Here is a 57,507-nt window from a genome sequence, read left to right as displayed (position 1 = left end):
AAACACCGTTTCATATTATTCGAAAGACATACTATTTACAAGGTTACACCACTTTTAAAGATCGCCAGTTCGCGGAAATCATTCACTTCATTGCGCGCCGGTTTACCATTGGCAATGTCGACAATCAACTCGACAAACTCAGTCAACAAGGTATCCATTGAGGTGCCGTGAATCAACTTACCAGCATCAAAATCAATCCAATGTGGCTTTTTCGCTGCCAATTCACTGTTGGTTGCCAGTTTCACCGTCGGTACAAAACCACCGTAAGGTGTGCCACGACCAGTACTGAACAGCACCATATGGCAGCCAGCACCCGCCAAAGCACTGGTTGCCACCGCATCATTGCCCGGTGCGCTGAGCAGGTTCAAGCCGGGACGTTGCAAGCGCTCGCCATATTTCAGTACATCGACCACTTTGCTCTGACCCGCTTTCTGGGTGCAACCAAGGGATTTCTCTTCCAATGTGGTGATACCGCCCGCTTTATTACCCGGTGATGGGTTTTCATAAATCGGTTGGTTGTGAGCGATAAAGTACTGTTTGAAATCATTGACCATACTGACCGTCTTTTCAAAAGTCGCTTCATCGCGGCAACGGCTCATCAGAATACGTTCCGCACCGAACATCTCCGGTACTTCGGTCAGTACAGAAGTTCCGCCATTCGCAATAACATAGTCAGAGAAGCGCCCCAGCAGAGGGTTAGCCGTAATACCGGACAAACCATCAGAGCCGCCACATTCCAGACCAAATTTCAGTTCACTCAGTTTGCCCGGCACCCGTTGGTCATTACGCATCACCTGATAGAGCGCATGTAAATGCTCTAAACCGGCTTCAACTTCATCATCCTGCTGCTGGCAGACCATAAAGTGCACGCGATCTTCATCAACCTTGCCCAGCGTAGTTTGGAAAACATCTACCTGATTGTTTTCACAACCCAGGCCAATCACCAGCACCGCACCCGCGTTAGGGTGACGTACCATGTTTTGCAGCATGGTACGGGTATTTTCATGATCCTGACCCAGTTGTGAACAACCGAATGGGTGGCTGAACAGATAAACACCATCAATACCTTCTGCATCCTGAGTCTCTTTCAGGAAACGCTGCTGGATTTGGCGGGCGATGCCATTCACGCAACCAACAGTCGGCACTATCCACAATTCGTTGCGAATCCCCACATTACCGTTAGCACGACGGTAGATTTGTACCTCACGATCTGCCATTTGTGGTGGCAGGTCACTGAATTCCGGCTGATATTGATACTCATCCAGATCACTGAGGTTAGTCTTGGCATTTTGCGAATGAATATGTTCGCCCGGTTGGATGAGAATTAATGCATGGCCAATAGGCAAACCATACTTAACGATCATCTGACCCGGTTCGATCGCTGTTAAAGCAAACTTATGGCCACGGGCCACCGGCTGAGCCAGCTTAACGCTGAGCTCACCGGTTTCAATGACTTCATCTGCGGCCAGGTCTTGCAGTGCGACAGCAACATTATCCAGCGGGTGAATTTTTATAATACTTTGCATAGTTAAACCTTTAGCTATAGGCCGCTACCGCAGCTCTCATGCCACGATCAATGATTGTTTGCAGTTGCTCTGTCACCTGGTTGGCCAGTTGTGGAACGGCGGTCAAATCCTGCCCCCAATGGGTCGCATCAGACAGTACGCTGTTAACTAACTCAGCCAGAGTGATATCACTGTGTTTTACACCACTCCACAAGGTGGAAAAGCGTTCCAGCCAGTGAGCATCATCCTGCAACGGGTAAGTTTGACCCTCACGCTCACCACGGTAAAAGGCGATAAGGGCTGCCAGAGCAAAGGTCAGACGCGGTGGTAACTTACCTTGCTGCTGCTGGTAGGTTAGCAACTGTGGCAAAATACGCGTACGGAATTTAGTCATACCATTCAAGGCGATAGACAGCAGTTGATGCTGAATGAACGGGTTGCGGAACCGGCTTAATACCGCTTGCGAGAACGACAATAATTCGTCTTCTGGTAAATCCAATACCGGTACAATCTCTTCGGTAATGGTTTTCTCTACAAAGCTGCTGATTTGTGCGTCATCCATCGTCTGGCCGACAGTGTCCAGCCCAGAGAGGTATGCCACGGGTACCAGCGCGGTGTGTGCACCGTTCAGAATGGCAACTTTGCGTTCTTTATAGGGTTTGATGTCATCAACGATACGCACGTTCAGCTCAAGCTGATCGAGGCGCAGTTCCTGAGCCAGTTCTTTTGGCCCTTGAATAACAAACAGATAGAAGTATTCTGCGGTATCCAGGAAGCTGTCCTGATAACCCAGTTCGGTCTGTAAGGCAGCCACTTCATCACTCGGATAGCCTGTAACGATGCGGTCAACCAGCGTTGAACAGAAAGTATTGTTTTCCGTTAACCACTGGGTGAAAGCGGCAGGTAACTGCCAGTGACTGGCATAACGCAACACCAGTTCGCGCAGTGCTTCACCATTGTAATCAATCAGTTCGCAAGGCAGTAACACCCAACCTTTATCTGCGGCACCGGCAAAATGCTCGAAACGTTCAAACAGTAAACGGGTCAATTTAGCCGGGAAAGAGCTTGGGGGTGCGTCACTGAATTGGTCGGCTTCATTCCAGGCAATACCCGCTTCGGTGGTATTTGAGAACATAAAGCGGATATTGGCATCGCGGGCCAGCGCCAAATATTCATCGAACTGACGGTAAATATTGATCTCACGGTTAACTGAGCGGATCAGGCGGGATTCACGCACCGCTGCGCCCTGCTCATTCAAACCACGGATCACCGCAGTGTACAGACCATCCTGAGTACTGAGTGACGGTGGAAAATCAGTATCGATCGGGCGGATCACCACGATCCCGGCATTCAGATCGGTGTGTTCATTGAGTAAATCAATCTGCCAGTCAACAAAAGCACGCAGGAAGTTACCTTCGCCAAATTGAATGATCTTGTCAGGGTGGCTACGGCCGGGAAAGTCACGACGGTTTAGAGTTTGCATCAGGGTTCACCTCATAACGCATACAGCCATGGACCGGCATTACTGACAGTCCGTGCTTTGCAGGCAATCCTTTCTTTGTAGAGAAGGTCTTTACCGCAGTGCAGCCGGGCGTTAAATAAATAATGAGTTAGAGTTATACAGAGCCGCTAACCGGCCCTGTTATTTGTTATTCAAAGCGATTACAGCTCGATGGCAAAATATTGCTTCGCGTTATCGAAACAGATGTTTTTCACCATTGAACCCAGCAGTTCAATATCTGCCGGAGCTTCGCCATCTTCCACCCAGCGACCAATCATCTGGCACAGGATGCGACGGAAGTATTCATGGCGCGTATAAGACAAGAAGCTGCGGCTATCCGTCAGCATGCCAACGAAGCGGCTTAGCAAACCAAGTTGTGCCAGTTGGGTCATTTGGCGTTGCATGCCATCTTTCTGGTCGTTAAACCACCAGCCGGAACCGAACTGCATTTTCCCCGCAGCACCTTCGCCCTGGAAGTTGCCAACCATCGTGCCGATAACTTCGTTATCACGTGGGTTCAGGCAGTAAAGGATGGTTTTTGGTAATGCATTACGCAGGCCCTGAGCATCCAACAGACGGGACAGTGGCTGCGCCAGTGGTTGGTCATTGATGGAATCAAAACCGATATCCGGCCCCACCAGGTTAAACATGCGGCTGTTATTGTTACGCAGAGCGCCGATGTGGTATTGCTGCACCCATTCACGGCGGTGATATTCGCCAGACAGGAATAGCAACACTGCGGTTTTAAACTGGGCGATCTCTTCAGTAGTGGGCTGATTACCGGCCAGACGGCGCGCCAGAATCGCATCCAACGTGGTTTCATCTGCTTCACCGTAGACCACGACGTCCAAGGCATGATCCGATACTTTACAGCCGTGCGCAGCAAAGTGGTCCATCCGTTTGTTCAGTGCCGTGCACAGATCGGCAAAGCGGCTGATAGAGGTATCAGCGGCAGCTTCCAAGCGTTGCATGTAGTCATTAAAACCAGCGGCTTCAATGTTGAAGGCCTTATCTGGACGCCAGCTTGGCAACACTTTGATGTTGAAACTGCCATCAGCAGCAATAGCTTTATGGTGGCGTAGGTCATCAATCGGGTCATCAGTGGTACCGACCATTTTTACATTCATCTGCTGCATAATGCCGCGCGCAGAGAAACTGTCCTGAGCCAGTAATTCGTTACCGCGTTGCCAGATCTCTTCTGACGTTGCAGGAGATAATAATTTACCTGTAATACCAAATGGACGGCGCAATTCAAGATGAGTCCAGTGATACAGCGGGTTACCAATAGTATGTGGAACCGTGGCAGCCCAAGCTTCGAACTTCTCACGATCACTGGCATCGCCGGTACACAAACGTTCTGCTACACCATTAGTCCGCATAGCACGCCATTTATAGTGGTCACCTTTCAACCAGATGTCATACAGATTCTTAAAGCGGTAGTTTTCTGCGATCTGTTCAGGGGGTAAATGGCAATGATAATCAAAGATCGGCTGATCTTTTGCGTAGTCATGATACAGACGACGGGCGAATTCGGTGTCCAGCAAAAAGTCTTCGGTCAAAAACTGCGACATATTAGGTTCCTCACTTGAGTACATCTTAGAGCACTGCTCTCTGTTATCGCGAAGTTATCACACCAATTTCATCTATCGTCCAGCATTTTTTTATCGATAGAGATCGCAAAAACCTAACAAAAAGAACAAATACTCAACATTTATAATCTATTTAGCCCCTTGCGGCACTAAGTCTGTCGGGTTCTATTATTCCCTAATTGAAAAGTGGTTTTTGTGATATCACTCAACTTTTAAATCTGTATGACAAGTTATTGTTGCGTCGCCCTCTGTCATCTCATCCGCATTGCTCTATCAAATGCGCTGATTTGACCCAAGCGGGAAGACACAAGCAAGAATGAGAGCAGCTACAGCACAGTTGCTCTCAATAGGAAGGGATACCCAAAGCAGTTGAAGCTCGTGACAGCACGTAGCCTCAACGCCAATAAGAAGGTATGACCCAACGTAATTGGTGTTACAGGTCGGCGGCAAACGAGTGAATCCGGCAAAACTGATTCCAGTCAGTGATGCGGGGGAATGAGAGCAGCTAACACCGCTGTAACGTCAATTAAGCAGGGTCGGGTACCACCACATGCACAGCGATGTAGGTTGGACCAAATTGCGCCATGAGACGCCGCTACAGGTCGCGCTTCATAGCAGTAATCTTAGACTGGGAGAAAGTTATAAATGATGCGTAAAATTAAAGGCTTACGCTGGTACATGATCGCTTTGGTCACCGTCGGCACCATATTGGGTTACTTAACACGTAATGCTATTGCGGTTGCCGCACCGACGTTGCAAGAGCAGTTACATATCACGACACAGCAATACTCTTACATCATTGCCGCTTATTCTGCTGCTTACACCCTGATGCAACCGGTAGCCGGTTATGTTCTGGATGTGATGGGCACCAAAGTGGGCTATGCCATGTTTGCCATTATGTGGGCCATCTTCTGTATGAGTACCGCGTTAGCCAGCAGTTGGGGCGGTTTAGCTATCGCTCGTGGTGCGGTAGGTATGGCAGAGGCTGCTATGATCCCAGCGGGCCTGAAGGCTAGTAGCGAATGGTTCCCGGCAAAAGAACGCTCCATTGCTGTAGGTTATTTTAACGTCGGTTCCTCTATCGGCGGCATGATTGCACCACCACTAGTGGTGTGGGCTATCGTGATGCACAGTTGGCAGATGGCATTTATCATCACCGGTGTGCTCAGTCTGATTTGGGCTATTGCCTGGTTAATCCTCTACAAACACCCGAAAGACCAGAAAAAACTGACTGATGAAGAACGTGAATACATCCTCAGTGGTCAGGAAGCACAGCACTCCACTGCTAACGCGAAAAAGATGTCTGCATTGCAGATTATCCGTAACCGTCAGTTCTGGGGCATTGCGATCCCGCGTTTCTTGGCAGAACCAGCTTGGGGAACATTTAACGCTTGGATCCCGCTATTCATGTTTAAAGCCTATGGCTTTAACCTGAAAGAAATCGCCATGTTCGCCTGGATGCCAATGCTGTTTGCCGATCTAGGCTGTATTTTGGGTGGCTACCTGCCGCCGTTGTTCCAGAAACACTTCAAAGTTAACCTGATTGTTTCCCGTAAGTTGGTGGTAACAATGGGTGGTCTGTTAATGATTGCACCGGGGACTATCGGCCTGTTCACTAGCCCTTATGCCGCTATCGCACTGCTGTGTGTTGGGGGCTTTGCTCACCAATCACTGTCCGGCGCACTGATTACGCTATCTTCCGACGTATTTGGTCGTAACGAAGTGGCCACCGCCAACGGGTTAACCGGTATGGCGGCCTGGACTGCCAGTACCATGTTCGCTCTGGTGGTGGGTGCGTTGGCAGACACCATGGGCTTCAGCCCGCTGTTTGCTGCACTGGCGGTATTTGATGTGTTAGCAGTAGTGGTTATCTGGACGGTACTGCAAAACCGCCCGGCGGTTGAACCTGCAATCGATCCGATACAACAGGCACCTGCCGGACAGAACTAATCTGACTAGTCATTATTGAGCCATTGGTTCGACTCCAGCCCGGTAATCATTTACCGGGCTTTTTACTTCTTCTTTGCCCTGAGTTTAGGGCGTATTTTCCATCACAACTGTGATAGCAATGACTAGAACCCAATAGGGATAAGTGGTATAACAAGTCCAATTGTATCTCGTTCGGGATATCATGCCTTCCAGACAAAATGAGCCGCAAAATTTGCTGCCTCAATTGATCCCAAGAGCCTTAATCATGGAATTCACAGAAACCAGACGGTTGTACCAGCAGTTAGCCGCAGAGTTAAAGCAGCGCATCGAAGCGGGTGTTTATCCGGTGGGGGATAAATTGCCGGCAGAACGCTACATTTCAGAAGAGATGAATGTCAGCCGCACCGTGGTCCGTGAAGCGATTATCATGCTGGAAGTAGAGGGTTACGTCGAAGTGCGTAAAGGCTCCGGCATCCACGTGATGTCGAATCAGCAAAAGCACCTCGTGATGCCCAACCACAGCATTGAATTCGCCACCGCAGGCCCCTTTGAGCTATTACAGGCCCGCCAGTTGATCGAAAGTAATATTGCTGAATTTGCCGCCACTCAGGTTACGCGGCAAGATATCGTGCAATTAATCGAGATCCAAAAGCATGCGCGCCAGGAAGATCGCTTCCGTGATTCACAATGGGATCTGAAATTCCACGTGCAGGTTGCTCTGGCCACCCAAAATACCGCCATGGCAACGATTGTCGAAAAAATGTGGAGCCAGCGGGTACATAACCCTTACTGGATCAAATTGCATGAGCATATCGATGATAAATCGATCGAGAGCTGGTGCGAAGATCACGACAGGATCCTTGAGGCACTGATGCGTAAAGATCCTTACGCCAGTAAACTTGCTATGTGGCAACATCTGGAAAATACCAAGCAGATGCTGTTTCGTGCTACTACCGATGATTTTGAATTTAATGTGGATCGTTATTTATTCACAGAAAACCCCGTTGTTCATCTCGATAATCTGATGATGAATAACAATATGGTCGCGAATAGTAAAAGCTGATCCTTGCCCGGATTGTTGCAGGCCATGGGAAGAGAAACTGATTCTTTTCTTTCTCTTCCCGGTCTGATTATGCTGCTTTGTAGTCAGTAAATGTCGACTTCTGTCAACAAACGTCAGTATCAAGCCTATTTTTAAACCATTGCTTAATAAACACCCAGTAGGTCTCTATATTTCCCTGTTTCATATCCCGCTATTTTGCTAAAGTGGCAGCACTTTTTTACTTGGGTGCTTTGGGAGCGAAACGCAAAAACATGCGCTGGTTGTTTGCTCTATTTATTGCAGTGTCTGGCTGGGCCGGTTCGGTCTCCGGCAACCTGCTATCGCCCACTCATTCTACCCCATCCGGCATGGCGCTCTCAGCGCTGAGTTCTGTTTATCATGACCACCACGATGTTAGCGACACGCCATCATCTGTAAGTGCATTCTCACCTTACCTGCACCTGCAAAATAAGGTCATCTCCTCCCAATTACGTCTGATGGGTTTGCCGGTCAAAAAAACGGCCATAAAGAATCGGCTGGGTGCCACCAAGTTTACTGGCTCAGCCAATCCGTCGTTGGCCAATAACTCATGGTCTGGGGCATATCTGCCGATGTCTCGCAACAGTCGGGCGGATGAAATATATAAACAGCCGAGGCAATCACTGCCACTGCTTAACTACTCCAACTGGATGTTCCATGTATCGACACAGCAAAATCGTGTGGGTGGCTGGAAAGAGAGTAATATTCAATATAGCGGGATGCTTACCTACCACCATGATGGTCAGTTGTCGTAGCTGTCCAGGCAGTTACAGCGAGAAGTATATTTACCTATTGATATCAGCGAATTGGTTTGTTTTTAACACATTTATCAAAACCATCGCTTAAACACGAAAAGCCATCCGTTATTTTTGCGAGTCGTGTTTATAAACTAACGAATATACCCAAAGTAATTGGTATTGCAGTCAGGCAAAACGAACGAATCCCGCCCATTGATTAGCATCTCAGTGATTCGGGTAAGAAAGCGCCGCTGCAACGTCAGGTAAGAAGGGTATACAACAATGACGTTTTAGGAATACCAGATGGATATCATTAAAGAACTCTTACATGCTCTATGGGCACAAGACTATGAGACACTCGCGAACCCGTCTCTGGTATGGGCCATTTATATCCTGCTGTTTGTCATACTTTTCCTGGAGAATGGCTTGCTGCCAGCAGCCTTTTTACCGGGCGATAGTCTGCTGATTCTGGTTGGTGTACTGATTGCAAAAGGTGCAATGAGTTTCCCTGTGACCCTCGTGGTATTGACTACTGCCGCCAGCCTTGGATGCTGGGTCAGTTATATTCAGGGTCGATGGCTGGGGAATACGAAAGTAGTACAGGGCTGGTTGTCTCATCTACCCGCTCATTACCACCAGCGCGCCCATAATTTGTTCCATCGCCATGGTTTATCAGCCCTACTGGTAGGCCGTTTCTTGGCATTTGTGCGTACCTTGTTGCCAACTATTGCCGGACTTTCAGGCCTGAACAACGCCCGTTTTCAGTTCTTCAACTGGATGAGCGGTTTCCTGTGGGTATTGATCCTGACAACCATGGGCTTTGCCTTTGGTAAAACCCCCGTATTCCTAAAATATGAAGACGAAGTGATGTTCGTCCTGATGTTATTGCCACTGGCACTATTGGTGATTGGCTTGTTTGGTTCTTTATATGTGCTTTGGCGCAAAAAAAATACGCCGCCGGTTGCCGATAGCAATGACAATAATAAAGGTAAGCCAGAGTGATCAACCTCAGGGGCCGTTTCGGCCGCCCGGTCTGGCACTATCTTATCCTGCCAGTTACAGCGTTGTTGCTGGCAGCCCTGTTGTTTACGCCGATCATTTTGCGCACAGAAAGTGCGTTGAAAATTCGACCTAACCAACAGGGGTTGTCCTTGCCTGATGGGTTTTATCTGTATCAACATCTCGATCAACGTGGAATTCGGATAAAAAGCATCACTCCAGAGGATGATAGCCTGGTGGTGAGCCTGGAATCCCCAGAACAGCAGAAAGAAGCCATTGTCGTTTTACAGGATATCTTGCCGAGTGGTTATGTGATTGTCTCGAGCGAGTCCAAGAAACGTCAGCGTCTGTTGCCTGCATTCAGAAATACCCCACAGAAAGTGGGATAATTATTGCTGCGGGGAGCGAAATCCCCGTAGTCATCTCTTGTTTTTCGTCCATTTATTCCGCTGATATCTGATTAATCTATAAAAAATCCTGTGGTAAACTTGGGTATCACATAATTCAGCGCTATGCTTAAACATTCACGGCAACCTGTTTCGTCCCTGACTCTTGCTGTAAAAGGAAGCAATACTATGTTGTTACGTCACTCTCTCCTGTTGGTTTTACCCATTGTCGTGTTTTGTAATGTTGCTCAGGCAGTGGTAGACAATGAATGCGATATAAAAGCCAAAGAAATCCAACAACAGATAGATTATGCCAAACAACATGGCAATACCCGCCGCGCTGCTGGTCTGGCAACAGCCTTAAAAGAAGTAAAGAGCAATTGCACGGCGGAGAGCCTAAAGGCCGAACGACAACAAAAAATCAGACAAAAGCAGCACAAAGTCACTGAGCGTCAGCAAGAGTTAAAAGAGGCTCAGCAAAAAGGTGATGCTAGCAAAATTACCAAGCAGCAGAAGAAGTTAGTGGAAGCACAAGCTGAGTTAAAGCAAGCTCAGGCACAAAAGTAGCAACTCCGGTTTTAAATACGAGAATGGCGACTCATCAGGGTTATTTAAGATTATTAACCTTTTAACCTTGTAAAATATTCGCTACGTTATGTATTCACCTCAGTTATGTTAAGGAGCTATTACATGCCACAAGATAAAACCTCTGAACATTTACGCGCTGAACTTAAGTCACTGGCAGATACTTTGGAAGAAGTGCTGCAAACTTCGACCGATAAGCCGAAAGCTGAGTTAGAAAAGCTGCGAGCCAAAGCGGAAAGCGCGTTGAAAGATACTCGCGAGCGTCTGAGCGAAACCGGCGATAAAATCGCAGCCCAAACTAAAGAAATTGCTGATAAAGCAGATACCTATGTTCACGACAATCCTTGGACTGGCGTAGGCATCGGTGCTGCTGTCGGCGTGGTGTTAGGCGTTCTGTTGTCTCGCCGCTGATTATGGCTGAGCTTCCTCACACTCAGGGCCCCGGTAAAGGGGTCCTCGATACTGTTCATCGTATCGCTACCATTGTGGTAGGCATGGTTGAAACCCGTGTACGTCTGGCTGCTATTGAGCTGGAAGAGGAAAAAGCAACACTGGTTCAGTTGCTGATGATGGCAGGGATTACCTTGCTGTTTACCGCTTTCGGGTTGATGAGTCTGCTGGTATTAGTCATATGGGGTATTGATCCTGCCTATCGTTTAATGGCGCTTGGCACTACCACTGCCGTGCTATTAGCACTAGCGATAATCGGTATTATCTGGACTCTCACCAAGGCGCGCCGCTCCACACTGCTGGGTTCTACCCGTAAGCAACTGGAAACGGATCGCGAGTTATTGGAGAAAGAGCGTTGAGCCGCCGTAAATTAGCACAGGAAAAGGCCGCATTGTTACATGAGATCCAGCAGCAACGTCTGGATCTCGCCAACAGCGCCGCACATTGGCTTGAGGTCACTGCACCTTATGATCGCGGTTGGGCACAAATCGTCGGTATGCGAAAATATTTGATGATTGGCTCCAGCCTGGTCGCGCTATACGGTATCCGCCACCCGAGTAAATTCATCCGCTGGTCGCGTCGGGCGGTTGGGTTATGGGGAACTATCCGATTTTTTCGTAACACTTTTCTCTTACGTTAACCTGCCGTTACTTCACTTGGTGGCATATCGGTATCTCATGCGGGCTACTGACTGCCCTTCCCCATTTCTTATGCCTAAACAGACCGTTTTTCGGCTTTAATCTGCTTACACTTCAGTTTTTTTGATAAAAACAGACAGTTTTACTTGCTAACAACTTCTCAACTTCTCAACTAACATTCTCTCATCAACTCAGGGAGTTTGCGGGATAACACCGGCAAGCGACCACACACAAGCACCTTTGATTAACCATTAACGCCCGCAGATGCCAGGCATTAATAGAACAACTTTTTGGAGAAGTCGTCGATGAACAAATTACAAGATACTGGCCTGTTGGTAGCACGCATTCTGATGCCGATTCTGTTTATTGTAGCCGGTTACGGCAAAATGGGTGATGCCTATGCTGGCACGCAACAATATATGCAAGCGATGGGTGTCCCAGGCTTCTTCCTACCATTGACCATTTTGCTGGAATTTGGCGGCGGTCTGGCAATTTTGTTTGGTTTCCTGACCCGTACCACTGCACTGTTCACCGCGGGTTTCACTATTCTGACGGCACTTATCTTCCACACTAACTTTGCGGAAGGGGTTAACCAGTTGATGTTCATGAAAAACCTAACCATCGCTGGCGGTTTCATTGTGTTGGCGGTTGCCGGCCCGGGTGGTTTCAGTATTGACCGCCTGCTGGGTAAGAAGTGGTAAGGCTATACTATAAAATGCAATCCCCAAAGTAATTGGAGTTGCAGTCAGGCAGCAAGCGAATGACAAATTGGTTTCCAATTTGAACAGCATTTATAGGCTAGCCGTAGGGTGAGCCTCAAGGATGAGGCTCATTAATCCCGATGAACTTACTCAGGTAAGTGATTCGGGTGAATAAGAGCAGCTAACAACGCTACAATTTCAAGAACACGGGGGATTGGATGGGACAGCTCGTAGACGGCATGTGGAAAGACATCTGGTACGACACAAAATCTACCGGTGGCCATTTCAAACGCAGTACCTCACAGTTCCGCAATTGGGTGACTGCTGATGGGCAGGCGGGCCCACAAGGTAAAGCTGGCTTTAAAGCCGAAGCACACCGTTACCATCTGTATGTTTCTCTTGCCTGCCCATGGGCACACCGCACTTTACTCATGCGCACACTGAAAGGCTTAGAGTCACTGATTTCAGTTTCTGTGGTACATCCACTGATGCTGGAGAATGGCTGGACCTTCGCTAATGATTTCCCTGCCGCCACCGGCGACGAACTCTATCATCTTGACTATCTCTATCAGCTTTATCTGCGCGCCGATGCAAATTATAGCGGGCGGGTAACCGTTCCGGTGTTATGGGATAAGCAGCAACAGACAGTCGTTAGCAATGAATCTGCCGATATCATTCGTATGTTCAATACTGCTTTTGATGGCGTCGGCGCCAAGGCGGGGGATTATTACCCTACAGCGTTACGCAGTAATATTGATGATATCAACGGGTGGGTTTACGATCAGGTCAATAATGGGGTGTATAAGGCGGGATTCGCCACTACACAGGAAGCCTATGACGAGGCAGTTAATACCTTATTTGATGCATTGGCCAAGCTGGAACAGATTCTGGCGAAACAGCGATATCTGACTGGAGGCCAACTGACGGAAGCGGATTTGCGTTTATGGACCACATTGGTGCGTTTTGATCCGGTATATGTCACTCATTTCAAATGTGATAAGCGCCGTATCAGCGATTATCTCAGCTTATATGGCTTTTTACGCGATATTTATCAAATTCAAGGCGTCGCTGAAACAGTAGATTTTGCCCATATCCGCAATCACTACTATCGCAGCCACGGCACTATAAACCCTTACGGGATTATCTCCATCGGCCCACAGCAAGACCTGCTGGAGCCACATGGACGAGATACACGTTTCACTTTATTAACAGATTAACGCGCAGTAGCCATAACAGCTTAAGGCGTAGCGAGCTAAGTCAGACTAAGTGCGTACAGCGCGGAAAAACCGGAGCGTACACGTAGTACGTGAGGATTGTGAGCACTGCACAATCTCAGTATGACGACGCGCAGTAGCCGTTTACTTATTAGCGAACAATCTAGGGATTTCTCGCAGGAACCACGACTTAGCCTCCCCCATACTGTCGCGCCGCCATGCCATAATAATATCGGCCTCACGGCTGAACTCTGGCCCGACAACCCGTAAACGGCCCGCTTCAATGTCTTTTTCTACCATTTCATAGGGCATGGTCGCCACACCCAAACCAGCTAATAAGGCCCGCCGCTTATCTTCGATGGTGCTGACCGTCAAACGTTGCTGTTTATCCAGCAATTGCACCGTGATAACTGGCCGCTCACGAGCGGTATCCGCTACAGCGACACCACGGTATTTCACTCGGGTCAGTTCTGACAGAGGTTCTGGTTCCAAATGAATGGGGTGGTCTGGGCTGGCAACATAGACACTGGTCACTTTGTACAGTTTACGGCTGTTAATCTCTGAAGATGCACGGAAATGCATATCGGGCGCAATGACGATATCAGCCCGCCCTTGCTCCAACCGTTCCCATGCCCCGGCCAATACTTCGGTAAATATGGAGACCTGAGTATTAGCTTTGAGCGCCAGTTTGTCGATCAACGGGAACAGTTTCCATGCCGGAGACAATGCCTCACTGACAATCGTGATATGTGTTTCCCAGCCGCGCGCCAGTGCCTCAGCATCGGTAGTCAGTTTGTCTGCGGCCTCCAGTAACACCCGCCCGCGATCCAGTAGCATCCGCCCAACATTGGTAAATTTGGTGCGATGCCCGGAGCGGTCGAACAACACCACATCAAGCTCATCTTCAAGTTTCTGCATGGTATAGCTCAGCGCAGAAGGTACCCGTCCCAATTCATCAGCCGCCGCGGCAAAACTACCACGGCGGTCAATAGCATCCATTACTCTCAATGCTTCTAACGTTAGCGCCCGATCTTTGGCCATCATTTTCTCAATCAGGAAATTTGAATATAGCGACCAGATTAACTGGCTAACAATCCGTCGTCCAGACGCTTACCATCTCTTTATCAATTAATATCAGGATAGGGCAATCATTGTCATGATCACATGCAGAACAGCAAAACAGTGCGGGCAAGCTGACTATGGTTGGCTCCAAGCCCGTTATACTTTCTCATTCGGCCACTATTTTGACCCGAAGCTATTGGGTTATGCCTCACTGCGCGTTTTGAATCAGGAAGTGTTAGCACCGGGATCCTCATTTCAACCACGAACTTATCCGCAGGTTGATATTTTAAACCTGATTTTACAAGGTGAGGCTGAGTATCGAAATAGTCTGGGTAACTATGTGCGCGGTAAAACTGGCGATGTGTTGCTCTTTTCTGCTCAATCAGGTGTCAGCTATAGCGAGCATAATTTGAGTACTGATAAGCCATTAACTCGCATTCAGTTATGGCTCAATGCCTGCCCTGAGCAGGAAAGCAATCCCGCCCAGCACCTGTCATTATGCACGCAGCCACTAAGGCTACTAGCGTCTCCTGACGGTGAGCAGGGCAGCCTAAAACTGCGTCAGCAAGTATGGATTCATCATCTGGATTTAGCCGCGGGCGAACAGTACACCATTGACCTACACGGCCCAAGGGCTTATCTGCAATCCATTCACGGAACAGTAACGGTGGATGGGCCGCAAGCCAGTGAAACTCAGCGCCTGACCTGCGGTGATGGTGCTTTTGTACAAGAAGAACGGCATCTGGTGATTAAAGCTGAAACGCCGCTGCGTGCCCTGCTCATCGATTTGCCTGCGTGAATATGGGCGAGCACGCCAGCTAAGATTTAATGGGAAAAGTGCGAGGTTCCCCCCGCGTGACTCCCAGTATAATTACGGTTTTAACGACGCCATATCGATCACGAAACGGTATTTCACATCGCTTTTCAGCATCCGCTCATAGGCGTCGTTGATATCCTGAATCTTGATCATCTCTATATCTGAAGCAATGCCGTGTTCAGCACAGAAATCGAGCATTTCCTGTGTTTCAGCAATGCCGCCAATACATGAACCGGCCACCGAACGCCGTGCCAGAATCAATGGCATGGTGTTTATCATTGGGCTAAGATCACCAAGAAAACCAACAAATACCAGGGTGCCATCCACATTCAGTGTCGGCATGTACGGGTTGATATCATGGACATAAGGCACGGTATCGATAATCAGATCGAATTGCCCTTTGGTCGCGTCCATTTGTGCATCATCGGTGGATAACACAATATGATGTGCACCTAAACGACGAGCATCAGCCTCTTTACTCGGTGAACGGGTAAAGAGCGTCACTTCAGCCCCTAATGCATTCGCCAGCTTTAATGCCATATGACCCAAGCCACCCAAGCCAACTACCGCGACTTTACTGCCTTTACCCACTTTCCAATGGCGCAGCGGCGACCAGGTGGTAATACCGGCGCACAGTAGTGGCGCGGCAGCTTGCAAATCCAAACCAGCAGGCATTTTCAGCACAAAATCTTCAGAAGCTACAATGGATTGTGAGTAGCCACCATAGGTTGGTGTATGGTCGTGACGATCAACACCATTGTAAGTTTGCACATTGCCCTCTGCACAATACTGCTCCAGACCCTGTTGACAGGGTTGGCACACTCGGCAGGAGTCCACCATGCAGCCAATTCCGGCAAAATCACCCACCTTGAATTTCGTGACACTTTTACCCACGGCGGTGACTTGCCCAACCACTTCATGCCCGGGTACCAGCGGATAGCTGCTGAACCCCCAGTCGTTACGCGCCTGATGCAGGTCTGAGTGACAGACACCGCAATAGAGCACATCCATCACCACATCATCAGGACGCGGATCGCGACGGGTAAACTCGAGTGGGGCAAGGGGAACTTGTGCGGATTTGGCTGCATAACCGAGAACTTTTATCGTCATGATGTATCTCCGGTATCATAAACACTGTGATTTGAAGCTCGATAAACCTTAAAAAACGTCGAGGGTAAACGGTTTGAGTATAGGGAAAGTTAGTTTCAAGGAAATTGCTACCTAGAGAGTATAGGCCTGTAAAGTAGCAATCCTGCCTCTATTTCTGCTCTGATATTAAGCGAACAAATTACAATCCAGTAAGCTTCTCCAATGTTTCGGGATAGCGATCACCCATTATCGTTACTTGTGCAGCCGCGTTATTAATCTGTTGCAGATCAGCAGTGGTCAACTCTACATTCACCGCACCAATATTTTCTTCTAACCGATTCAGTCTGCGCGTACCGGGGATCGGTACAATCCAGGGTTTCTGCGCCAGCAACCAGGCAAGAGCGATTTGCGCAGGCGAGCTACCCTTTTGGTGAGCGACCTGCTGAATCAAGGTGATTAACGCCTGATTAGCGGCCAAGGCTTCGGGAGTAAATCGTGGTAACGTGCTACGAAAATCATCACTGGCAAACTGGGTTGATTGATTCATGTTACCCGTCAGATAACCTTTACCCAGTGGGCTATAAGGCACCAAACCAATGCCAAGTTCTTCCAGCGTTGGTATGATTTCTTGCTCCGGCTTACGCCACCATAATGAGTATTCACTTTGCAGGGCGGTTACCGGCTGAACAGCGTGAGCTCGGCGAATGGTCGCCGCCCCAGCTTCAGATAAACCAAAGTGTTTTACTTTACCCTCTTTGATTAAATCCTGTACTGCACCGGCCACATCTTCAATGGGTACATTGGGATCGACGCGATGTTGATAAAACAGATCAATAACATCCGTTTTCAGCCGTTTGAGTGAGGCTTCCGCCACTTTTTTAATATGCTCTGGTCGGCTGTTTAAACCGATCCATTTTGGCCCGCCGTTCGGATCAGCCTGAAAACCAAATTTGGTCGCAATCACCACTTTATCGCGCAGAGGTGCCAGCGCCTCACCCAATAATACTTCATTGGTGTAAGGCCCGTAGACCTCTGCGGTATCGAAGAATGTCACGCCAAGGTCCACCGCTTTGTGCAACAAAGAGATCATCTCCTGTTTATCGGCGGCCGGACCATAACTGAAACTCATCCCCATGCAGCCTAAGCCCATGGCGGACACGTCGAGATTACTGCGACCCAATGTGCGCTTTTGCATTTCTTTTACTCCTACTTGTAATTTATTTGTCATTACGAGGCATTCATTAAATAAATGTCGGTAGCAAAAAAGGTAGCAAATGTCCGAGCAGAGGATTAGATGGATAAATGCGCATGTGTATATGAATTTAACTCATAAATTTATTTATACTGGAACACACAGGCAGATAAACAGGTATAGAGACTGATGTTAAAAGAGAATTTTAACGATTTAATTTCCTTTCTTATGGTTGCCAAGGAGCGAAGCTTCACCAAAGCGGCGGCAAAACTGGGGGTTTCACAATCGGCCTTAAGTCATTCCATTCGTGGGTTGGAGGAACGACTTGAGCTTCGCTTATTGACCCGCACGACTCGCAGCGTTGCCCCGACAGAAGCGGGCGAAAGACTGGCAAATAGTCTGGGACCACGTTTTGCAGAAATTGAGAGTGAGCTGGATGCCTTAAGCGAAATGCGCGAGCGGCCTGCGGGGAATATTCGCGTTACTGCTGGCGAGCATGCCGTGGACTCGACCCTCTGGCCGGTACTGAAATCATTTCTCGCCGATTACCCGGACATTAATGTGGAAATCACGGTCGATAACACCTTAACTGACATTGTCAGCGGGCGGTTTGATGCCGGCATCCGCCTTGGAGAACAGGTAGCAAAAGATATGATTGCGGTACGGATTGGGCCGGATATGAGTATGGCTGTCGTTGGCTCACCTTCATATTTGGCTAAATATGGCATACCCACCACTCCGGCAGATCTGCAAAATCATCGTTGCATCAATATGCGCCTGCCGACAATGGGGGGCCTTTATGCGTGGGAATTCGAAAAAGAGGGGCATGAATTAAGAGTTCGTGTTGATGGGCAACTGACCTTTAACAGTTTGCGACAACGCATTGATGCCGCCGTCATGGGTTTTGGTCTGGCATTCGTACCAGAGGATGCGGTAAAAGCTAAAATTACCAGTGGCAATCTAATCAGGGTGCTGAAAGAGTGGTGTGAGCCTTTCCCCGGTTATTACCTCTACTATCCGAGCCGCAGACAGCATACCACCGCATTTTCGTTGTTCGTGGATGCCTTACGCTATAAGCGTTAAGACCAAACAAAAACCCCGCCGAAGCGGGGTCTTGTAGAATGAGTGGAGTTGACCGGTAAGCCGGGTTCTGTCGTGGACAGTCATTCCTCTAGGCCAGCAATCGCTCACTGGCTCAAGCAGCCTACCCGGGTTCAGTACGGGCCGTACCATGTGAACCCCTATTTGGCCTTGCTCCGGGTGGAGTTTACCCTGCCACGAACTGTTACCAGCCGTGCGGTGCGCTCTTACCGCACCCTTTCACCCTTACCTGATCCCACTTACGCGGGCCATCGGCGGTTTGCTCTCTGTTGCACTTGTCGTAGGCTTGCGCCTCCCAGGCGTTACCTGGCACCCTGCCCTATGGAGCCCGGACTTTCCTCCCCTTCACCTGTCCCCCCCGAAAGGGACGGCAGCGAAGCGGCGACTGTCTGGTCAACTCCGCGGCGGATTATAATCACATTACTGTTGAATGTCATCTTCCGCTTGCTCTTGAGCACCATCTTGCAGCTCAAGTGCGTACTTATAGAGCGCATTCTTTTTCACGCCATGAATCTCTGCCGCCAACGCTGCGGCTTTTTTCAGCGGCAACTCTTTTTGCAATAATGCCAGAGTACGTAACGCAACGGCCGGTAAAGCATCATCGGCTTGTACTTTATGTCCTTCGACAATCAAGACCATTTCGCCTTTGCGGCGGTTTTCATCTTCCTGAACCCAAGCCAACAACTCGCCAACCGGTGCGCCGTGGATAGACTCCCAAGTTTTGGTTAATTCTCTGGCGAGTACCACATAGCGTTGTGGGCCAAGTACGGTTACCATGTCCTGTAAACTTTCCAACAAGCGATGCGTTGATTCGTAGAAGATCAGTGTTCGAGGTTCCTCAATCAGCGCTTGCAGAGTATCCTTACGTCCTTTGGTTTTCGCAGGCAGGAAGCCTTCGTAGCAAAAACGATCCGAGGCAATACCGGCGGCAGAAAGTGCTGTAATCGCCGCACAAGCGCCCGGGAGTGGCACCACCCTGATGCCCGCTTCACGACAACGGCGCACTAAGTGGTAGCCCGGATCGTTGATAAGTGGCGTACCTGCATCTGAAACCAGTGCAATACTCTGGCCTGCTTGCAGTTTCGCCAGCAAATGATCGGCTTTTTGTTGTTCGTTATGGTCATGAAGTGCAAACAGGCGGGCGTTGATCGCAAAATGCTGTAATAACAACCCTGTATGGCGTGTATCTTCTGCCGCAATCAAATCAACGCCTTTCAGTACCTCTAACGCCCGGTGGGTAATATCCCCTAAATTACCGATTGGGGTGGGTACCACATAAAGCGTAGATGCAGAAATCACTGCTCGATCGTGTTGATTCATTGTTTCATCCGAATTACCGATTTAATATTGAGCATCTTGAAAAAAACATCACTGGATACAGTATGCTTTCCTCAACATTCGTTCGTTCCAAAGCAGGGCTTGTCCCTGTAGTTCTGGCCGCACTGATTCTGGCAGCCTGTTCAGGCAGAGCGCCACAGACGCCGCCACCCGCAAATATACAGGACGAAGCAAGCGCGAACTCTGATTATTATCTGCAACAGTTGCAACAGAGTGGTGATGATAACAAGGCTGACTGGCAATTACTCGCCATTCGTGCCCTGTTACGTGAAGGGAAAACGCCTCAGGCGGCAGAACAGCTCGGTACACTACCGGCTAATCTGAGCGATACGCAACGTCAGGAACAGCAATTACTGACCGCAGAACTGCTGATTGCGCAGAAAAATAACCCTGCTGCTGCTGATATTCTTGGTAAGTTGGATGCGACCCAACTCTCGGCTAACCAGCAAGTTCGTTTCTATCAGGCGCAAATTGCCGCCAATCAAGGTAAAGCCACTCTGCCACTGATTCGTGCGTTTATCGCTCAGGAACCGTTACTGAAAGATAAAGCCCATCAGGACAATATTGATGGCACCTGGCAATCGCTGGCACAACTGACACCACAAGAATTGAACAATATTGTGATTAATGCAGATGAAAACGTGCTGCAAGGTTGGCTGGATTTACTGCGTGTGTATCAGGATAACAAACAAGATCCCGAGCTACTGAAAGCCGCTATTAAAGACTGGCAGAACCGTTATCCTCAAAACCCGGCAGCGAAAACCCTGCCAACGGGATTAACGCAGATCAGTAACTTCAGCCAGGCCTCGACGGCGAAAATTGCACTGTTGCTGCCACTCAGTGGCCCGGCACAGGTATTTGCCGATGCTATCCAGCAAGGTTTCACTGCCGCTCAAAATGGGTTACCGGTAGCCGCACCTGCTGCTGCGCCCCCCGATACAGCAGCAACCACGCCAACTGATACCGCCGCTGCAACACCTGCTGAGGTAGCACCGATTACCACACCGGCGCCGGTAGCTGCTCCTGTTGCCGCCAACAATGCACAGGTAAAGGTCTACGACACAACAACGCAGCCTATTGCGGCATTACTGGCACAAGCCCAGCAGGATGGCGCGACTTTGGTTGTCGGCCCACTGCTTAAACCTGAAGTTGAACAACTGAAGGCCACAACAAGTACATTGAATATTTTGGCATTAAATCAGCCGGAAGCCAGTACTAACAGTCCCAACATCTGTTACTTCGCCTTATCGCCAGAAGATGAAGCCCGCGATGCCGCGCATCATTTATGGGGACAGGAGAAAAGAATGCCATTGTTGCTGACCCCGCGCGGTACTTTTGGCGATCGTATCGCCAAAGCCTTCGCTGAAGAGTGGCAGAAGCAGGGTGGGCAAACAGTATTGCAGCAAAACTTCGGTTCAACTGCTGAACTGAAACAAGCTATCAACAGTGGTGCGGGTATCCGGCTAACTGGCCAGCCAGTTGCCGTTTCAGGCACGCCTGCTGCGGCACCGGCATCTGTCACCATTGCAGGCCTGACAATCCCGGCACCACCAGTAGATGCGCCCGTCGTTTCCACTTCCGCTGGTGGTAACATTGATGCAGTTTATATCATTGCGACTCCGGCTGAACTGACACTGATTAAACCAATGATTGATATGGCCACCAGCTCGCGTAGCAAACCGGCGCTATTTGCCAGTTCACGTAGCTATCAGGCCGGTGCTGGCCCGGATTACCGTTTGGAGATGGAAGGCATTCAGTTTAGTGATATTCCATTGATGGCCGGTGCTAATCCAGCACTAATGCAGCAGGCGTCGGCTAAATATGCCAACGACTATTCGCTGGTGCGTCTGTACGCCATGGGGATCGATGCGTGGACATTATCGAATCATTTTGCGCAAATGCGCCAAATTCCTGGTTTCCAGGTCAGCGGTACAACCGGTGATTTAACGGCATCAGCCGATTGTGTTATTACCCGTAAGCTGCCTTGGTTGCAATACCGTCAAGGTATGGTAGTACCGGCGGCGTAAAGTAATTCGGGTGACAAATCTGTCTGGAACAGATTTGAACGCTGCTTGCAGCGGCCTCGCAGAGGCGAGGCCCATGGACGGGCTGAGTAACGAATGTAGCTAACACCCCTGCAACTTCAATTATAAAGAGTATTCCCAAAGTCATTGGAGTTGCAGGTAGGCAGCAAATGAGCGAGTCCCGATGAACTTACTCAGGTAAGTGATTCGGGTGACAAATCTGTCTGGAACAGATTTGAACGCTGCTTGCAGCGGCCTCGCAGAGGCGAGGCCCATGGACGGGCTGAGTAACGAATGTAGCTAACACCCCTGCAACTTCAAGGACGAAGGGAATATGAGCCAACGGAACACTGGCACACATTACGAAAATCAGGCCCGCAGCTATCTGGAGCGGGTTGGTTTAATTTTTCAGGCGGCTAATGTCACCTACCAATGTGGTGAGATTGACCTTATTATGCGCGACGGGGAAACTTGGGTGTTTGTTGAGGTTCGCTTTAGGCGTAATGCCCTATTTGGTGGCGCTGCTGCCAGCGTCACTCACAGCAAACAACAGCGGTTACTCCGGGCTGCCACCATTTGGCTGGCACAGCGAGGCGCCAGTTTTGCCACAACATCGTGCCGTTTTGATGTTTTTGCCATCACGGGTAGCCAAGTAGAGTGGCTGCCTAATGCTTTCAATACGGATTAACAATTTTTCCGGTTTACTACCGGGCTATGCCCTAAGACGTTGGAGTCGCTGGTTGCCGGCAAGAGAATGACAAATTGGTTGTAAACCATTTTTAACGTCACTTGCATTGCTCCACTGGCTGAGTCGAGTAACGAACGTAGCCAACACCCCTGCGGCTTCAAGTACCAAGGGCATATTAATTTTACTGAGTGGATTAAATCAACGTGCTGGATAGAATCAAAGGCTGCTTTACAGAAAGTATTCAAACCCAGATTGCCGCGGCTGAGGCTTTGCCTGATGCCATATCCCGTGCAGCAATGACGTTGGTTCAGTCACTGCTCAACGGCAATAAAATTCTCTGCTGCGGCAATGGGACTTCAGCGGCTAACGCGCAGCACTTTGCCGCCAGCATGATAAACCGTTTTGAAACAGAACGACCAAGTCTGCCTGCAATTGCGTTAAATGCTGATAATGTTGTTCTGACCGCTATTGCCAACGACCGTTTACATGATGAGGTCTATGCCAAGCAGGTACGAGCACTCGGCCATGCTGGTGATGTTTTGCTCGCTATTTCCACTCGTGGCAATAGCCGTGATATTGTGAAAGCGGTCGAAGCAGCTGTAACCCGTGATATGACCATCGTTGCCCTTACCGGTTACGATGGCGGTGAGCTGGCTGGCCTGTTGGGTCAGCAGGATGTTGAAATCCGTATACCTTCGCACCGCAGTGCACGCGTTCAAGAATTGCACATGCTCACAGTGAATTGCTTGTGTGACTTAATTGATAACACTCTATTTCCTCATCAGGACGATTAAAGGAGCACGAATGAAGGTTGGTTATATTTTTGCCATGCTATTCAGCGCCCTGCTATTGCAAGGCTGTGTCGGTGCCGTGGTTGTCGGCAGCGCAGCCGTTGCGACTAAATCTGCCACAGACCCACGCTCTGTCGGCACTCAGGTAGACGATGGCACACTTGAGGCCAGAGTCGTCAATGCGCTGAGCAAAGATCAGCAGATAAAAAGCCAAACACGCTTTGTGGTGACCGCTTATCAAGGGAAAGTTTTGCTGACCGGGCAGTCGCCAACCGCAGAGCTGTCTAACCGCGCCAAACAAATTGCCGCAGGTGTCGATGGCGCAACGGAAGTGTATAACGAGATGCGCTTAGGCAAGCCGGTTGATCTGACTACCGCCTCAATGGATACCTGGATCACCACCAAAGTTCGTTCACAGTTACTGACCGCAGATTCAGTTAAATCTTCAAATGTGAAAGTCACCACCGAGAACGGCGAAGTGTTCTTGTTGGGTCTGGTGACTCAGCAGGAAGGGCAATCAGCGGCACAGATTGCCAGCCAGGTTAGTGGCGTTAAGCACGTCACCACTGCGTTTACTATTGTAAAATAATCAATTAGTTAGAAAGAGCAATCCTATTATGGGCCGGGAGAAATCCAGGCCCATTTTTAGCTATCCAAAACATCAAGCCATTAATCTAAATCATTCGCCTGTATGAAGTCTTTCCCACCCAACTGCCGCATCTGGCGTAAAATCCACTGCTGGCGGGAAATAACATAACCTGATGGCGCATTAACCTTAAAACGCAGTGGATTAGGCAGGACCGCTGCCAGCAAGGCGGCTTCTGAAGCACTCAATTTACTGGCCGGTTTATTAAAGAAATGGCGTGCAGCGGCTTCCACACCAAAAATGCCCTCACCAAACTCGGCAATATTGAGATACACCGTCAGAATACGGCGCTTGGTCCATATCAGTTCGATACCGGCGGTCAATCCCACTTCCAACCCTTTTCGCACCCAGCTACGCCCGTCCCAAAGAAACAGATTTTTCGCTGTTTGCTGTGACAAAGTCGAGGCACCTCGGATACGATTTTGATTGCGCTGATTATGGGAGAGTGCCGATTCGATAGCACCCACATCAAATCCCCAATGCTCGGGGAATTTTTGATCCTCAGCCGCCATCACTGCTAGCGCCATGTAAGGCGAAATTTCATCCATCGGCACCCAGTCAGAGTGCGCTACATAGGAAAAATCACCGGTCAACCAGGCGCCCAGTTGCCTTTCGATCATCACCATGGAAAAAGGGACCGGCAAAAAAGCGAAAATCAAAATGCCCGCCAACCACAGTGTGACGATGCCGATCACGCCCCGTTTTCCCCAATACCATAGCTGGTTTAATCTGCGTCTGGCTAACGTCATTCGGTTAAATCCAGTACCTTAGTTACCAACTTATCAATCCCTTTAGCCGCTTCAGAAATTGATGTTGCCAACATATAGGCAGGTGTGGTGACCACTTTATTCTCAGCATCGACCACCACGTCATCGGCAGGGCAAATAACATGCTCTCCACCCATAACTTCAATTGCATCAATAGTATCGGGATCGTTACCAATTGTCAGACGGATCGGTTTACCCAACAGTTTTGGCAACATCACTGGCGCAATACACATAAAACCAATTGGTTTACCTGACTTATGCATTGATTGAATAAGTTTATATAAATCTGGGTCAATAACACATTCAGAACCTTGAGTTGCAAAATCGCAGAGGTTCTTTGCGGCACCAAAACCACCGGGTACAATCAAGGCATCCAATTGCTCTGAATTGGCTAAAGAAAGAGGCTTAATCTGGCCGCGAGTAATGCGCGCCGACTCCACTAACACATTCCGTTTCTCGACCATTTCTTCGCCGGTAACATGATTAATAACATGCAGTTGTGGTTTATCGGGGGCGAAGAACAAAACACTTGCGCCCGCACGATCTAATGCCAGGATTGTTAAGACAGACTCATGTATCTCAGCACCGTCAAATACCCCACATCCACTAAGCACTACACCGACCGTTTTCATCACACCTCTCCTTTTCTTACTCTGTCAATCGCTTAACCCGTTCTAGTGACAAAGACGAATCTCTATCACAAATTTTAATGAATCTTGTAACAAGAGCGCTTACATTTGCTATGTTGTTGCTTGTATGATGTATGGAAGAATCCTTACAACCTGCGAATCCACTCGAAATCGAAATAATATACCCTAAGTATTTCGAATTACTGGAAGGCGGTAACTGAGCGAATCCCCAGCGGCTTACATAAGTAAGTGACTGGGGTGAATGAAATCAGCCAACGCACATGTAACTTGAAGTATGACGAGTATCGCAGGTTGACGATTTCCCTGGTGTTGGCGCAGTATTCGCGCACCCCGGCCTCGGTCGGGGTTATTTTTTTTCAGCTTCCGCCGCCCACTCACGTAACACCTGCACATCATTGCGCCATTCTAATTTTAATTCATCGACCCAATCTTGCACGTTATCCCACCATGCTGGCAGTGTCGGGGTTTGGATCTGCTGTGCAAGCTGCTGGATATGACGCAAACCGACAGAACCGGCAGCACCTTTAATCTTATGCGCCTCTTCGGTAATACCCTTTTGGTCCCGTGCCGTCATGTTTGAGTCCAACACCGACAAATAGCTGGGCATCATCTGTTCAAACATTTCCAGGCTTTGATGAATTAATTGTGGGCCAACCAAATCGATGTATTGCTCCAGCATTGCAGTATCAAGTAACGATTCATGGGTTTGCATCACTTTATGCTCCTGTTTTTTCGCCGAGGTTGAGGGCTTATGATCCCAAAATTGCTTAATCATCGCCGTGAGCGCAGGAACTGACAACGGCTTGCTCAGCACGTCATCCATCCCAGCATCTAAATACTCTTTTTTGTCTTTAAGTACGTTGGCGGTCAATGCCACCAGTGGTGGTAATGACTCTGCCACATATTCCGCCCGAATTTGGCGCGCAATGTCCAACCCGCTCATATCCGGCAACTGGATATCCAACAGCACTAAATCAAAATCATCAGGTTTAAACATCGCCAGTGCATCATGGCCATTCATTGCCACCTCAACGCTGTTGCCTAATTTCTCCAATACCGAGCGCGCGACAATGACGTTCAGCTCGATATCTTCCACCAGCAATACATGCAACGCAGGCAGAGGTATGTCATCGCCTGATGGCACACTCGCGGCTTGCTGCACCGCAGGTGCTTTAATGGTCAAGGTAAAGCATGAACCGGCCCCTTGGGTACTTTTCACCGTAATATCGCCCCCCATGCTTTGTGCCAAGCGTTTAGATACCGCCAGACCAATGCCAGTACCGGTTGCCGGGCGGCCACCATTGCGATCTTTCACCTGATAATACATGGCGAAAATCTTATCCTGTTCATCTTCGGGGATGCCCATACCTGAATCTTCTACTTCAAAGATCAAACGGTCACTCCCCTCACGCCGTACCCGCACCACAATTTTACCTTGCTGAGTAAATTTCACGGCATTGCCGATTAAGTTCCACAGAATCTGGCGCAAGCGGGTGCCATCGGTAATCACTTTCTCCGGCAGCGGCAATTGCGGTTCCATAATGAACTTCAACCCTTTTGGCTGAACCAACAGGCCCGAAAGGTTCTCAAGATCTGCCATAAAACCTGTAAAATCAATTGGCTGATTATCAAGCTGGACTTTACGCCTTTCCAATTTATCCATCTCAATAATATCGTTGAAGATATTCCCAAGAGTAATAGCACTGACATGAATGGTTTTCAGATACTTTAGCTGTTCGCTGTCTAATTCGGTATCAAGCAGGATACGGCTTAGGCCAACAATGCCATTAAGCGGCGTACGCAGCTCGTGGCTGATTGTTGAGATGAAGGTAGTCTTATCCCTACTGGCGTTCTCCAGCGCATCCTGATAGCGCTTACGCTCGGTTATATCACGCCCAAACCCCATCAATCCGTGCCGTTTACCAACACGATCATAAAAGGGCACTTTACGCAGTTCAAAGCAGGCTTTGCGGCCATCGGGATAAACCAGCCACTGCTCATAGGTAAGAGAGACGTTATGGCGGAAGACTTTCTCGTCGGTTTCCATCACTTTTTCGGCGATATCCGGCGCATAGACATCTTTGGGCGTCAGCCCAACCAGCTGTTTCTCACTCTTGCCCGTCAACAGCTCCATCGCCCGGTTGCAGCCAGAGAACTCATTATCTTCATTGCGGTAATAAACCAGATCTGGCGACGCATCCAAAAAGGATCGCAATAACGCCGACTGCTGCCCCAGCTCAACCTGCGCCTGCTCACGGTGCCCCATCTCTTCTTTTAGTTTATCAACCACTTGTAGGTGCGCTTTTTCCGCTTTTTCACGCTCAACAATTTCCTGATTGAGTTGAGCAATATTTTCGGTCAGTTGTTTATTCAGCTCTAAATCGCGATAACGCATCACTTCAAGCTTTTCAACCAGACGCGATAAGCGCTGGCGCGACTCTTCCAATTGCTCAACCACTACCGACAAGAAATAGACTGCCCAAGGCGTAATCAACAAACCAAAGAAAATGGAACGTACCAGATCGAGGGTTTCAACAGAGCCACTCAGCACCAACGTCACCGCCATCTGCACCACCATGGCCAGTAACACCAGCACAGAGGCCAGTAGCAGTGAGAAGCGAACCAGTCCTAACTTAACCATTAAATCAACGTAGTACTGGGCTAATACCCTGATTTGCTTCATAGCAACCCCTGTCAGTGTTTCTGAATATGCCTTGGAATCTACACCCAAAGTCATTGGAGTTGCAGGTAGGCAGCCAGCAAGCGAATCCCGATAAGCTTTTTCATGTAGGGTCAACTACAAGTAAGTGATTCGGGTGAGCGAGCGCAGCTAACAACTCTGTAGCTTCAAGGACGAAGGGTATAAATCATACCGTAAAACCGCCAAGAGATAAGATGGCTTGCTTAGAAGTGTGGAAAAGATTGCAAATCACGGTGAGAGATTGGGAAACAAACTGATTATCTACCAATAAACGGTAGGCATAGCCAAAATAAGGCGGGGGTCAAAACTTACGGCGTAGCGAGCTAAGCCAGACTGAGTGCGTACAGCGCGGAAAAACCGGAGCGTACACGCAGTACGTGAGGATTTTGAGCACTGCACAATCTCAGTATGGCGACGCGCAGTAGCCGGTCATAAAGCAGAGGCCTGCCCGCCATGGGCCAGCATATAATTATTCAGCTCATTCATACCGGTCCAGCGATTCTCGCACCACAACGGGGCCAACAACGTGGGTCTGCGCGCACTGGCAGAGATCCGATGATAGACAATCTGCGCTGGAGTATGGCGGATCATTTCACCCGCAGTCACAACATATTGTTCCAACGCCAGTTCCGCCAACCGCCCTGCCCGCCATGCTTTTCCCATCGTGCTACCTTCCACGATATGGAGCGGATGCAGTTTTAACCCATCAACACCGGTTGCCACCACTTGTTCTAGCGTTGCCATATTCTGTGGCTTATCTTCGCTGGGTAAGCCGACAATCAAATGACAGCATACTTTCAGCCCACGGGCACGGGCGCGGCGGGCTGTTTGCTGATAACAGGCGAAATCATGCCCACGGTTAATACGCTTGAGCGTTTTATCATTAGCGGTCTGTAGCCCCAACTCCAGCCAGACTTCATAACCTTGCTGGTGATAACCACTCAATAAATCCAATACCGCATCCGGGACACAATCGGGCCGGGTTCCCACACACAAACCGACAATGTCAGCTTCGGCTAAAGCCTGTTCATACATCACAGCTAAAGCATTAACCTCTGCATAAGTACTGGTATAGGCCTGGAAGTAGGCCAGGTAACGTTTTGCCCGATTAGTTTTTTTTGCCTGCGCCGCTAGCTGCTGCGCAATACTCTGTTGCTGCATGTTCTCATCGGCAAATGAAGCCACCTGACAAAAGGTACAGCCCCCTCGACCGAGTGTTCCATCACGATTAGGGCAACTAAACCCGCCGTGCAACGTGAGTTTATGCACTTTTTCACCGTAACGGCGCTGTAAATCCGCACCAAACATATTGACTAATTTCTGCAACTGCATAATCTTGGCACTGCCTGTCAAAAAGAGCTTAAGGCTACCCGCTAGCGATGCAATTCGCGATGACAGAGATCAACTCCCACGCCCTTGGGTGCAACCTCGCATAACCATTCATTATAAATGCAAATAAAATCACTTGACCAATGATTAAATTTTCTTATTTCCACCAACCTGTTAGCGCTTCTATTACAATTCAGTGAAAAATAGTTTAATAAACCAATAAATATTTAAATAGCAGAGTTTAATTCTAACATCCCCGCCAGCACTAGCATGGTGCAGAGATTTGTCGATTGCACTATAGTGAGACAGCTCACAATTTCACGCCTATCTCATTGAGTATGAGATGGGTTAAAAGTACCAATAAATATATATTTTTCATTGTGATAACCCCATTTATTACCTTAAAGATATATCTTAAGCCTATATTTGACCTGAGTATTCTTTCTCGCTAAGTTGGAGGTCCGCTGGAAGCTTTCTAGACGGGCAAACGTCTAGTCATAATTATGCAGTAATTTAAGACTCCCTCTTAAAACAAGTCTTATACCACTTGTGAGAACCGTCACAAGAGGCCATTGGCGGAGGGCGGAAAAGCAGATTTGTCGCGAAATACGCGGCTCTCAGCCCACCCCGCCTGATGTAACCATGTCCTTCTGGAGTCGGTTTGTGAGAGTCTCGCAGAGCCTGGGGAGGTTCACTGATATGTTGTACGATAAATCCCTTGAGAGGGACAACTGTGGTTTCGGCCTAATCGCCCACATAGAAGGCGAACCTAGCCATAAGGTAGTGCGTACCGCTATACACGCACTGGCCCGCATGCAACACCGTGGCGCGATACTTGCTGATGGCAAGACCGGCGACGGTTGTGGCTTGTTGTTACAAAAACCGGATCGTTTTTTCCGGATGGTCGCTGAAGAACGCGGATGGCGTTTGGCCAAAAACTATGCCGTAGGCATGATGTTTCTCAGTCAGGACGAAGAACTCGCCAAGGCAAGCCGCCGCATTGTAGAAGAAGAATTGCAAAACGAAACGCTGTCGATTATCGGCTGGCGTGAAGTGCCGACCAACCCGGATGTTCTCGGTGAAATTGCCCTCTCCTCCCTGCCTCGGATTGAACAAATTTTTGTGAACGCCCCTGCTGGCTGGCGTCCACGTGATATGGAACGCCGCCTGTTTGTGGCGCGTCGCCGTATCGAAAAGCGTATTTCAGAAGATAAAGATTTCTACGTATGTAGTTTCTCTAATCTGGTGACGATCTATAAAGGCTTGTGCATGCCTGCGGATCTACCGCGCTTCTATCTTGATTTGGCTGATTTGCGCATGGAGTCGGCAATCTGCCTGTTCCACCAGCGCTTCTCAACCAATACCGTGCCACGCTGGCCACTGGCTCAGCCGTTCCGTTATCTGGCCCACAACGGCGAAATCAATACCATCGCCGGTAACCGCCAATGGGCGCGTGCACGTGCTTATAAATTCAAAACGCCATTAATCCCGGATTTGCAGGATGCGGCTCCTTTCGTCAATGAGACCGGTTCTGACTCCAGTTCACTGGATAACATGTTGGAACTGTTCCTCAGTGGCGGTATGGACTTGATTCGTGCCATGCGTCTGTTAGTGCCACCGGCCTGGCAGAACAACCCAGATATGGATACCGACCTGCGCGCCTTCTTTGACTTCAACTCCATGCATATGGAGCCGTGGGATGGCCCGGCCGGGATTGTGATGTCAGATGGCCGTTATGCCGCTTGTAACCTTGATCGTAATGGCTTGCGCCCTGCGCGCTACGTTATCACCAAAGATAAGCTGATCACTTGTGCTTCTGAAGTGGGCATCTGGGATTATCAGCCCGATGAAGTGATTGAAAAAGGTCGCGTCGGCCCCGGTGAACTGATGGTGATCGATACCCGCAGCGGTAAGATCCTCCATTCAGCCGAAACGGATAACGATCTGAAAAGCCGCCACCCGTATAAAGAGTGGATGGAGAAGAACGTTAAGCGTCTGGTGCCGTTCGAAGATCTGCCAGAAGATCAGGTGGGCAGCCGTCAGTTAGATGATTCGACACTGGAAACCTACCAGAAGCAATTTGGTTACAGCAGTGAAGAGCTGGACCAAGTCATCCGTGTGCTGGGTGAAATTGGTCAGGAAGCCACCGGCTCAATGGGCGATGATACCCCATTTGCGGTGCTATCCAGCGGCCCACGTATTATTTACGATTACTTCCGCCAGCAATTTGCGCAGGTCACCAACCCGCCCATCGATCCACTGCGTGAAGCACACGTTATGTCACTGGCGACCAGTATCGGTCGTGAAATGAACGTGTTCTGCGAAGCAGAAGGTCAGGCGCACCGGCTGAGCTTTAAATCGCCGATCCTGTTGTTCTCTGATTTCCAACAGTTAACCACGTTGGAAGGGGAACATTATCGTGCTGATCGTGTGGATTTGACCTTTGACCCTGCCGAAACTGACCTGGAACAAGCAGTTCTGAGATTATGTGAAGAAGCAGAGCGCAAAGTCCGTGACGGTGCCGTGATGCTGGTACTGTCTGATCGTGCCATCGCCCCTAACCGCCTGCCGGTACCCGCACCAATGGCTGTCGGCGCTATCCAGACCCGCCTGGTTGAGAAAAATCTACGCTGCGACGCCAACATTATTGTTGAAACTGCCAGTGCCCGCGACCCGCATCACTTCGCCGTGCTGCTCGGTTTTGGTGCGACTGCGATTTACCCTTATTTAGCTTATGAATCATTGGCTAAATTGGTTGATAGCCAAGCGATTGATAAGAAGTATCGCGATGTGATGCTTAACTATCGTAATGGGATCAACAAGGGCCTATACAAAATTATGTCCAAAATGGGCATTTCAACTGTGGCCTCTTACCGCTGTGCCAAGCTGTTTGAAGCGGTTGGCCTGCATCGTGATTTGTCTAATCTCTGTTTCCAGGGCGTGGTCAGTCGTATCGGTGGAGCTAGCTTCAGTGATTTCCAACAGGATCTGCAAAATCTGTCTAAACGTGCCTGGCTGAAACGCAAGCCGTTGGATCAGGGCGGTTTATTGAAGTTTGTTCACAACGGCGAATACCATGCGTATAACCCGGATGTGGTCAGCACCTTACAAAAAGCGGTTCACAGTGGTGAATACAGCGATTATCAGGTTTATGCCAAGCTGGTTAATGAGCGCCCGATTGCCACACTGCGTGATCTGTTAGCCATTAAACCGCAAGGCACCCCGATCCCGGTGGATCAAGTGGAACCGGCTGAATCACTGTTTACTCGCTTTGATACGGCGGCAATGTCTATCGGCGCACTTAGCCCGGAGGCCCATGAATCATTGGCTATCGCCATGAACAGTCTGGGTGGCTTCTCTAACTCCGGTGAAGGTGGCGAAGATCCGGCCCGTTACGGTACGAATAAAGTTTCTCGTATTAAGCAGGTGGCCTCTGGTCGTTTCGGTGTGACACCGGCGTATCTGGTAAATGCCGATGTTATCCAGATCAAAGTGGCACAAGGTGCAAAACCGGGTGAAGGCGGCCAGTTACCAGGTGATAAAGTCACACCCTATATCGCCAAACTGCGCTATTCCGTACCGGGAGTAACATTGATCTCCCCACCACCGCACCATGATATTTACTCAATCGAAGACCTGGCACAGCTCATTTTCGACTTGAAACAGGTCAATCCGAAAGCTTTGATTTCGGTGAAACTGGTATCTGAGCCGGGCGTGGGTACCATTGCTACCGGTGTAGCGAAAGCTTATGCCGACCTGATTACCATTGCTGGGTACGACGGTGGTACCGGTGCCAGCCCGCTCTCTTCAGTGAAATATGCCGGTTGCCCGTGGGAGCTGGGATTAGTTGAAACGCAACAAGCGCTGGTTGCCAACGGCCTGCGCCATAAAATCCGTCTACAAGTGGATGGTGGCTTGAAAACCGGCGTCGATATTGTTAAAGCCGCGATTCTGGGTGCAGAAAGCTTCGGCTTCGGTACCGGGCCTATGGTGGCACTCGGTTGTAAATACTTACGTATTTGCCACCTGAATAACTGCGCCACCGGTGTAGCAACTCAGGATGAAAAACTGCGTCGTGACCATTATCACGGCTTGCCTGAAAGGGTGGTTAACTACTTCCAGTTTATCGCGCGGGAAACCCGTGAAATCATGGCTGAGTTGGGTGTAAGCCAACTGGTTGATTTAATTGGTCGTACTGACATGCTGCTGGAGCTGGATGGCATCTCAGCCAAACAGAATAAACTGGACCTGTCGCCGATGCTGAAAACCGCTACGCCACATCCGGGTAAGGCACTATATTGTACCGAAAGTAACCCTCCGTTCGATAAAGGCATACTGAACAAAGAGTTACTGTCGCAAGCTGAACCGCACATTGAAGCGAAACACAGCAAGACGTTCTACTTCGATATCCGTAATACTGACCGTTCCGTAGGTGCCGCGCTGTCGGGCGCGATTGCCACTAAACATGGTGATCAAGGTCTGGCAACCGACCCCATCAAAGCTTATTTCTCCGGTACTGCCGGTCAAAGCTTTGGTGTCTGGAATGCCGGTGGCGTTGAGTTAACCCTGACCGGTGATGCCAACGACTATGTCGGTAAAGGGATGGCCGGTGGCCGTATTGCAGTGCGCCCTCCTGTCGGCTCTAACTTCCGCAGCCATGAGGCCAGCATTGTCGGCAACACCTGTCTCTATGGCGCGACTGGCGGCAAATTATTCGCCGCAGGCCGTGCAGGTGAGCGTTTCGCCGTGCGTAACTCTGGGGCTATCACCGTTGTTGAAGGTATCGGTGATAACGGTTGTGAATACATGACTGGTGGTATTGTCTGCGTACTGGGTCGCACTGGGATTAACTTCGGTGCTGGTATGACCGGCGGTTTTGCTTATGTTCTTGATGAAGATGGTGAATTCCGTAAACGTGTTAACCCTGAGCTGGTGGAAGTCCTGGATGTTGATCAATTGGCAATCCATGAAGAGCATCTGCGTGGGCTGATCACTGAGCATGTTCAGTTGACCGGTTCTAGCCGTGGCGAAGAAATTCTGGCTAACTGGCCAGAGTGGGTGACCAAATTTGCTTTGGTTAAACCGAAATCCAGCGACGTGAAAGCACTGTTGGGCCACCGTAGCCGTTCCGCAGCCGAGCTGCGGGTTCAAGCGCAGTAAGGGGTTGAAATGAGTCAGAATGTTTATCAGTTTATCGACCTACAGCGCGTAGATCCGCCAAAAAAGCCGCTGAAGATCCGTAAAATTGAATTTGTTGAGATTTACGAGCCGTTTTCGGAAACCCAGGCCAAAGCACAGGCAGACCGCTGCCTGTCTTGTGGTAACCCTTATTGCGAATGGAAGTGCCCGGTTCATAACTACATTCCTAATTGGCTGAAACTGGCCAACGAAGGACGCATCATGGAAGCGGCGGATCTGGCCCACCAGACCAACAGCTTACCGGAAGTGTGTGGCCGTGTGTGCCCACAGGACCGTCTGTGCGAAGGGTCTTGTACCCTGAACGACGAATTCGGTGCGGTGACTATCGGCAACATCGAGCGCTACATCAGCGATAAAGCCATTGAGATGGGCTGGAAGCCTGATATGTCGCATGTTCACCCGACCGGTAAACGTGTCGCGGTGATCGGTGCTGGCCCTGCCGGGCTGGCCTGTGCCGACGTATTAGCACGCAACGGCGTACAAGCCGTGGTATTTGACCGCCATCCAGAGATTGGCGGCTTGCTGACCTTCGGTATTCCAGCCTTTAAGCTGGAAAAAGAAGTGATGATTAAGCGCCGTAAAATCTTCTCCGAGATGGGTATCGAATTCCAACTCAATACTGAAATCGGTAAAGATATCACCATGGATGCGCTGCTGAAGGAGTATGACGCGGTGTTCCTCGGTGTGGGTACTTACCAATCGATGCGCGGTGGTCTGGCAAATGAAGATGCCTCGGGTGTCTATGATGCGCTGCCATACCTGATTGCCAATACCAAGCAGTTGATGGGCTTTGATGCGACCGTCCACGAGCCATATATCAATATGGAAGGTAAGCGTGTCGTGGTGTTGGGCGGCGGTGATACCGCAATGGACTGTGTGCGTTCATCGATTCGCCAAGGGGCAACAGATGTGGTGTGCGCCTATCGTCGTGATGAGGTCAACATGCCAGGTTCCAAGCGGGAAGTGAAAAACGCCCGTGAGGAAGGAGTTGAGTTTAAATTCAACTTGCAACCATTAAGCATCGAAGTTAACAACAACGGCAACGTCTGTGGTGTGAAGATGGTTCGTACCCAACTGGGCGCACCTGATGCACAAGGCCGCAGCGTGGCTGAGCAGATCCCAGGGTCTGAACATGTGCTGCCAGCAGATGCAGTCATAATGGCATTTGGCTTCCGTCCACACAGCATGGAGTGGTTGGCGGCGCATGACGTGGCATTGGATAAGCAGGGCCGCGTAGTGGCCCCTGATAGCACTGATAATGCGTTTCAGACTAGTAACCCGAAAATCTTTGCCGGTGGCGATATCGTCCGTGGCTCTGATCTGGTGGTGACAGCCATCGCCGAAGGCCGCAAAGCCGCAGATGGCATCATGAATTATCTGGAAGTCTGACAGTAAAAGTATCCTGCCATAGACTTAACACTAGAGGGCTGGTTATCCAGCCCTTTTTACTGCTTTTTTTCCACGCACATCCACTTCAACTCAAGATTTTGTAACAATCTCAACCACCTTATTTGCAGCAATTTATAGCTGAAGCGCTATAGTAAAGGCCGAGCTCCGATAGGTTTATGCTTTCCGTACTTATACTTTCTGTATCTATGTTTTTTGGCCTGACCCCATGGCTAGCCTTATTATTACGCCTTGTTTTAAATAAAGGATTATCTGTTATGAAATCTCACTTACTTTTTATTGCTGGCGGCTTGCTGGCGATCAGCAGCAGCGCATTGGCTATGTCTTTGAATTATCAAGAAGTTGGTTATAATATTGAGGCGCGTGGCGCGCGCGCTGTGGTAGCCGAGCTGGCAAAAGCGGGGCAACTGCCTGCGGTAGAAAATAATATTAAGCTGGGTGATGACAACTGGATTGCCATGGCCCCTAAACTGGTCGATGCCGGTAATGCGAATTTCACTGCTGGGGTGAAATCGGCACTCTCTTCTGCACTGATTTATAACCCGGCCGCAGTACTAAAAGCGGTGAGCGACAGTAAAACACTGACAGTATCAGATATTTGTACCGCACCGGCAGATGTCAAAGACAGTGCCGCCAAAGCCAGCTTCCAACAGCGCGCATCTCATACCTTATCGACTATCAGAAATAGCGATATGATGAGTCAACGTGATAGTTGTCTGGCTGAGTTGAAAAAACTGTCTTAATTATTGGTTATTTGGCAGAAATAATAAGGGCGGCTAATGCCGCCCTTATTGGGTATGGTAACGCTTGGTGCAAGAGAACAGTGTTGTTCGTTACTTAACAACCCGTAATGCTGGGCGACCACCGCTACGTGGCGGTTTTGGTGGCTCATCATCCGGGGAATGACTATCGTCCTGTGATACCTGAGTATCACCAGTGACTAATGTCAGGTTCTCAGCCGGTGCCGTCTCGCTGCCTTCCTCTGTGAAAGCCTCAAAATTGCCATCAGCATCAGAATCGTAAGCTTCTTCAGGCTCAAACATAGTGCCAGAGCCGTTTTCACGCGCATAGATAGCCATTACCGCAGCCATCGGCACGGTAACTTGACGAGGAACGCCACCGAAACGGGCATTGAAACTTACACCCTCGTTACCCAGCTCCAAATTACCCACGGCACGCGGTGCTACATTCAATACAATCTGCCCATCACGGGCAAATTCCATCGGCACCGAAACACCCGGCCGGGTGACATCCACAACCAGATGCGGAGTCAGTTGATTATCAATCAACCACTCGTAAAATGCGCGCAACAGATAGGGACGGCGCGGAGACATATCCGACATCTCCATAACAGTTAACCTCGGGTTTTCAGGTGCATTTCACGTTCAGCTTCAGTCAGGGAAGCCAGGAACGCATCACGCTCAAACACACGTGTCATATAACCCTTCAACTCTTTAGAGCCAGCACCGGTTAACTCGATACCTAAGACAGGTAAACGCCACAGCAGCGGAGCCAGATAGCAATCAACCAGGCTGAATTCTTCGCTCATAAAGAAAGGCATTTCATTAAATACCGGCGCGATAGACAACAGAGCTTCACGTAGCTGCTTGCGGGCTGCTTCAGCTTCCTGAGCATTACCTTGTTCGATCTTATGCATCAGGGAATACCAGTCTTTCTCGATGCGATTCATCATCAAACGACTGCTACCACGTGCAACAGGGTATACCGGCATCAATGGAGGATGAGGGAAACGCTCATCCAAATACTCCATGATGATACGGGATTCATACAATGTTAACTCGCGATCAACCAAAGTAGGAACGGTCTGGTAGGGATTGAGGTCAATCAGGTCCTGCGGCAGATTACCAGCTTCAACCTGCTCAATCTCAACACTGACACCTTTCTCCGCCAGTACGATACGTACTTGATGGCTAAAAATGTCGGTCGGGCCGGAAAACAGCGTCATTACCGAACGTTTGTTGGCAGCGACAGCCATGAAAACCTCCAAGATTATCTAGAAAACAGTGCGAATAGCCCACGGTTAGGTTGCTATCCTGAGTCGTTTTACCGCCGGTTCGTCATCTCGACAGCTGTTGCCGTAAATAAGCCTTGGTCGAGATAGTTATTCAGCCAGGGAGATACACGGACGCCAACAGTTCGCCGAACAGGCACAAAAGTGGGTGATAGTTTACCAGATTTTGCATGTTTTGTGGGGATGGTGCTGCGATTTCGTGATTAATTGTTTATCAGACAACGGTTTAGCAACGAAAATATAATATGTGATGCTATGGAAAGTGGTTTTTCAGGCATAAAAAAACCCGGTGAGACACCGGGTTTTTGCCATTAATCTGATGCCATAAAGGCAAAAAATTAACGTTTGGAGAACTGTGGACGGCGACGTGCTTTACGCAGACCCACTTTCTTACGCTCAACTTCACGCGCATCACGCGTTACGAAGCCAGCTTTACGCAGTTCTGGGCGCAGAGTCTCGTCATATTCCATCAGTGCACGGGTAATACCGTGACGGATAGCACCAGCTTGACCAGAAATACCACCACCTTTAACAGTGATGTACATGTCAAACTTGCTAACCATATCTAGCAGTACGAGCGGTTGCATAACAACCATACGGCCAGTTTCACGACCGAAGTACTCTTCGATGCTACGTTGGTTAATAACGATATTACCGCTACCCGGCTTAAGAAAAACGCGTGCAGCAGAACTTTTGCGGCGACCAGTGCCGTAGTATTGATTTTCAGCCATTGCCATAATCCCGATTAAATGTCCAGAACTTGCGGTTGCTGCGCCGCATGATTGTGCTCAGTACCTGCGTAAACTTTAAGTTTACGAAACATTGCACGGCCCAGCGGACCCTTCGGCAGCATGCCTTTAACCGCGATTTCAATCACACGCTCAGGACTGCGGGCAATCATCTCTTCAAAGGTCGCTTGTTTGATACCACCGACGTAGCCGGTATGACGGTAATAAATCTTGTCTGTACGCTTGTTACCGGTTACAGCAACTTTTTCTGCGTTCAGAACGATGATGTAATCACCAGTATCAACGTGCGGGGTGTATTCCGCCTTGTGCTTGCCGCGTAGGCGACTAGCCAGTTCAGTAGCGAGGCGACCTAAGGTCTTACCGTTCGCGTCAACAACATACCAGTCACGTTTTACAGTTTCTGGTTTCGCTGTGAAAGTTTTCATTATAAAAGCTTACCCAATTAATAAGTTACACGTTGGTGAACACCCAAACGTTCAAAAACAGTTGAGGCTCACACGACCATCAGTCCAGCAAACCTACCCCTTCGAATAGCCAATGCCGGCACTATCAAAGTTTTTGGGAAAAAAACTTTGTTGTAACGTGGGGTCGCAAGATTATAGAGAAGTCGACGTTAAAAATCGAACTGTTTTTGACGAGAAAGGTATAAATTAAACATGTTAAGTTAGGGCGAAGGAAAATCGCCCACCACAGAATAGCATTTTAGCGGGTCAGAAGTGAATAACGGTCGTGCAGATTATCCCTATGGCAGATGCGGTAAAGAGAGATACTCTTCACTTTGCATCTCTTGTAACCGCGATAAACAGCGTTGATATTCGAATTTAAGGCGCTCACCGCAATAAATATCGAACATTGATACTTCTGCCGCAATAATCAATTTTACCCGCCGTTCATAAAACTCATCCACGAGTGCCAGAAAACGCCTGGCCGTATTCTCATCTCGCGTCTCCATGCGGTGGACGTTGTGCAGTAATACCGTGTGATAGAGTTTGGATAGCGCAATGTAATCCAACTGGCTGCGGGCTTCTTCACACAATGTATGGAAATCTACCGCCAGAACACCCTGTGCTGAACAAATAGCAGGCAATGGCCGATGATTTACTTCCAGTATCGGCGCTTGGTCCCCCTCTTTACCGGCCAGTTTGACAAAAATATCGTCCATCGCCTGTTCAGTTTGTGGATTCAAGGGCGTCAGATAAAGATTTGCCTGAGTCAGGGTCCGCAGGCGGTAATCAATCCCCGCATCGACATTCATCACATCACAATACTGTTTAATCAATTCAATGGCTGGCAAGAAGCGGGCACGCTGTAAACCGTTATGATACAAATTATCCGGTGGAATATTGGAGGTGGTAACCAACGTGATACCTCTGGCAAAGAGTGCCTCCAGCAATGTCGCCAGTAACATGGCATCAGTAATATCCGAGACAAAAAACTCATCAAAGCACAGCACATCAGTCTGCGCTTTGAAACCGTCGGCAATAATCTCCAGCGGATTTTCATGACCTTGCAGCTCAGTCAGTTCTTGATGTACCCGTAGCATACAACGATGGAAATGCAGTCGCAGCTTGCGCTCACCCGGCAAGCTGTGGAAAAACAGATCCATCAGCCAGGTTTTACCCCGCCCAACACCGCCCCACATATATAGCCCCTGGGCGGGTCGTATGGGGGTCCGGGGTACAGCTCGCCCAATCAAACGGTTCAGCCGCCCGCGCAGACTCGTGCTGGTCGGCGCTATACTCTGGCGTTGATTTAGTTCCTGATAAAGCCTATCCAACCGTGCTACAGCACGCCGTTGTACCTCATCAGGTTGGTAGTCGCCAGCATCAAGTGCCTGCTGGTAAAGTGCTGTAGGTGTACTTGGTTGCATGTTTATCAACAATCCCTGATAAAATAGTTATCTACTTTTTGCGCGACTTTGTTGCTGATTTATCGGGCAATCGCCGCATTTACCGACACTGCCACTGCGAAGAAAGCCTGATAACCATAAGCAAAGTTGCATCAGGATTCCACTCCGACAAGGTTAACGGTTATAGTGGGTATTATTAAGTGAAAAAGTCCTGCTGAACAATGAAGTCAAAAAAGGAGTCATCATGACCTGGGAGTATGCGCTTATTGGGTTGGTTGTTGGTATCGTGATTGGCGCGGTGGCTATGCGCTTTGGCAACCGCAAATTGCGTCAGCAGCAAGTGCTGCAAAATGAGCTGGAGAAAAGCAAAACTGATTTGGAAGAATACCGTCAGGAACTGGTTGGGCATTTTGCCCGCAGTGCTGAGTTGTTGGATAATATGGCTCGCGACTATCGCCAGCTCTACCAACATATGGCGAAAAGCTCCAATAACTTATTACCGGACTTGCCACTGCAAGATAACCCGTTCCGCTACCGTCTGACTGAATCTGAAGCAGATAATGATCAGGCACCGGTAAAAATGCCACCTCGGGATTACTCTGAAGGCGCATCGGGGTTATTACGCCCGGAGCATCAGACCCGCGATTAAGCACACGTTTAGCTATCATACTGACTACGGTGGGGTGTATCTCACATTACCGTGGTCAGTACATTTACACTTCTATACTTACCTCTCCTTGAATTGCTTCATAGCGAGCCTTATATCAAGCCATATCTTAGGATGCTTATATTTAGGACAGCAGTAGCCTTTTGAAATAAGTGAATTTTTTAGCTAATCCAGAGTCTTAATTTACAACGGGCCTGTAACAGCCATCCATCCTATTCATTCACCGTTAGGTATTGAGAGAGTTTAAATCAATGAAGAAAAAGTCATTATTTCTTAGTGCGCTGGCATTGAGTGTCGGCTTAGGTCTCGCGTCTGTTCCAATGGTGAACGCAGCAGCTCTCCCAGCGGCAGTAGCAGGGCAGGCAGTCCCTAGCCTGGCACCGATGTTGGAAAAAGTTTTGCCCGCGGTAGTCAGTGTTCATGTGTCAGGAACACAGGCACAACAGCAACGTTTGCCAGAAGAATTCAAATTCTTCTTTGGCCCGAATGCACCCGCCGGTAAAGAAAGCAGCCGTCCATTCGAGGGGTTAGGGTCGGGTGTTATCATTAATGCCGAAAAAGGCTATGTGCTGACAAACAACCACGTTATCAATAATGCGGATAAAATTCGCGTTCAGCTCAATGATGGTCGTGAATATGATGCGAAGCTGCTAGGACGTGATGAACAAACCGATATCGCGTTATTGCAGTTAACCGATGCCAAAAATCTGACCGCGATTAAAATGGCCGATTCCGATAACCTGCGAGTGGGTGATTTTGCCGTTGCTGTCGGTAATCCATTTGGTCTGGGGCAAACAGCAACATCGGGGATTATTTCAGCCTTGGGTCGTAGTGGCTTGAATTTGGAAGGGTTGGAAAACTTTATCCAGACCGACGCCTCCATCAACCGTGGTAACTCTGGCGGCGCGCTAGTTAACCTCAATGGTGAATTGATTGGGATTAACACCGCAATTCTGGCCCCAGGTGGCGGCAACATCGGTATCGGCTTTGCTATTCCAAGTAACATGGCGCAAAACCTCAGCCAACAATTGATTGAGTTTGGCGAAGTGAAGCGCGGGCTATTGGGCATTCGTGGCAGCGAAATGACCGCTGACATGGCCAAAGCCTTTAATATTGATGCTCAGCGTGGTGCTTTTGTCAGTGAAGTGCTACCAAAATCAGCCGCATCTAAAGCAGGCATCAAAGCCGGTGATGTGTTGGTTTCTGTTGATGGGAAACCCATCAGTAGCTTTGCTGAGTTGCGGGCCAAAGTGGGCACCACGGGGCCAGGTAAAGCCATTAAAGTTGGCATGCTGCGCGATGGGAAACCGCTTGAAGTCACCGTAACCCTGGAAAACAGCAGCCCAACGTCAACTAGCGCAGAAACCTTATCGCCATCATTGCAGGGTGCATCCCTGAGCAATGGGGAAATAAAAGGGGGCAGTAAGGGCATCAAAGTTGAGAGCGTGACCAAAGGCTCACCTGCAGCGCAATCTGGTTTGCAGAAAGATGATGTGATTATTGCTGTAAACCGTGTCCGGGTTCAGGATATTACTCAGTTGCGCAAAGCCCTTGATGCGAAACCGGCGGTAATTGCACTGAATATTGTGCGCGGTGAAGAGAATATTTACCTGTTAATACGCTAATTTGCAGAAAAATCGGACACAGCACAATGCTGTGTCCGCCAAACTCATGCTATCCTCCTGTCATCCATTCATTTACGCCTTAAACCTCATGTTTCTTAAGCTATTGCGTTCTATTATTTTGGGGCTAATTATTGCCGGTGTCTTGCTGGTCGCAATACCTATGCTCCGTAGTCCGGGCCATATCTTTTCCGGCAAGAGCAATAGCATAGATGAAGAGGCTCCAGCCAGTTATAACCAGGCGGTACGCAGAGCTGCCCCTGCGGTGGTTAATGTCTATAACCGTAGCCTAAGCTCGACACAAGATGGACTGGCTATTCGTACATTGGGTTCTGGCGTAATCATGAGTGATAAGGGATATATCCTTACCAACAAGCACGTTATCAATAATGCTGAACAGATAATTGTGGCACTACAAAATGGCCGAGTATCCGAGGCATTACTCGTGGGTTCCGATGGCTTAACTGATTTAGCGGTACTAAAAATTGATGCGGTGAACCTACCAGTAATTCCAATCAATATTAATCGTGCCCCCCATATCGGTGATGTCGTGCTGGCAATTGGTAACCCTTATAACCTTGGCCAAACCGTCACCCAAGGGATTATCAGCGCCACTGGGCGTATTGGTTTAAGTGATTCCGGGCGACAAAACTTCCTTCAGACCGATGCTTCAATCAATCAGGGGAATTCTGGCGGTGCGCTGGTGAATACCTTGGGCGAACTGATGGGAATTAACACTCTGTCCTTTGATAAGAGCAGTAACGGCGAAACACCGGAAGGGATTGGTTTTGCGATTCCGACAGCACTTGCGACCAAAGTGATGGAGAAACTTATCCGTGACGGTCGAGTGATACGTGGCTATATCGGAGTTACCGGCGAGGAATATCCGCCCTTCAATGCCAGCGGCAATAGTACGGATCGGGTGCATGGGATTAAGGTCAATGACATATCAGCTCATGGCCCCGCAGTAGATGCAGGTCTGCAAATTGGCGATATCATCCTTAGTGTTAATAATAAACCGGCGACATCCGTTATCGAAACTATGGATCAGGTAGCAGAAATCCGCCCCGGCACCACCATCCCTATCTTATTGTTACGTAACGGCCAACAGATGACGGCACAAATCACTATCAGCGAGTTAGATCAAAATGCCGTGCTAGGTCATCAGACAACCCCACAACCGTAATAGTCATCTTGAAATTCGGGTAAAAAAGCAGCCAACTGCACTTACGTCGTGATAGAAGAAGAGTTTAGCCATAAAAAATGCCAGCGCGATATCATCGGCTGGCATCTGTTTTTCTTGCGTTTTAGCGGGTTTATTCGCCTTTTATACGCTCAATCTTGGCACCCAAGGCACGCAATTTATCTTCGATACGCTCGTAGCCACGGTCGATATGATAAATACGATCAACGATAGTTACCCCGTCAGCAATACAGCCCGCTAATACCAAACTGGCTGAAGCACGCAAATCAGTGGCCATCACCTGGGCACCTGATAGTTGCTCAACACCATAACAAATCACGGTATTGCTCTCGATTTCTGCATGTGCGCCCATCCGAATAAGCTCAGGCACATGCATGAAGCGGTTCTCAAAAATGGTCTCAGTGATAACACCGGTTCCTTCCGCCACCAAATTCAATAAGCTGAATTGAGCCTGCATATCGGTTGGAAAACCAGGGTGCGGCGCAGTGCGTAGCGTAACCGCTTTCGGACGCTGCCCGTGCATATCAAGGCTTATCCAGTCGTCGCCAATCTCAATATCAGCACCCGCTTCACGCAGTTTAGCCAATACCGCATCCAGCGTATCAGGCCGAGTTTGACGGCACACAACCTTACCACCAGAGATGGCCGCAGCAACCAGGAAAGTACCGGTTTCAATGCGATCAGGCAGCACACGATAAACACCACCACCCAAGCGAGCAACGCCCTCGATGGTAATTCTGTCAGTACCTGCACCACTGATTTTCGCACCCAGCGTATTGAGGAAATTAGCCGTATCGACAATTTCTGGCTCACGGGCCGCATTCTCAATTACGGTGGTGCCTTCAGCTAATGTGGCAGCACTCATAATGGTAACAGTCGCGCCAACGCTGACTTTATCCATGACGATATGCGCGCCTTTCAGGCGGCCATCGACGGACGCTTTAACATAGCCCTCTTCCAGCTTGATTTCAGCACCCAGTTGTTCCAAACCGGAAATATGCAAATCAACCGGACGCGCACCGATAGCGCAGCCGCCGGGTAAAGAAACCTGGCCTTTGCCAAAACGGGCAACCAGTGGCCCCAACGCCCAAATAGAGGCACGCATGGTTTTGACTAAATCATAAGGAGCGCAAAACTCATCCACGCCGCTGGCATCAACAAAAACTGAACCAGAGTCATTACGCTCAATTTTTGTGCCTAATTGGCTGAGCAGCTTAATGGTGGTATCAATGTCTTTTAGCTGTGGGACATTTTGCAACTCTACTGGTTCTTCAGCCAGCAATGCAGCAAACATTATTGGCAATGCGGCGTTTTTCGCTCCTGAAATAGTGACTTCACCGCTTAGGCGAGTCCGCCCCTGCACACGAAATTTATCCATTGTGACCACTCTCTGTTGTCAATTCGAATTTACTGCCCGCCTTAGAACTGTCGACGCTTCGTTAAACAGCTCCCGGGCCAACAGCATTAAAAGCCGTTTAGTTTGCGATCCCGTTGCCACTCTTGCGGCGTATAGGCCTTAATTGATAAGGCATGAATACGGTTATCAGCGATATATTCCATCAAAGGCGCATACACAGCCTGCTGTTTTTTCACCCGGCTCATATCGGCAAATAACTCACCGACAGCAATCACCTGAAAGTGGCTGCCATCACCGGTAACATGCGCTTCTTGTAATGCTAATGCTTGCATCAGCACGTCTTTAATTTCGTTAGTATCCATAAGATTCATTCTATTTTAAGAGGATCGTTATTTTTAAGTGAAGCATAGCCAGCCAAACATATTAGTGGAATACGGCGAGCTCCGAAACTAAAGAAAAGCCCCTGTTTCGTTGTTACGCACAGGGGCCTTTGAATATCTTTGGCTTTTATACCCTTCTTACCTGGGTATAGCTTTTGGTATAGACGACACAGAAAGCCGCGAACTTAACTAACGAGCCATTTCTACCGGAATGATGTGCTGGAGGTTGTACAGCTCAATTAGAGTAGACAACCGATCACTGACACCAGTAATCGTTAATGAGACACTTTGTTTGCCTGCCGGTTCATGAAGAGAATGCAGTTCGCGAAAGTGCACCAGCAATGCCAGACCGGATGAGTCGACACGCTGTAATTGGCTGACATCAATATGAGTCTTACCCGCCAATAACGCCTCACGCTGCTGCCAAAGTGGTAACAGTGTTTCACGATCTAATTCACCTCGCAGCACCAGCGTTTCTTGCTGTGACTGCCAGCTCAATTTATCTACCATAATTATTGCTTATCTAACGTAATTGGCTGTTTCGCGGCGATCAACAACTGCTTAGTCAGGCCATCAACCCCTTGCTGACGCAGGATAGAAGCCCACTCATTTTGCTTAGTACTAATCATGCTAACCCCTTCGGCTATCATGTCATACGCCTGCCAGTTACCGGTTTGGCTATTTTTACGCCATTGAAAATCTAAACGCACAGGTGGTCGGCCATTTGGATCAAGAATAGTCACGCGAATAGCAACAATATTGGCATCACCCAGTGGTTGGTCTGGTGCAACATCGTAAGTTTGGCCGTGGTACAGCGCCAATGCCTGACCGTAAGCCTGTTCCAGATATTGACTGAACGCATTGAAGTACGCTTCGCGCTGCGCAGGGGTCGCCGCTTTATAATAGCTACCCAGGACTAACGCACCGGCGTATTTGATCTGGACAAATGGCAACAGTTCTCCACGTACGATGGTGCGCAAATAGTCTGGGTTCTGTTTGATCTTAGGTTGTTCGGTTTTTAAGCGCGTGAATGTTCTTTGCGCGGCTTCATCCATCATTCGGTATGGATTAGTTTGATCGACAGCATTCGCCAGTGGTGCTACCACCAGCAACGCAACCATAAGTAAACGTTTAAACATTCAGAGACCCTCTTAAGGATGTTGAGTTGCAGGTAAGCTGCCGTTATCTGTCGGAGTGGGCGCCGCTGCCGTTGGGGCTACTGGCTCACTTGCTGGCGCATCAGAATTACCATCCCCGCCACTCTTGTACAAGAACTGGCCGATAAGATCTTCCAACACCAGTGCAGATTTGGTGTCTTGAATTATACCGCCATCTTTCAAAATAGTGGTGCCCATATCCGGGTCTTCAAAACCGACATTTAGTGCCAGGAACTGTTCACCCAATAAGCCAGAAGTGCGTACCGCCAAAGAGCTGGTATCCGGGATATGGTTATAACGTTGCTGAATATCTATCGCCACACGTGGGCTGTAGTTTTTGGTATCCAGCGTGATGTCAGCCACCCGCCCCACCACAACACCGCCAATTTTGACCGGCGAATTGGTTTTCAGACCACCCACATTGTCAAACGTTGCATAAATTCGATAAGTCGGCTGGTTGCCTACTGATTTGATATCCGCAACCTTCAGGCAGAGAAATACGACCGCCAGAATAGCAATCAGTATAAACAAACCTACCCAGACTTCACTTTTCTTCGTTTGCATCGACTCAATTCCCAAACATCAGTGCTGTCAGCACAAAATCCAATCCCAATACCGCCAGCGATGAATGCACTACGGTACGGGTCGTTGCCCGGCTAATCCCTTCAGATGTTGGGATCGCATCATAACCATTGAACAGCGCAATCCAGGTCACAGTAATAGCAAATACCAGACTCTTAATTAGGCAATTCAGTAAATCGGTACGCCACTCCACAGCATTTTGCATCGCCGACCAGAAGAAACCGCCATCGATCCCTTTCCAGTCAACCCCCACCACAGAGCCACCCCAGATACCGACGGCAACAAAAATAGCGGTTAATAATGGCATACTGATAAGACCTGCCCAGAACCGGGGAGCCACCACTCGACGCAGCGGGTCGATTGCCATCATTTCCAAACTGGAAATCTGTTCAGTGGCTTTCATCAAGCCAATCTCCGCGGTTAGAGCAGAACCGGCGCGACCGGCGAACAACAGTGCGGTTACCACTGGCCCCAACTCACGTAGCAGTGATAAAGACACCATCATCCCAAGACTGGCTTCAGCACTGTATGTGGTGAGGATCAAAAAGCCCTGTAACCCCAGAACCATGCCGATAAACAGACCGGAAACCACGATAATCAGTAGCGATTGCACACCGACGCTATAGAGCTGTTTAACCAATAATGGCCATTGTTTTCGCGGTTCAGGCCGCCCGACAAGGGCATTGAATAACATTAAACCCGCGCGACCAAAGGATGCGCTGACATTAATGCCCCTACGCCCTAAAGACGCTAACGCCTGTACTAACATGAATACTCCATCAGCCTATCTCCTTCGTATTTAAAGCTACAGGGGGTTAGCTACGATAACTCCCGAACCACTTAACCGAGTAAGTTCATCGGGGATAGCTCGCTTACTGCCTACCTGCAACTCCAATTACTTTGGGTATAACAGCTCAGTTTTATAATCACCGGCTGGGAAACGGAAAGGCACCGGCCCGTCGGCAATACCATCAAGGAACTGGCGCACCCGCATATCGCTATTGGCTTGCAACTGTTCCGGTGTTCCTTCGGCAATAACATGCTGATCGGCAACAATATAGGCATAATCAGCAATACTAAGGACTTCAGGCACATCGTGGGAAACCACCACACAAGTCACGCCTAATGCATGATTCAGCTCATCAATCAGTTTTACCAGCACCCCCATAGTTATAGGGTCCTGACCCACAAATGGCTCATCAAACATAATCAATTCAGGATCAAGGGCAATGGCCCTTGCCAGTGCAGCACGCCGCGCCATACCGCCGGAAAGTTCGGCAGGCATCAGATTAGCCGCCCCACGCAGCCCCACGGCTTCCAACTTCATCATCACCGTACTGTGCAGCAATTCCTCCGGCAAACGGCTATGTTCGCGTAATGGGAAAGCCACATTCTCAAACACGGTCAAATCAGTGAATAACGCACCAGATTGAAACAGCATGCTCATTTTCTTACGCACATCATACAAACGCTGACGTGAAAGCGCCGGAATATTATCACCATCAAACCAGATTTCACCTGCATCCGGTACAAGTTGCCCACCGATCAGGCGCAACAATGTGGTTTTACCAATTCCTGATGGCCCCATAATCGCAGTCACTTTGCCGCGGGGGACCGTCATGTTGATATCGGCGAATATCGGACGCTCACCACGGGTAAAACTCATCCCGCGGATCTCTATCAAATTCGACGACAATTGCTTCATTATCATTCGTCCCTTTAGGCCTTTAATTACTCATCCGAGCGCCAATGCTACATCAAATGGCGGCAACGAGCACAATGGGAAGTATTTTGGCAACTTATTGTCACTTTTTCGTAGCCAAAGTTGCCATAAGTTTTACTTTTCTGGCACTCACAGTCAAAATTAGGGTTAACTCAAAAAAGAGCGTAAAACGCTGTTAGTGGTTTTTACCCATGGGCTAGCTGTTTTCCACCGAAAATGGGTTACCAACAGTCAGCTTCTACCAACGGATCGGGATTATACCTAATAAAGGACTCTGCATGCCTCTTGCGATAACACTATTAATCATCGGCTTGGTCTTATTAGTGTATGGCGCTGATCGATTAGTTTATGGCGCCGCTGTGTTATCCCGTTCTTTCGGCATCCCCCCCCTTATTATTGGGATGACCATCGTCGGTATCGGCACATCGCTACCTGAGTTGATCGTTTCGGTGACTGCAGCACTGAATAATCAAACCGATATGGCGGTTGGGAATGTGCTTGGCTCTAATATTACCAATTTACTGCTGATTGTCGGTGGTGCAGCCCTTATACGCCCATTAACAGTACGATCAGAGATTTTACGCCGTGAATTACCGTTGATGCTGGTAGTGACGGTGCTATGTGGTTTCCTGCTGGCTGATAACCATCTCAGCCGTGGAGATGGTATTATTTTGCTGGTAGCAGCAGCGGCGTTTATTATTCTGATGCTGAAAATTGCCCGTCTGGCCCATGTGGAAGGCAATGACATCCTGACTCGCGAACAGTTGGCTGAATTGCCTCAAGACAGTAGCAATACCGTCGCTCTTTTGTGGTTAGTGTTAGCTTTCATTATCTTGCCACTCTCGGCCAAAATGATTATCGATAATGCCACGGTCATTGCCCGGGTCGCAGGTGTCAGTGAACTGGTTATAGGGCTGACTGTTATTGCCATTGGCACCAGTTTGCCTGAACTGGCTACTTTTATCGCTGGCGCGCTGAAAGGGGAAGATGATATGGCGGTCGGCAATATCATCGGTTCGAACATTTTTAATATTGTGATTGTGTTAGGTGTACCTGCTCTGCTCTCCCCTGGCGATATTAATCCAGAAGCTTTCCAGCGCGACTATTGGGTGATGCTCGGTGTCAGTGTGATATTTACCCTTCTTTGCCTGGGGCGTAAACATCGCATCGGTCATATGGCAGGTGCTCTGTTATTATGTGGGTTTATCGCTTATCTAGCGGTGCTGTTTTTTGCACCCTTTAATGTGGCATAACCATGTTCATTCAATGGGAACCAAGTATGTCTTCTTATGATTTACAGCCAGCAACTGATTCACCGTCGGGTATTAACTCATTGCCAAGAGTGGATTTTCAACAGGCGGGAAAACAGGTGCTGCAGATTGAGCGCGAAGGACTGGCACAACTCGATCAATATATTAATGACGATTTTGCCAAAGCCTGCGATGCAATATTTAACTGCCATGGCAAAGTTGTGGTTATGGGGATGGGCAAATCTGGCCATATTGGTTGCAAAATTGCCGCCACCTTCGCCAGCACGGGAACACCTGCCTTTTTCGTCCACCCCGGTGAAGCCAGTCATGGCGATCTCGGCATGGTCACGCCACAAGATATTGTGCTCGCCATCTCTAATTCAGGGGAATCTAACGAGATCCTCGCTCTCATCCCGGTTCTAAAGCGCCAAAAAATTCCGCTAATCTGCATGAGCAATAATCCTGAAAGTAGCATGGGTAAAGCGGCCGATATTCATTTGTGCATCAAGGTCCCACAAGAGGCCTGCCCATTAGGGTTGGCGCCGACCACCAGTACCACAGCCACCTTGGTGATGGGGGACGCGCTTGCAGTTGCATTGTTACAGGCCCGAGGCTTCACTCAAGAAGATTTTGCTCTCTCCCATCCAGGCGGAGCACTGGGGCGCAAGTTACTGTTGCGAATCAGCGATATCATGCACACTGGTGCAGAGCTCCCGCACATCAGTCCCGATGCGTCATTACGCGATGCGTTACTGGAGATTACTCGGAAGAATCTGGGTTTAACTGTCATCTGTGACGATTTGATGATGATTAAAGGTATCTTTACCGACGGTGACTTGCGCCGAATATTTGATTTGGGTGTCGATCTGAATAACGCGAAAATTGCAGATGTAATGACCAGTGGCGGTATTCGAGTCCCTCCAACCATGTTGGCTGTGGATGCACTCAACCTGATGGAGTTGCGCCATATTACCGCCGTATTGGTCGCAGATGGCGATCAGTTGCTGGGTGTGGTGCATATGCATGACATGCTGAGAGCCGGCGTGGTCTAACCGTGGACTGTCTGGTGAATAAAACAGCTAACAACGCCGCAACGTCAAGTAAGAAGAGTTTCCCAAATTAATTGGGGTTGCAGCTAGGCTGCAAACGAATGCATCCCGATGAGCTTGCATAGTCAAGTGATTCGGGTGAGAGAGAGCAGCTAACAACGCTGCAACGTCAAGTAAGAAGGGAAAAATGAGCGACACCGTATATCAGGACACATGCTATGGACCAGTAGCCGACACTGTGATGTCACGTGCGGCGAAAATTCGCCTACTGATTTGTGATGTCGATGGTGTGATGTCCGACGGCCTGATTTATATGGGTAATCAGGGCGAAGAGCTGAAAGCTTTCAACGTGCGTGATGGCTATGGTATCCGCTGCCTGATAACCTCAGGTATTGAAGTAGCCATTATTACTGGCCGTCGCGCAAAATTACTGGAAGACCGCGCCAACACCTTAGGCATTACCCACCTTTATCAAGGGCAATCTGATAAGCTGGTGGCCTATAACGAATTGTTGGTAGCATTAGCATGCCAGCCTGAGCAGGTTGCTTATATTGGGGATGACCTGATTGATTGGCCGGTCATGGCACAAGTTGGGTTATCTGTTGCAGTCGCGGATGCCCATCCGTTACTTCTTCCCAAGGCACATTATGTGACGCGAATCCATGGCGGGCGCGGTGCAGTACGCGAGATATGTGATTTGATATTATTAGCTCAAGATAAACTTGAAGGTGCCAAAGGATTGTCGATATGAGTAAAACAAGACTATGGATAACATTATCCTTGGCACTGATTGCTTTGGCATTGATTGGCTGGAATATATCCGGCTTTAATCAGCAGGACACACAAACCGTGGCCACTGATAATGAGCCTTCTTCGCAGAGCCAGCATACTGTGACCGTGGTATTCAATCCGGTCGGGCAATTGAATTATAAATTGGTGGCAGAAGACGTACAAAACTTCAGCACTCAAGAGTTAACCTGGTTTACCAAACCGGTCATGACTCTGTTTGCGGAGAATGCAGTCGCTACTTGGACAGTGCGCGCCGACCGCGCCAAACTGACCAATGATAAGATGCTGTATTTGTATGGTCATGTTGAAGTTGATAGCCTGACACCAGACGCACAGTTACAAAAAATTAAAACCGATAACGCCCAGGTTAATTTGATCACTCAGGATGTATCCTCAGACGATGAAGTTACCCTCTTTGGTGTTGGATTCACATCTAACGGCATGAAAATGCGTGGGAACTTGCGGGACAAAACCGCTGAGCTGATTGAAAAGGTTAAAACCTCTTATGAAATCCAAAAATAAACTTCGTCATTTTTTGCTTGCCAGTTCACTTTTGGCCGCAAGCCTGCCCGCTCTGGCGTTAACGGGTGATACTGATCAGCCCGTCACGGTTGACTCCGTTAAACAAGCGTTAGATATGGAGGCCAATACTGTCACATTTACCGACAATGTGGTTATCAAGCAAGGTACCATTGAGATTAAAGCTGATAAAGTCGTGGTTACGCGCCCAGGCGGTGATCAAAGCAAAATGGTCATTGAAGGTTATGGTAATCCAGTCACTTTCTACCAGATGCAAGACAGTGGCAAACCCGTAAAAGGCCATGGGCAGAAACTGCGTTATGAAGTCGCAAATGATTTTGTGGTGTTGACTGGCAATGCTTATCTGGAGCAACTTGATAGTAATATCAAAGGTGATCGCATCACTTATCTGGTGAAAAAACAGCAGATGGAAGCCTTCAGTGATAAAGGCAACCGCGTCACCACCGTGTTATTACCGTCCCAATTACAAGACAAAGGGCCAGCAGCTTCAGGCCAAAAGAAGAGTAAGTAATCATTTATGGCAACATTAATCGCAGAAAAGCTGGCTAAGGCGTACAAAGGCCGTAAAGTGGTCGAAGACGTAAGCCTCAATGTGAAATCCGGTGAGATAGTGGGCCTGCTTGGGCCGAACGGCGCAGGGAAAACTACCACTTTTTATATGGTCGTCGGCATTGTCCAGCGTGACGCCGGGCGTATTGTGATTGATGACGAAGATATCAGCCTCTTGCCTCTCCATGAACGCGCTCGTCGCGGTATTGGTTATTTACCGCAAGAAGCCTCTATTTTCCGCCGCCTGAGTGTATTTAACAACTTAATGGCGGTGCTGGAGATCCGTAAAGACCTCTCTGTTGAGCAGCGTGAGGAACGGGCTGATGAATTAATGGAAGAGTTCCATATCACCCATTTACGTGACAACTTGGGGCAATCGCTTTCCGGTGGTGAACGCCGCCGTGTTGAAATAGCCCGTGCACTGGCGGCAAATCCTAAGTTTATTCTGCTGGATGAGCCTTTTGCCGGGGTTGATCCGATTTCCGTTATCGATATTAAAAAAATTATTGAACATCTACGCGACAGTGGTCTTGGCGTTCTTATTACCGACCATAACGTGCGTGAAACGTTAGACGTCTGTGAGCGGGCTTATATCGTAAGCCAGGGTCATTTAATCGCTCACGGTACGCCACAGGAAATCCTGGCTGACGAACAAGTTAAGCGTGTTTACCTCGGTGAAGAATTCCGTCTCTGACCTTTTTCCAATACCCAATAGATTTCAAGGTGCAGGAAGGCGGCAAACAATAAAATCGGTCATAAATCGATTTAAACAGCATTTATGCTAGCCCGCAGGTGCGGCCAAGTAACCGGCAGCCAATACCCCTGCAATTTGAAAGATGACGGATATTCCTTCATCTATAAAGGAAAATTGATACCGCATTATGAAGCAAGGTTTGCAACTCAAGTTCAGCCAACAACTGGCTATGACTCCGCAGCTTCAACAGGCTATTCGCTTGTTGCAGCTTTCTACACTTGAACTCCAGCAGGAGATTCAGTTAGCGCTGGAGAGTAACCCCCTGCTTGAGCAAACTGATCTTCATGAAGAGATAGATGCAAAAGAGACCGTAGACAGTGAATCGCTTGATACCCGCGAGGCGCTGGAACAAAAAGATATGCCCGAAGAGTTGCCACTTGATGCCACCTGGGATGAGATCTACACCGCAGGCACGCCATCAGGAATGGGCAATGATTATAGCGATGATGAGTTGCCGGTTTATCAAGGGGAAACGACCCAAACGCTACAAGACTACCTGATGTGGCAAGTGGATTTAACCCCATTCTCTGATACTGATGTTGCCATTGCGACCTCTATCGTGGATGCGGTCGATGAAACCGGTTACCTTACGGTGCCACTGGAAGATATTCTGGAAAGCATGGGGGACGAGAACGTCGCACTGGATGAAGTAGAAGCGGTGCTTAAGCGGATACAACACTTTGATCCTATTGGTGTCGCGGCACGTAACCTGCGTGAATGTCTGTTGGTACAGTTGTCACAATATGACAAAGATACCCCCTATCTTGCCGAAGCACGTCTGGTGGTTAGCGATTATCTGGATTTGCTGGGTAACCATGATTTCCGTACGATGATCCGCTTGAGTCGGCTAAAAGAAGATACACTTAAAGAAGCGATCGGCCTGATTCAGTCTCTGGATCCGCGTCCGGGTCAATCCATCAATACCGGGGAGTCCGAGTACGTCATTCCCGATGTTTTGGTGCGTAAAGACAAAGATCAATGGACGGTCGAGCTGAATGCCGATAGCATTCCACGCCTAAAAATCAACCAGCAGTATGCGGCGATGGGTAGCAGTACCCGCAATGACAGTGACGGGCAGTTTATCCGTAGCAATTTGCAAGAAGCAAAATGGTTGATAAAAAGTCTTGAAAGCCGCAATGAAACACTGCTGAAGGTGGCGCGTTGTATTGTAGAGCAGCAAGTAGCGTTTTTTGAGAATGGGCCTGAATTTATGAAACCCATGGTACTGGCCGATATCGCCCAGGCTGTGGATATGCATGAGTCGACAATCTCTCGCGTGACCACGCAGAAGTTCCTGCACAGTCCACGGGGTATTTTCGAGCTAAAATATTTCTTCTCCAGCCACGTCAATACCGATAGCGGAGGTGAAGCTTCTTCCACTGCAATTCGTGCACTGGTGAAAAAATTGGTTGCAGCAGAAAATCCTGCTAAACCTCTTAGTGACAGTAAACTGACCACATTATTATGTGAACAAGGCATCATGGTGGCACGGCGTACCGTCGCGAAGTACCGAGAGTCGTTATCCATCCCGCCGTCAAATCAGCGTAAACAGTTGGTTTGACCTGAACTGAGAAGGAAGACACTATGCAGCTCAATATTACCGGACATCATGTCGAAATAACCGAAGCATTACGCGAGTTTGTTACCACTAAATTTGCCAAACTTGAGCAATATTTTGATCGCATTAACCAGGTATATGTGGTTTTAAGTGTTGAGAAAGTAAAACAAATTGCAGAAGCAACGGTACATGTGAATGGAGGCGAGTTGCACGCAAGCTCAGAGCAGGAGGATATGTACGCCGCAATTGATATTTTGGTTGATAAACTGGCCCGCCAGTTGAACAAACATAAAGACAAATTGAAACAACACTAAGAATCCTTGCGACTGTTATACCCAAAGAACATGGCGTTGCAGGTAGGCAGCAAACGAATGACAAATTGGCCAGAAACCGATTTTAATCGTATTTCTGCAAGCAGGCTTATTCATCTCGATGAACTGACTAAAGTCAGTGATTCGGGTAAGTAAACATAGCGAACAACCCTGTAGCTTCAAGTACAAAGGGTATATTCACCCATAAAGGTTCTACACTCGCTACATAACCGTTTCCAGCGTCGGGAGTGAATCTCCGCCGGAAACGGTTTAAAACAGCGCTTAAGTGAAAGATGAGATGATCAACGATCCAGCATTGCAATTAAGCTCGGTATTAAATATCGAGTGCACCAAAAGCTCCGTACATTGCTCAAGTAAAAAACGGGCTTTGGAAATTATCAGCGAGTTGGCTGCCAAGCAACTTAACCTACCTTCACAGGTGGTTTTCGATGCTGTCTTAACCCGCGAACGTATGGGCAGCACCGGTATTGGTAGTGGTATCGCGATACCTCATGGCAAGTTGGAAGAAGACACACTGCGTGCAGTGGGTGTATTTATCCGTCTGGAACAACCTATTGCCTTCGATGCTATTGATAACCAACCGGTTGATCTGTTATTTGCCTTGTTGGTTCCGGCAGATCAATGTAAAACTCACTTACACACTTTGTCTTTAGTGGCCAAGCGATTAGCTGATAAAACAGTGTGTCGGCGTCTGCGTGCAGCACAAAGTGATGATGAGCTTTATCAAATCATTACTGAATTACCACCGGAAACGGCGTAATTGGGAAAGTGGAAACTATTTTATCCGTTATGCCCGGATCTTGTAGCCGGAATATAGGGTTCTAATGTATACCCAATAAATTTCAAGATGTGGGCAAGCGCTCAACACGCCTACAACTTGAAAGATGACGGGGATAAATACCAAGGGGAGTTACTCACATGGTGCTGATGATTGTCAGCGGCCGTTCCGGTTCAGGGAAGTCTGTTGCTTTGCGCGCATTGGAAGATATGGGCTTTTATTGTGTCGATAACTTGCCTGTGGTTCTGCTGCCGCAATTGGCGAGTACACTTGCCGATAGGAATATCTCTGCCGCAGTGAGCATAGACGTACGTAATATGCCTGAATCACCTGAGGTATTTGAACATGCCATGACTCAACTGCCGGACAGCTTTTCACCACAGTTGCTGTTTTTGGATGCCGATCGCAATACCCTGATTCGTCGCTATAGCGATACCCGTCGCTTGCATCCGTTATCGACCAAAAACCTG

At 48.8% G+C, this 57,507-nt stretch carries 57 protein-coding genes and 1 other RNA gene (1 of these 58 running past the window's edge); 33 read left to right on the top strand and 25 right to left on the bottom strand.

All coding sequences use genetic code 11. From position 1 onward, the window contains the following. Positions 1 to 35: 35 nt before the first annotated feature. From A6J66_019680 to A6J66_019670, 3 genes are all read right to left on the bottom strand, one after another. On the bottom strand, positions 36 to 1,526 hold the full coding sequence (locus A6J66_019680; GenBank protein PNM26188.1) for an altronate dehydratase: 1,491 nt from the start codon (positions 1,524 to 1,526) through the stop codon (positions 36 to 38). 10 nt (positions 1,527 to 1,536) lie between these two features. Beyond that, positions 1,537 to 2,988: a tagaturonate reductase gene (locus A6J66_019675; GenBank protein ID PNM26187.1), complete on the bottom strand. Its 1,452-nt coding sequence runs from the start codon at positions 2,986 to 2,988 to the stop codon at positions 1,537 to 1,539. A 179-nt stretch (positions 2,989 to 3,167) separates the two neighbouring features. Then, a complete protein-coding gene (locus A6J66_019670) occupies positions 3,168 to 4,577 on the bottom strand; it encodes a glucuronate isomerase (protein ID PNM26186.1) in 1,410 nt (469 codons plus the stop codon). Between the two features lie 663 nt (positions 4,578 to 5,240). Between A6J66_019670 and A6J66_019665 the strand changes: the two genes are divergently transcribed. The 11 genes from A6J66_019665 (at position 5,241) to A6J66_019615 (ending at position 13,318) form a co-directional block, all read left to right on the top strand. Then, positions 5,241 to 6,545, top strand: coding sequence for an MFS transporter (locus A6J66_019665; protein PNM26185.1), 1,305 nt, complete (start codon positions 5,241 to 5,243; stop codon positions 6,543 to 6,545). A 244-nt stretch (positions 6,546 to 6,789) separates the two neighbouring features. After that, positions 6,790 to 7,587: a transcriptional regulator ExuR gene (locus tag A6J66_019660; GenBank protein ID PNM26184.1), complete on the top strand. Its 798-nt coding sequence runs from the start codon at positions 6,790 to 6,792 to the stop codon at positions 7,585 to 7,587. Between the two features lie 230 nt (positions 7,588 to 7,817). Then, entirely contained in the window at positions 7,818 to 8,360 is a 543-nt protein-coding gene (locus tag A6J66_019655; protein ID PNM27084.1) for a hypothetical protein, read from the top strand. A gap of 285 nt (positions 8,361 to 8,645) precedes the next feature. Continuing rightward, positions 8,646 to 9,344 (top strand): DedA family protein, encoded by a 699-nt coding sequence (locus tag A6J66_019650; GenBank protein PNM26183.1) that lies wholly within the window; start codon positions 8,646 to 8,648, stop codon positions 9,342 to 9,344. Beyond that, positions 9,341 to 9,730 carry a modulator protein gene (locus A6J66_019645; protein PNM26182.1) on the top strand — a complete coding sequence of 130 codons (390 nt, stop codon included), beginning with the start codon at positions 9,341 to 9,343 and terminating at the stop codon, positions 9,728 to 9,730. The genes A6J66_019650 and A6J66_019645 overlap by 4 nt, the downstream gene beginning before the upstream one ends. A gap of 186 nt (positions 9,731 to 9,916) precedes the next feature. Further along, complete coding sequence (locus A6J66_019640; GenBank protein ID PNM26181.1) at positions 9,917 to 10,294, top strand: DUF1090 domain-containing protein; 378 nt, start codon at positions 9,917 to 9,919, stop codon at positions 10,292 to 10,294. Positions 10,295 to 10,417: 123 nt separating this feature from the next. Further along, positions 10,418 to 10,723, top strand: a complete 306-nt coding sequence (locus A6J66_019635) for a DUF883 domain-containing protein (protein PNM26180.1) — start codon at positions 10,418 to 10,420, stop codon at positions 10,721 to 10,723. Positions 10,724 to 10,725: 2 nt separating this feature from the next. Continuing rightward, positions 10,726 to 11,121: a hypothetical protein gene (locus tag A6J66_019630; GenBank protein ID PNM26179.1), complete on the top strand. Its 396-nt coding sequence runs from the start codon at positions 10,726 to 10,728 to the stop codon at positions 11,119 to 11,121. Continuing rightward, entirely contained in the window at positions 11,118 to 11,402 is a 285-nt protein-coding gene (locus A6J66_019625; GenBank protein ID PNM26178.1) for a cell division protein FtsH, read from the top strand. Before A6J66_019630 ends, A6J66_019625 begins: the two co-directional genes overlap by 4 nt. Before the next feature lie 303 nt (positions 11,403 to 11,705). Beyond that, entirely contained in the window at positions 11,706 to 12,101 is a 396-nt protein-coding gene (locus tag A6J66_019620) for a DoxX family protein (GenBank protein PNM26177.1), read from the top strand. Positions 12,102 to 12,319: 218 nt separating this feature from the next. Further along, a complete protein-coding gene (locus A6J66_019615; protein ID PNM26176.1) occupies positions 12,320 to 13,318 on the top strand; it encodes a glutathione S-transferase family protein in 999 nt (332 codons plus the stop codon). 141 nt (positions 13,319 to 13,459) lie between these two features. Here the strand turns inward: A6J66_019615 and A6J66_019610 are convergent, their stop codons facing one another. Continuing rightward, the gene (locus A6J66_019610) at positions 13,460 to 14,356 is read right to left on the bottom strand and encodes a LysR family transcriptional regulator (GenBank protein PNM26175.1); all 897 of its coding nucleotides are present in this window, start codon (positions 14,354 to 14,356) and stop codon (positions 13,460 to 13,462) included. A 115-nt stretch (positions 14,357 to 14,471) separates the two neighbouring features. Between A6J66_019610 and A6J66_019605 the strand changes: the two genes are divergently transcribed. Further along, entirely contained in the window at positions 14,472 to 15,176 is a 705-nt protein-coding gene (locus A6J66_019605; GenBank protein PNM26174.1) for a pirin family protein, read from the top strand. A gap of 72 nt (positions 15,177 to 15,248) precedes the next feature. On the opposite strand, the gene A6J66_019600 is transcribed toward A6J66_019605, so the two are convergent. Further along, positions 15,249 to 16,304 (bottom strand): NAD(P)-dependent alcohol dehydrogenase, encoded by a 1,056-nt coding sequence (locus A6J66_019600; protein PNM26173.1) that lies wholly within the window; start codon positions 16,302 to 16,304, stop codon positions 15,249 to 15,251. 178 nt (positions 16,305 to 16,482) lie between these two features. Further along, positions 16,483 to 17,478, bottom strand: a complete 996-nt coding sequence (locus A6J66_019595) for an aldo/keto reductase (protein ID PNM26172.1) — start codon at positions 17,476 to 17,478, stop codon at positions 16,483 to 16,485. A gap of 186 nt (positions 17,479 to 17,664) precedes the next feature. Here A6J66_019595 and A6J66_019590 point away from each other — a divergent pair, with 186 nt between their 5' ends. Then, positions 17,665 to 18,558: a LysR family transcriptional regulator gene (locus A6J66_019590; protein PNM26171.1), complete on the top strand. Its 894-nt coding sequence runs from the start codon at positions 17,665 to 17,667 to the stop codon at positions 18,556 to 18,558. Positions 18,559 to 18,598: 40 nt separating this feature from the next. On the opposite strand, the gene rnpB is transcribed toward A6J66_019590, so the two are convergent. Further along, an RNA gene (gene rnpB, locus A6J66_019585) (RNase P RNA component class A) lies at positions 18,599 to 18,977 on the bottom strand. 19 nt (positions 18,978 to 18,996) lie between these two features. Then, positions 18,997 to 19,896, bottom strand: coding sequence for a 16S rRNA (cytidine(1402)-2'-O)-methyltransferase (locus A6J66_019580; GenBank protein ID PNM26170.1), 900 nt, complete (start codon positions 19,894 to 19,896; stop codon positions 18,997 to 18,999). A gap of 62 nt (positions 19,897 to 19,958) precedes the next feature. Here A6J66_019580 and A6J66_019575 point away from each other — a divergent pair, with 62 nt between their 5' ends. The 4 genes from A6J66_019575 (at position 19,959) to A6J66_019560 (ending at position 24,006) form a co-directional block, all read left to right on the top strand. After that, a complete protein-coding gene (locus A6J66_019575; protein ID PNM26169.1) occupies positions 19,959 to 21,941 on the top strand; it encodes a penicillin-binding protein activator in 1,983 nt (660 codons plus the stop codon). A gap of 331 nt (positions 21,942 to 22,272) precedes the next feature. Next, the gene (locus tag A6J66_019570) at positions 22,273 to 22,626 is read left to right on the top strand and encodes a YraN family protein (GenBank protein PNM26168.1); all 354 of its coding nucleotides are present in this window, start codon (positions 22,273 to 22,275) and stop codon (positions 22,624 to 22,626) included. Between the two features lie 203 nt (positions 22,627 to 22,829). Beyond that, on the top strand, positions 22,830 to 23,420 hold the full coding sequence (locus A6J66_019565; protein PNM26167.1) for a DnaA initiator-associating protein DiaA: 591 nt from the start codon (positions 22,830 to 22,832) through the stop codon (positions 23,418 to 23,420). A 10-nt stretch (positions 23,421 to 23,430) separates the two neighbouring features. Next, positions 23,431 to 24,006, top strand: a complete 576-nt coding sequence (locus A6J66_019560) for an osmotically-inducible protein OsmY (GenBank protein PNM26166.1) — start codon at positions 23,431 to 23,433, stop codon at positions 24,004 to 24,006. Between the two features lie 80 nt (positions 24,007 to 24,086). Here A6J66_019560 and A6J66_019555 read toward each other — a convergent pair whose 3' ends face one another. The 5 genes from A6J66_019555 to A6J66_019535 all read right to left on the bottom strand — a co-directional run bounded on the left by A6J66_019555 (position 24,087) and on the right by A6J66_019535 (position 29,513). After that, a complete protein-coding gene (locus A6J66_019555; GenBank protein ID PNM26165.1) occupies positions 24,087 to 24,812 on the bottom strand; it encodes a monofunctional biosynthetic peptidoglycan transglycosylase in 726 nt (241 codons plus the stop codon). Further along, the gene (locus tag A6J66_019550) at positions 24,809 to 25,462 is read right to left on the bottom strand and encodes an isoprenoid biosynthesis protein ElbB (GenBank protein ID PNM26164.1); all 654 of its coding nucleotides are present in this window, start codon (positions 25,460 to 25,462) and stop codon (positions 24,809 to 24,811) included. The genes A6J66_019555 and A6J66_019550 overlap by 4 nt, the downstream gene beginning before the upstream one ends. 364 nt (positions 25,463 to 25,826) lie before the next feature. Continuing rightward, positions 25,827 to 28,163, bottom strand: coding sequence for an aerobic respiration two-component sensor histidine kinase ArcB (locus A6J66_019545; protein ID PNM26163.1), 2,337 nt, complete (start codon positions 28,161 to 28,163; stop codon positions 25,827 to 25,829). Between the two features lie 341 nt (positions 28,164 to 28,504). Further along, the gene (locus A6J66_019540) at positions 28,505 to 28,636 is read right to left on the bottom strand and encodes an L-asparaginase (GenBank protein ID PNM26162.1); all 132 of its coding nucleotides are present in this window, start codon (positions 28,634 to 28,636) and stop codon (positions 28,505 to 28,507) included. After that, complete coding sequence (locus tag A6J66_019535) at positions 28,611 to 29,513, bottom strand: TIGR01212 family radical SAM protein (GenBank protein PNM26161.1); 903 nt, start codon at positions 29,511 to 29,513, stop codon at positions 28,611 to 28,613. The genes A6J66_019540 and A6J66_019535 overlap by 26 nt, the downstream gene beginning before the upstream one ends. Before the next feature lie 696 nt (positions 29,514 to 30,209). On the opposite strand from A6J66_019535, the gene A6J66_019530 reads away from it, so the two are divergent. The 3 genes from A6J66_019530 (at position 30,210) to A6J66_019520 (ending at position 36,859) form a co-directional block, all read left to right on the top strand. Beyond that, entirely contained in the window at positions 30,210 to 34,670 is a 4,461-nt protein-coding gene (locus A6J66_019530) for a glutamate synthase large subunit (GenBank protein ID PNM26160.1), read from the top strand. 9 nt (positions 34,671 to 34,679) lie between these two features. Beyond that, complete coding sequence (locus tag A6J66_019525; GenBank protein ID PNM26159.1) at positions 34,680 to 36,098, top strand: glutamate synthase small subunit; 1,419 nt, start codon at positions 34,680 to 34,682, stop codon at positions 36,096 to 36,098. Between the two features lie 275 nt (positions 36,099 to 36,373). Further along, on the top strand, positions 36,374 to 36,859 hold the full coding sequence (locus A6J66_019520) for a hypothetical protein (protein ID PNM26158.1): 486 nt from the start codon (positions 36,374 to 36,376) through the stop codon (positions 36,857 to 36,859). A gap of 90 nt (positions 36,860 to 36,949) precedes the next feature. Here A6J66_019520 and A6J66_019515 read toward each other — a convergent pair whose 3' ends face one another. The 5 genes from A6J66_019515 to A6J66_019495 form a co-directional block, all read right to left on the bottom strand. Further along, positions 36,950 to 37,465: a ClpXP protease specificity-enhancing factor gene (locus tag A6J66_019515; GenBank protein PNM26157.1), complete on the bottom strand. Its 516-nt coding sequence runs from the start codon at positions 37,463 to 37,465 to the stop codon at positions 36,950 to 36,952. 5 nt (positions 37,466 to 37,470) lie between these two features. Next, entirely contained in the window at positions 37,471 to 38,112 is a 642-nt protein-coding gene (locus A6J66_019510; GenBank protein PNM26156.1) for a stringent starvation protein A, read from the bottom strand. Between the two features lie 374 nt (positions 38,113 to 38,486). Continuing rightward, the gene (locus A6J66_019505; GenBank protein PNM26155.1) at positions 38,487 to 38,879 is read right to left on the bottom strand and encodes a 30S ribosomal protein S9; all 393 of its coding nucleotides are present in this window, start codon (positions 38,877 to 38,879) and stop codon (positions 38,487 to 38,489) included. Between the two features lie 14 nt (positions 38,880 to 38,893). Beyond that, positions 38,894 to 39,322 carry a 50S ribosomal protein L13 gene (locus tag A6J66_019500; protein PNM26154.1) on the bottom strand — a complete coding sequence of 143 codons (429 nt, stop codon included), beginning with the start codon at positions 39,320 to 39,322 and terminating at the stop codon, positions 38,894 to 38,896. A 317-nt stretch (positions 39,323 to 39,639) separates the two neighbouring features. Then, positions 39,640 to 40,767 (bottom strand): cell division protein ZapE, encoded by a 1,128-nt coding sequence (locus A6J66_019495; GenBank protein ID PNM26153.1) that lies wholly within the window; start codon positions 40,765 to 40,767, stop codon positions 39,640 to 39,642. A 223-nt stretch (positions 40,768 to 40,990) separates the two neighbouring features. On the opposite strand from A6J66_019495, the gene A6J66_019490 reads away from it, so the two are divergent. From A6J66_019490 to A6J66_019480, 3 genes are all read left to right on the top strand, one after another. Then, entirely contained in the window at positions 40,991 to 41,395 is a 405-nt protein-coding gene (locus A6J66_019490; protein PNM26152.1) for a cytochrome D ubiquinol oxidase subunit III, read from the top strand. 269 nt (positions 41,396 to 41,664) lie between these two features. Beyond that, positions 41,665 to 43,038 (top strand): serine endoprotease DegQ, encoded by a 1,374-nt coding sequence (locus A6J66_019485; GenBank protein ID PNM26151.1) that lies wholly within the window; start codon positions 41,665 to 41,667, stop codon positions 43,036 to 43,038. 88 nt (positions 43,039 to 43,126) lie between these two features. Beyond that, on the top strand, positions 43,127 to 44,221 hold the full coding sequence (locus A6J66_019480; protein ID PNM27083.1) for a serine endoprotease DegS: 1,095 nt from the start codon (positions 43,127 to 43,129) through the stop codon (positions 44,219 to 44,221). A gap of 130 nt (positions 44,222 to 44,351) precedes the next feature. Here the strand turns inward: A6J66_019480 and murA are convergent, their stop codons facing one another. From murA to A6J66_019445, 7 genes are all read right to left on the bottom strand, one after another. Continuing rightward, positions 44,352 to 45,617, bottom strand: a complete 1,266-nt coding sequence (gene murA, locus A6J66_019475; protein ID PNM26150.1) for a UDP-N-acetylglucosamine 1-carboxyvinyltransferase — start codon at positions 45,615 to 45,617, stop codon at positions 44,352 to 44,354. An 86-nt stretch (positions 45,618 to 45,703) separates the two neighbouring features. Continuing rightward, positions 45,704 to 45,967, bottom strand: a complete 264-nt coding sequence (locus tag A6J66_019470; protein ID PNM26149.1) for a BolA family transcriptional regulator — start codon at positions 45,965 to 45,967, stop codon at positions 45,704 to 45,706. A gap of 198 nt (positions 45,968 to 46,165) precedes the next feature. Beyond that, positions 46,166 to 46,486 carry an STAS domain-containing protein gene (locus A6J66_019465; GenBank protein ID PNM26148.1) on the bottom strand — a complete coding sequence of 107 codons (321 nt, stop codon included), beginning with the start codon at positions 46,484 to 46,486 and terminating at the stop codon, positions 46,166 to 46,168. Between the two features lie 2 nt (positions 46,487 to 46,488). After that, complete coding sequence (locus A6J66_019460; GenBank protein PNM26147.1) at positions 46,489 to 47,115, bottom strand: phospholipid-binding protein MlaC; 627 nt, start codon at positions 47,113 to 47,115, stop codon at positions 46,489 to 46,491. A 12-nt stretch (positions 47,116 to 47,127) separates the two neighbouring features. Beyond that, positions 47,128 to 47,697: an outer membrane lipid asymmetry maintenance protein MlaD gene (gene mlaD, locus A6J66_019455; GenBank protein PNM26146.1), complete on the bottom strand. Its 570-nt coding sequence runs from the start codon at positions 47,695 to 47,697 to the stop codon at positions 47,128 to 47,130. A gap of 4 nt (positions 47,698 to 47,701) precedes the next feature. After that, positions 47,702 to 48,484, bottom strand: a complete 783-nt coding sequence (locus A6J66_019450) for an ABC transporter permease (protein PNM26145.1) — start codon at positions 48,482 to 48,484, stop codon at positions 47,702 to 47,704. A gap of 126 nt (positions 48,485 to 48,610) precedes the next feature. Further along, the gene (locus tag A6J66_019445) at positions 48,611 to 49,420 is read right to left on the bottom strand and encodes a phospholipid ABC transporter ATP-binding protein MlaF (protein ID PNM26144.1); all 810 of its coding nucleotides are present in this window, start codon (positions 49,418 to 49,420) and stop codon (positions 48,611 to 48,613) included. 296 nt (positions 49,421 to 49,716) lie between these two features. Between A6J66_019445 and A6J66_019440 the strand changes: the two genes are divergently transcribed. From A6J66_019440 to A6J66_019395, 10 genes are all read left to right on the top strand, one after another. Beyond that, complete coding sequence (locus A6J66_019440) at positions 49,717 to 50,691, top strand: calcium/sodium antiporter (protein ID PNM26143.1); 975 nt, start codon at positions 49,717 to 49,719, stop codon at positions 50,689 to 50,691. 71 nt (positions 50,692 to 50,762) lie between these two features. After that, a complete protein-coding gene (locus tag A6J66_019435; protein PNM27082.1) occupies positions 50,763 to 51,740 on the top strand; it encodes an arabinose-5-phosphate isomerase KdsD in 978 nt (325 codons plus the stop codon). Positions 51,741 to 51,924: 184 nt separating this feature from the next. Next, entirely contained in the window at positions 51,925 to 52,488 is a 564-nt protein-coding gene (locus A6J66_019430; protein ID PNM26142.1) for a 3-deoxy-manno-octulosonate-8-phosphatase KdsC, read from the top strand. Then, on the top strand, positions 52,485 to 53,048 hold the full coding sequence (gene lptC / locus A6J66_019425) for an LPS export ABC transporter periplasmic protein LptC (protein ID PNM26141.1): 564 nt from the start codon (positions 52,485 to 52,487) through the stop codon (positions 53,046 to 53,048). The genes A6J66_019430 and lptC overlap by 4 nt, the downstream gene beginning before the upstream one ends. Next, on the top strand, positions 53,032 to 53,577 hold the full coding sequence (locus A6J66_019420) for a lipopolysaccharide ABC transporter substrate-binding protein LptA (protein ID PNM26140.1): 546 nt from the start codon (positions 53,032 to 53,034) through the stop codon (positions 53,575 to 53,577). The genes lptC and A6J66_019420 overlap by 17 nt, the downstream gene beginning before the upstream one ends. Positions 53,578 to 53,583: 6 nt before the next feature. Next, entirely contained in the window at positions 53,584 to 54,309 is a 726-nt protein-coding gene (gene lptB / locus A6J66_019415) for an LPS export ABC transporter ATP-binding protein (GenBank protein ID PNM26139.1), read from the top strand. Between the two features lie 187 nt (positions 54,310 to 54,496). Next, positions 54,497 to 55,930 (top strand): RNA polymerase factor sigma-54, encoded by a 1,434-nt coding sequence (locus A6J66_019410; protein ID PNM26138.1) that lies wholly within the window; start codon positions 54,497 to 54,499, stop codon positions 55,928 to 55,930. 23 nt (positions 55,931 to 55,953) lie between these two features. Beyond that, positions 55,954 to 56,241 carry a ribosome hibernation promoting factor gene (locus A6J66_019405; GenBank protein ID PNM26137.1) on the top strand — a complete coding sequence of 96 codons (288 nt, stop codon included), beginning with the start codon at positions 55,954 to 55,956 and terminating at the stop codon, positions 56,239 to 56,241. Between the two features lie 295 nt (positions 56,242 to 56,536). Further along, the gene (locus A6J66_019400) at positions 56,537 to 57,019 is read left to right on the top strand and encodes a PTS IIA-like nitrogen regulatory protein PtsN (GenBank protein ID PNM26136.1); all 483 of its coding nucleotides are present in this window, start codon (positions 56,537 to 56,539) and stop codon (positions 57,017 to 57,019) included. A 158-nt stretch (positions 57,020 to 57,177) separates the two neighbouring features. Further along, on the top strand, positions 57,178 to 57,507 hold the 5' portion of the coding sequence (locus A6J66_019395; protein ID PNM26135.1) for an RNase adapter RapZ. It continues 522 nt past the right edge of the window; only the first 330 of its 852 coding nucleotides appear in the window; it begins with the start codon at positions 57,178 to 57,180; the stop codon falls past the right edge of the window.

This window comes from Yersinia enterocolitica (assembly GCA_002082245.2).
Lineage (GTDB): Bacteria > Pseudomonadota > Gammaproteobacteria > Enterobacterales > Enterobacteriaceae > Yersinia > Yersinia enterocolitica_E.
This window is presented reverse-complemented; position numbering and strand designations above follow the sequence as displayed.

Excerpts from the sequence above, each read along its gene's own strand:
- A6J66_019680 (PNM26188.1), bottom strand. The coding sequence starts at position 1,526 with ATGCAAAGTATTATAAAAATTCACCCGCTGGATAATGTTGCTGTCGCA.
- A6J66_019675 (PNM26187.1), bottom strand. The coding sequence starts at position 2,988 with ATGCAAACTCTAAACCGTCGTGACTTTCCCGGCCGTAGCCACCCTGAC.
- A6J66_019670 (PNM26186.1), bottom strand. The coding sequence starts at position 4,577 with ATGTCGCAGTTTTTGACCGAAGACTTTTTGCTGGACACCGAATTCGCC.
- A6J66_019665 (PNM26185.1), top strand. The coding sequence starts at position 5,241 with ATGATGCGTAAAATTAAAGGCTTACGCTGGTACATGATCGCTTTGGTC.
- A6J66_019660 (PNM26184.1), top strand. The coding sequence starts at position 6,790 with ATGGAATTCACAGAAACCAGACGGTTGTACCAGCAGTTAGCCGCAGAG.
- A6J66_019650 (PNM26183.1), top strand. The coding sequence starts at position 8,646 with ATGGATATCATTAAAGAACTCTTACATGCTCTATGGGCACAAGACTAT.
- A6J66_019640 (PNM26181.1), top strand. The coding sequence starts at position 9,917 with ATGTTGTTACGTCACTCTCTCCTGTTGGTTTTACCCATTGTCGTGTTT.
- A6J66_019635 (PNM26180.1), top strand. The coding sequence starts at position 10,418 with ATGCCACAAGATAAAACCTCTGAACATTTACGCGCTGAACTTAAGTCA.
- A6J66_019630 (PNM26179.1), top strand. The coding sequence starts at position 10,726 with ATGGCTGAGCTTCCTCACACTCAGGGCCCCGGTAAAGGGGTCCTCGAT.
- A6J66_019620 (PNM26177.1), top strand. The coding sequence starts at position 11,706 with ATGAACAAATTACAAGATACTGGCCTGTTGGTAGCACGCATTCTGATG.
- A6J66_019615 (PNM26176.1), top strand. The coding sequence starts at position 12,320 with ATGGGACAGCTCGTAGACGGCATGTGGAAAGACATCTGGTACGACACA.
- A6J66_019610 (PNM26175.1), bottom strand. The coding sequence starts at position 14,356 with ATGGCCAAAGATCGGGCGCTAACGTTAGAAGCATTGAGAGTAATGGAT.
- A6J66_019605 (PNM26174.1), top strand. The coding sequence starts at position 14,472 with ATGATCACATGCAGAACAGCAAAACAGTGCGGGCAAGCTGACTATGGT.
- A6J66_019600 (PNM26173.1), bottom strand. The coding sequence starts at position 16,304 with ATGACGATAAAAGTTCTCGGTTATGCAGCCAAATCCGCACAAGTTCCC.
- A6J66_019595 (PNM26172.1), bottom strand. The coding sequence starts at position 17,478 with ATGCAAAAGCGCACATTGGGTCGCAGTAATCTCGACGTGTCCGCCATG.
- A6J66_019590 (PNM26171.1), top strand. The coding sequence starts at position 17,665 with ATGTTAAAAGAGAATTTTAACGATTTAATTTCCTTTCTTATGGTTGCC.
- A6J66_019580 (PNM26170.1), bottom strand. The coding sequence starts at position 19,896 with ATGAATCAACACGATCGAGCAGTGATTTCTGCATCTACGCTTTATGTG.
- A6J66_019575 (PNM26169.1), top strand. The coding sequence starts at position 19,959 with ATGCTTTCCTCAACATTCGTTCGTTCCAAAGCAGGGCTTGTCCCTGTA.
- A6J66_019570 (PNM26168.1), top strand. The coding sequence starts at position 22,273 with ATGAGCCAACGGAACACTGGCACACATTACGAAAATCAGGCCCGCAGC.
- A6J66_019560 (PNM26166.1), top strand. The coding sequence starts at position 23,431 with ATGAAGGTTGGTTATATTTTTGCCATGCTATTCAGCGCCCTGCTATTG.
- A6J66_019555 (PNM26165.1), bottom strand. The coding sequence starts at position 24,812 with ATGACGTTAGCCAGACGCAGATTAAACCAGCTATGGTATTGGGGAAAA.
- A6J66_019550 (PNM26164.1), bottom strand. The coding sequence starts at position 25,462 with ATGAAAACGGTCGGTGTAGTGCTTAGTGGATGTGGGGTATTTGACGGT.
- A6J66_019545 (PNM26163.1), bottom strand. The coding sequence starts at position 28,163 with ATGAAGCAAATCAGGGTATTAGCCCAGTACTACGTTGATTTAATGGTT.
- A6J66_019540 (PNM26162.1), bottom strand. The coding sequence starts at position 28,636 with ATGGCGGGCAGGCCTCTGCTTTATGACCGGCTACTGCGCGTCGCCATA.
- A6J66_019535 (PNM26161.1), bottom strand. The coding sequence starts at position 29,513 with ATGCAGTTGCAGAAATTAGTCAATATGTTTGGTGCGGATTTACAGCGC.
- A6J66_019530 (PNM26160.1), top strand. The coding sequence starts at position 30,210 with ATGTTGTACGATAAATCCCTTGAGAGGGACAACTGTGGTTTCGGCCTA.
- A6J66_019525 (PNM26159.1), top strand. The coding sequence starts at position 34,680 with ATGAGTCAGAATGTTTATCAGTTTATCGACCTACAGCGCGTAGATCCG.
- A6J66_019520 (PNM26158.1), top strand. The coding sequence starts at position 36,374 with ATGAAATCTCACTTACTTTTTATTGCTGGCGGCTTGCTGGCGATCAGC.
- A6J66_019515 (PNM26157.1), bottom strand. The coding sequence starts at position 37,465 with ATGGAGATGTCGGATATGTCTCCGCGCCGTCCCTATCTGTTGCGCGCA.
- A6J66_019510 (PNM26156.1), bottom strand. The coding sequence starts at position 38,112 with ATGGCTGTCGCTGCCAACAAACGTTCGGTAATGACGCTGTTTTCCGGC.
- A6J66_019505 (PNM26155.1), bottom strand. The coding sequence starts at position 38,879 with ATGGCTGAAAATCAATACTACGGCACTGGTCGCCGCAAAAGTTCTGCT.
- A6J66_019500 (PNM26154.1), bottom strand. The coding sequence starts at position 39,322 with ATGAAAACTTTCACAGCGAAACCAGAAACTGTAAAACGTGACTGGTAT.
- A6J66_019495 (PNM26153.1), bottom strand. The coding sequence starts at position 40,767 with ATGCAACCAAGTACACCTACAGCACTTTACCAGCAGGCACTTGATGCT.
- A6J66_019490 (PNM26152.1), top strand. The coding sequence starts at position 40,991 with ATGACCTGGGAGTATGCGCTTATTGGGTTGGTTGTTGGTATCGTGATT.
- A6J66_019485 (PNM26151.1), top strand. The coding sequence starts at position 41,665 with ATGAAGAAAAAGTCATTATTTCTTAGTGCGCTGGCATTGAGTGTCGGC.
- A6J66_019480 (PNM27083.1), top strand. The coding sequence starts at position 43,127 with ATGTTTCTTAAGCTATTGCGTTCTATTATTTTGGGGCTAATTATTGCC.
- murA (PNM26150.1), bottom strand. The coding sequence starts at position 45,617 with ATGGATAAATTTCGTGTGCAGGGGCGGACTCGCCTAAGCGGTGAAGTC.
- A6J66_019470 (PNM26149.1), bottom strand. The coding sequence starts at position 45,967 with ATGAATCTTATGGATACTAACGAAATTAAAGACGTGCTGATGCAAGCA.
- A6J66_019465 (PNM26148.1), bottom strand. The coding sequence starts at position 46,486 with ATGGTAGATAAATTGAGCTGGCAGTCACAGCAAGAAACGCTGGTGCTG.
- A6J66_019460 (PNM26147.1), bottom strand. The coding sequence starts at position 47,115 with ATGTTTAAACGTTTACTTATGGTTGCGTTGCTGGTGGTAGCACCACTG.
- mlaD (PNM26146.1), bottom strand. The coding sequence starts at position 47,697 with ATGCAAACGAAGAAAAGTGAAGTCTGGGTAGGTTTGTTTATACTGATT.
- A6J66_019450 (PNM26145.1), bottom strand. The coding sequence starts at position 48,484 with ATGTTAGTACAGGCGTTAGCGTCTTTAGGGCGTAGGGGCATTAATGTC.
- A6J66_019445 (PNM26144.1), bottom strand. The coding sequence starts at position 49,420 with ATGAAGCAATTGTCGTCGAATTTGATAGAGATCCGCGGGATGAGTTTT.
- A6J66_019440 (PNM26143.1), top strand. The coding sequence starts at position 49,717 with ATGCCTCTTGCGATAACACTATTAATCATCGGCTTGGTCTTATTAGTG.
- A6J66_019430 (PNM26142.1), top strand. The coding sequence starts at position 51,925 with ATGAGCGACACCGTATATCAGGACACATGCTATGGACCAGTAGCCGAC.
- lptC (PNM26141.1), top strand. The coding sequence starts at position 52,485 with ATGAGTAAAACAAGACTATGGATAACATTATCCTTGGCACTGATTGCT.
- A6J66_019420 (PNM26140.1), top strand. The coding sequence starts at position 53,032 with ATGAAATCCAAAAATAAACTTCGTCATTTTTTGCTTGCCAGTTCACTT.
- lptB (PNM26139.1), top strand. The coding sequence starts at position 53,584 with ATGGCAACATTAATCGCAGAAAAGCTGGCTAAGGCGTACAAAGGCCGT.
- A6J66_019410 (PNM26138.1), top strand. The coding sequence starts at position 54,497 with ATGAAGCAAGGTTTGCAACTCAAGTTCAGCCAACAACTGGCTATGACT.
- A6J66_019405 (PNM26137.1), top strand. The coding sequence starts at position 55,954 with ATGCAGCTCAATATTACCGGACATCATGTCGAAATAACCGAAGCATTA.
- A6J66_019400 (PNM26136.1), top strand. The coding sequence starts at position 56,537 with ATGATCAACGATCCAGCATTGCAATTAAGCTCGGTATTAAATATCGAG.